General features: G+C 53.1%; 50 protein-coding genes and 1 tRNA gene (1 of these 51 running past the window's edge). 39 read left to right on the forward strand and 12 right to left on the reverse strand.

All coding sequences use genetic code 11. The features are described from left to right. The coding region (locus NTU47_17505; protein MCX6135607.1) for a UvrD-helicase domain-containing protein at positions 1 to 1,589 on the forward strand (1,589 nt) is incomplete at its 5' end. On the opposite strand, the gene NTU47_17510 is transcribed toward NTU47_17505, so the two are convergent. Both NTU47_17510 and bshA read right to left on the reverse strand, forming a co-directional pair. Further along, positions 1,590 to 2,024: a hypothetical protein gene (locus tag NTU47_17510; GenBank protein MCX6135608.1), complete on the reverse strand. Its 435-nt coding sequence runs from the start codon at positions 2,022 to 2,024 to the stop codon at positions 1,590 to 1,592. Between the two features lie 42 nt (positions 2,025 to 2,066). Continuing rightward, a complete protein-coding gene (gene bshA, locus NTU47_17515; protein ID MCX6135609.1) occupies positions 2,067 to 3,191 on the reverse strand; it encodes an N-acetyl-alpha-D-glucosaminyl L-malate synthase BshA in 1,125 nt (374 codons plus the stop codon). Positions 3,192 to 3,669: 478 nt separating this feature from the next. On the opposite strand from bshA, the gene NTU47_17520 reads away from it, so the two are divergent. From NTU47_17520 to NTU47_17630, 23 genes are all read left to right on the forward strand, one after another. Next, positions 3,670 to 4,074 carry an Rrf2 family transcriptional regulator gene (locus tag NTU47_17520; GenBank protein ID MCX6135610.1) on the forward strand — a complete coding sequence of 135 codons (405 nt, stop codon included), beginning with the start codon at positions 3,670 to 3,672 and terminating at the stop codon, positions 4,072 to 4,074. A 30-nt stretch (positions 4,075 to 4,104) separates the two neighbouring features. Further along, positions 4,105 to 4,503 carry a hypothetical protein gene (locus tag NTU47_17525; protein MCX6135611.1) on the forward strand — a complete coding sequence of 133 codons (399 nt, stop codon included), beginning with the start codon at positions 4,105 to 4,107 and terminating at the stop codon, positions 4,501 to 4,503. 47 nt (positions 4,504 to 4,550) lie between these two features. Continuing rightward, the gene (gene sufB / locus NTU47_17530) at positions 4,551 to 5,999 is read left to right on the forward strand and encodes a Fe-S cluster assembly protein SufB (GenBank protein MCX6135612.1); all 1,449 of its coding nucleotides are present in this window, start codon (positions 4,551 to 4,553) and stop codon (positions 5,997 to 5,999) included. Between the two features lie 47 nt (positions 6,000 to 6,046). After that, complete coding sequence (gene sufC, locus NTU47_17535) at positions 6,047 to 6,814, forward strand: Fe-S cluster assembly ATPase SufC (protein ID MCX6135613.1); 768 nt, start codon at positions 6,047 to 6,049, stop codon at positions 6,812 to 6,814. Between the two features lie 14 nt (positions 6,815 to 6,828). Continuing rightward, positions 6,829 to 8,154 carry a Fe-S cluster assembly protein SufD gene (sufD, locus tag NTU47_17540; GenBank protein ID MCX6135614.1) on the forward strand — a complete coding sequence of 442 codons (1,326 nt, stop codon included), beginning with the start codon at positions 6,829 to 6,831 and terminating at the stop codon, positions 8,152 to 8,154. A gap of 2 nt (positions 8,155 to 8,156) precedes the next feature. After that, positions 8,157 to 9,425 carry a cysteine desulfurase gene (locus NTU47_17545; protein ID MCX6135615.1) on the forward strand — a complete coding sequence of 423 codons (1,269 nt, stop codon included), beginning with the start codon at positions 8,157 to 8,159 and terminating at the stop codon, positions 9,423 to 9,425. Then, on the forward strand, positions 9,425 to 9,874 hold the full coding sequence (locus NTU47_17550; protein ID MCX6135616.1) for an SUF system NifU family Fe-S cluster assembly protein: 450 nt from the start codon (positions 9,425 to 9,427) through the stop codon (positions 9,872 to 9,874). The genes NTU47_17545 and NTU47_17550 overlap by 1 nt, the downstream gene beginning before the upstream one ends. 43 nt (positions 9,875 to 9,917) lie before the next feature. Beyond that, a complete protein-coding gene (locus tag NTU47_17555) occupies positions 9,918 to 10,286 on the forward strand; it encodes an iron-sulfur cluster assembly accessory protein (protein ID MCX6135617.1) in 369 nt (122 codons plus the stop codon). 16 nt (positions 10,287 to 10,302) lie between these two features. Continuing rightward, the gene (locus NTU47_17560; GenBank protein ID MCX6135618.1) at positions 10,303 to 10,713 is read left to right on the forward strand and encodes an iron-sulfur cluster assembly protein; all 411 of its coding nucleotides are present in this window, start codon (positions 10,303 to 10,305) and stop codon (positions 10,711 to 10,713) included. Positions 10,714 to 10,809: 96 nt separating this feature from the next. Continuing rightward, positions 10,810 to 11,442, forward strand: a complete 633-nt coding sequence (locus NTU47_17565; protein MCX6135619.1) for a superoxide dismutase — start codon at positions 10,810 to 10,812, stop codon at positions 11,440 to 11,442. A 138-nt stretch (positions 11,443 to 11,580) separates the two neighbouring features. After that, positions 11,581 to 13,020: a M28 family peptidase gene (locus tag NTU47_17570; protein MCX6135620.1), complete on the forward strand. Its 1,440-nt coding sequence runs from the start codon at positions 11,581 to 11,583 to the stop codon at positions 13,018 to 13,020. A gap of 383 nt (positions 13,021 to 13,403) precedes the next feature. Beyond that, the gene (gene folP, locus NTU47_17575; protein MCX6135621.1) at positions 13,404 to 14,189 is read left to right on the forward strand and encodes a dihydropteroate synthase; all 786 of its coding nucleotides are present in this window, start codon (positions 13,404 to 13,406) and stop codon (positions 14,187 to 14,189) included. Next, a complete protein-coding gene (locus NTU47_17580) occupies positions 14,186 to 14,851 on the forward strand; it encodes a glycosyltransferase family 2 protein (protein ID MCX6135622.1) in 666 nt (221 codons plus the stop codon). Before folP ends, NTU47_17580 begins: the two co-directional genes overlap by 4 nt. Continuing rightward, entirely contained in the window at positions 14,848 to 15,489 is a 642-nt protein-coding gene (locus NTU47_17585; protein MCX6135623.1) for a protein-L-isoaspartate(D-aspartate) O-methyltransferase, read from the forward strand. Before NTU47_17580 ends, NTU47_17585 begins: the two co-directional genes overlap by 4 nt. A gap of 48 nt (positions 15,490 to 15,537) precedes the next feature. After that, positions 15,538 to 16,476, forward strand: coding sequence for a tRNA (adenosine(37)-N6)-dimethylallyltransferase MiaA (gene miaA / locus NTU47_17590; GenBank protein ID MCX6135624.1), 939 nt, complete (start codon positions 15,538 to 15,540; stop codon positions 16,474 to 16,476). 63 nt (positions 16,477 to 16,539) lie between these two features. After that, a tRNA-Pro gene (locus NTU47_17595) sits at positions 16,540 to 16,614 on the forward strand. A 129-nt stretch (positions 16,615 to 16,743) separates the two neighbouring features. Further along, positions 16,744 to 18,054, forward strand: coding sequence for a ribosome biogenesis GTPase Der (gene der / locus NTU47_17600; GenBank protein ID MCX6135625.1), 1,311 nt, complete (start codon positions 16,744 to 16,746; stop codon positions 18,052 to 18,054). 23 nt (positions 18,055 to 18,077) lie between these two features. Further along, on the forward strand, positions 18,078 to 18,704 hold the full coding sequence (gene upp / locus NTU47_17605) for a uracil phosphoribosyltransferase (protein MCX6135626.1): 627 nt from the start codon (positions 18,078 to 18,080) through the stop codon (positions 18,702 to 18,704). 39 nt (positions 18,705 to 18,743) lie between these two features. Beyond that, positions 18,744 to 19,763 carry a bacterial transcriptional activator domain-containing protein gene (locus NTU47_17610; GenBank protein ID MCX6135627.1) on the forward strand — a complete coding sequence of 340 codons (1,020 nt, stop codon included), beginning with the start codon at positions 18,744 to 18,746 and terminating at the stop codon, positions 19,761 to 19,763. Positions 19,764 to 19,834: 71 nt separating this feature from the next. Continuing rightward, positions 19,835 to 22,018, forward strand: a complete 2,184-nt coding sequence (locus NTU47_17615) for a bifunctional (p)ppGpp synthetase/guanosine-3',5'-bis(diphosphate) 3'-pyrophosphohydrolase (protein MCX6135628.1) — start codon at positions 19,835 to 19,837, stop codon at positions 22,016 to 22,018. A gap of 10 nt (positions 22,019 to 22,028) precedes the next feature. After that, positions 22,029 to 22,487 (forward strand): Holliday junction resolvase RuvX, encoded by a 459-nt coding sequence (gene ruvX / locus NTU47_17620; GenBank protein MCX6135629.1) that lies wholly within the window; start codon positions 22,029 to 22,031, stop codon positions 22,485 to 22,487. 8 nt (positions 22,488 to 22,495) lie between these two features. Beyond that, a complete protein-coding gene (mtgA, locus tag NTU47_17625; protein ID MCX6135630.1) occupies positions 22,496 to 23,230 on the forward strand; it encodes a monofunctional biosynthetic peptidoglycan transglycosylase in 735 nt (244 codons plus the stop codon). A 19-nt stretch (positions 23,231 to 23,249) separates the two neighbouring features. Beyond that, positions 23,250 to 23,903, forward strand: a complete 654-nt coding sequence (locus NTU47_17630) for a putative DNA binding domain-containing protein (protein ID MCX6135631.1) — start codon at positions 23,250 to 23,252, stop codon at positions 23,901 to 23,903. A 2-nt stretch (positions 23,904 to 23,905) separates the two neighbouring features. On the opposite strand, the gene NTU47_17635 is transcribed toward NTU47_17630, so the two are convergent. Continuing rightward, positions 23,906 to 24,448, reverse strand: coding sequence for an RNA methyltransferase (locus NTU47_17635; GenBank protein ID MCX6135632.1), 543 nt, complete (start codon positions 24,446 to 24,448; stop codon positions 23,906 to 23,908). Between the two features lie 125 nt (positions 24,449 to 24,573). Between NTU47_17635 and cmk the strand changes: the two genes are divergently transcribed. The 11 genes from cmk to trpB all read left to right on the forward strand — a co-directional run bounded on the left by cmk (position 24,574) and on the right by trpB (position 35,635). Then, positions 24,574 to 25,248 carry a (d)CMP kinase gene (gene cmk, locus NTU47_17640; protein MCX6135633.1) on the forward strand — a complete coding sequence of 225 codons (675 nt, stop codon included), beginning with the start codon at positions 24,574 to 24,576 and terminating at the stop codon, positions 25,246 to 25,248. Positions 25,249 to 25,253: 5 nt separating this feature from the next. Continuing rightward, on the forward strand, positions 25,254 to 26,141 hold the full coding sequence (locus NTU47_17645; GenBank protein ID MCX6135634.1) for a 4-hydroxy-3-methylbut-2-enyl diphosphate reductase: 888 nt from the start codon (positions 25,254 to 25,256) through the stop codon (positions 26,139 to 26,141). Positions 26,142 to 26,303: 162 nt separating this feature from the next. Beyond that, positions 26,304 to 28,046 carry a 30S ribosomal protein S1 gene (gene rpsA, locus NTU47_17650; GenBank protein ID MCX6135635.1) on the forward strand — a complete coding sequence of 581 codons (1,743 nt, stop codon included), beginning with the start codon at positions 26,304 to 26,306 and terminating at the stop codon, positions 28,044 to 28,046. Positions 28,047 to 28,107: 61 nt separating this feature from the next. Further along, positions 28,108 to 29,463 (forward strand): tRNA (N(6)-L-threonylcarbamoyladenosine(37)-C(2))-methylthiotransferase MtaB, encoded by a 1,356-nt coding sequence (mtaB, locus tag NTU47_17655; protein ID MCX6135636.1) that lies wholly within the window; start codon positions 28,108 to 28,110, stop codon positions 29,461 to 29,463. Further along, positions 29,454 to 30,197 carry a hypothetical protein gene (locus NTU47_17660; GenBank protein MCX6135637.1) on the forward strand — a complete coding sequence of 248 codons (744 nt, stop codon included), beginning with the start codon at positions 29,454 to 29,456 and terminating at the stop codon, positions 30,195 to 30,197. The genes mtaB and NTU47_17660 overlap by 10 nt, the downstream gene beginning before the upstream one ends. Before the next feature lie 58 nt (positions 30,198 to 30,255). Then, positions 30,256 to 30,987 (forward strand): tRNA pseudouridine(38-40) synthase TruA, encoded by a 732-nt coding sequence (truA, locus tag NTU47_17665; GenBank protein ID MCX6135638.1) that lies wholly within the window; start codon positions 30,256 to 30,258, stop codon positions 30,985 to 30,987. Between the two features lie 158 nt (positions 30,988 to 31,145). Continuing rightward, positions 31,146 to 32,156, forward strand: a complete 1,011-nt coding sequence (gene trpD, locus NTU47_17670; GenBank protein MCX6135639.1) for an anthranilate phosphoribosyltransferase — start codon at positions 31,146 to 31,148, stop codon at positions 32,154 to 32,156. Between the two features lie 7 nt (positions 32,157 to 32,163). Beyond that, on the forward strand, positions 32,164 to 33,012 hold the full coding sequence (locus NTU47_17675; protein ID MCX6135640.1) for a hemolysin family protein: 849 nt from the start codon (positions 32,164 to 32,166) through the stop codon (positions 33,010 to 33,012). After that, the gene (gene trpC / locus NTU47_17680; protein ID MCX6135641.1) at positions 33,009 to 33,785 is read left to right on the forward strand and encodes an indole-3-glycerol phosphate synthase TrpC; all 777 of its coding nucleotides are present in this window, start codon (positions 33,009 to 33,011) and stop codon (positions 33,783 to 33,785) included. Before NTU47_17675 ends, trpC begins: the two co-directional genes overlap by 4 nt. A 1-nt stretch (position 33,786) precedes the next feature. After that, positions 33,787 to 34,437 carry a phosphoribosylanthranilate isomerase gene (locus NTU47_17685; GenBank protein MCX6135642.1) on the forward strand — a complete coding sequence of 217 codons (651 nt, stop codon included), beginning with the start codon at positions 33,787 to 33,789 and terminating at the stop codon, positions 34,435 to 34,437. Continuing rightward, a complete protein-coding gene (gene trpB / locus NTU47_17690) occupies positions 34,424 to 35,635 on the forward strand; it encodes a tryptophan synthase subunit beta (protein MCX6135643.1) in 1,212 nt (403 codons plus the stop codon). The genes NTU47_17685 and trpB overlap by 14 nt, the downstream gene beginning before the upstream one ends. On the opposite strand, the gene NTU47_17695 is transcribed toward trpB, so the two are convergent. Beyond that, the gene (locus tag NTU47_17695; GenBank protein ID MCX6135644.1) at positions 35,613 to 36,788 is read right to left on the reverse strand and encodes a glycosyltransferase family 1 protein; all 1,176 of its coding nucleotides are present in this window, start codon (positions 36,786 to 36,788) and stop codon (positions 35,613 to 35,615) included. The genes trpB and NTU47_17695 overlap by 23 nt on opposite strands. A 14-nt stretch (positions 36,789 to 36,802) precedes the next feature. Next, positions 36,803 to 38,272, reverse strand: a complete 1,470-nt coding sequence (locus tag NTU47_17700; protein ID MCX6135645.1) for a flippase — start codon at positions 38,270 to 38,272, stop codon at positions 36,803 to 36,805. A gap of 179 nt (positions 38,273 to 38,451) precedes the next feature. On the opposite strand from NTU47_17700, the gene NTU47_17705 reads away from it, so the two are divergent. The 4 genes from NTU47_17705 (at position 38,452) to NTU47_17720 (ending at position 45,059) form a co-directional block, all read left to right on the forward strand. Beyond that, positions 38,452 to 39,570 (forward strand): glycosyltransferase family 1 protein, encoded by a 1,119-nt coding sequence (locus NTU47_17705; protein ID MCX6135646.1) that lies wholly within the window; start codon positions 38,452 to 38,454, stop codon positions 39,568 to 39,570. Beyond that, positions 39,555 to 40,169: a nicotinate-nucleotide adenylyltransferase gene (gene nadD / locus NTU47_17710; protein MCX6135647.1), complete on the forward strand. Its 615-nt coding sequence runs from the start codon at positions 39,555 to 39,557 to the stop codon at positions 40,167 to 40,169. Before NTU47_17705 ends, nadD begins: the two co-directional genes overlap by 16 nt. Next, positions 40,166 to 42,382 carry a 1,4-alpha-glucan branching protein GlgB gene (gene glgB, locus NTU47_17715; GenBank protein MCX6135648.1) on the forward strand — a complete coding sequence of 739 codons (2,217 nt, stop codon included), beginning with the start codon at positions 40,166 to 40,168 and terminating at the stop codon, positions 42,380 to 42,382. The genes nadD and glgB overlap by 4 nt, the downstream gene beginning before the upstream one ends. Positions 42,383 to 42,572: 190 nt before the next feature. Beyond that, the gene (locus NTU47_17720; protein MCX6135649.1) at positions 42,573 to 45,059 is read left to right on the forward strand and encodes a zinc-dependent metalloprotease; all 2,487 of its coding nucleotides are present in this window, start codon (positions 42,573 to 42,575) and stop codon (positions 45,057 to 45,059) included. Positions 45,060 to 45,133: 74 nt separating this feature from the next. On the opposite strand, the gene NTU47_17725 is transcribed toward NTU47_17720, so the two are convergent. From NTU47_17725 to NTU47_17755, 7 genes are all read right to left on the reverse strand, one after another. Continuing rightward, positions 45,134 to 48,511 (reverse strand): GH116 family glycosyl hydrolase, encoded by a 3,378-nt coding sequence (locus tag NTU47_17725; GenBank protein MCX6135650.1) that lies wholly within the window; start codon positions 48,509 to 48,511, stop codon positions 45,134 to 45,136. After that, the gene (locus tag NTU47_17730; GenBank protein MCX6135651.1) at positions 48,508 to 51,369 is read right to left on the reverse strand and encodes a hypothetical protein; all 2,862 of its coding nucleotides are present in this window, start codon (positions 51,367 to 51,369) and stop codon (positions 48,508 to 48,510) included. Before NTU47_17730 ends, NTU47_17725 begins: the two co-directional genes overlap by 4 nt. 94 nt (positions 51,370 to 51,463) lie before the next feature. Next, positions 51,464 to 52,780 carry an amino acid permease gene (locus NTU47_17735; protein MCX6135652.1) on the reverse strand — a complete coding sequence of 439 codons (1,317 nt, stop codon included), beginning with the start codon at positions 52,778 to 52,780 and terminating at the stop codon, positions 51,464 to 51,466. Between the two features lie 51 nt (positions 52,781 to 52,831). Beyond that, positions 52,832 to 55,084, reverse strand: coding sequence for a trehalase family glycosidase (locus NTU47_17740; protein MCX6135653.1), 2,253 nt, complete (start codon positions 55,082 to 55,084; stop codon positions 52,832 to 52,834). A 31-nt stretch (positions 55,085 to 55,115) separates the two neighbouring features. Beyond that, entirely contained in the window at positions 55,116 to 55,925 is an 810-nt protein-coding gene (locus tag NTU47_17745; protein ID MCX6135654.1) for a carbohydrate ABC transporter permease, read from the reverse strand. A gap of 25 nt (positions 55,926 to 55,950) precedes the next feature. Then, on the reverse strand, positions 55,951 to 56,853 hold the full coding sequence (locus NTU47_17750; protein MCX6135655.1) for a glycosyl hydrolase family 18 protein: 903 nt from the start codon (positions 56,851 to 56,853) through the stop codon (positions 55,951 to 55,953). A 29-nt stretch (positions 56,854 to 56,882) separates the two neighbouring features. Then, positions 56,883 to 57,671: the 3' portion of an ATP-dependent 6-phosphofructokinase gene (locus tag NTU47_17755; protein ID MCX6135656.1), read on the reverse strand. It continues 321 nt past the right edge of the window; the window shows 789 of its 1,110 coding nt (coding positions 322-1,110); its start codon lies off the right edge, out of view; the stop codon is at positions 56,883 to 56,885.

Raw genomic sequence — 57,671 nt, forward strand, 5'->3', positions numbered from 1 at the left:
TGCTCGTCGATGAGTTTCAGGACACGAACAGAGCGCAGTACGAAGTCATAAGGCTTCTGTCCAAAAAGAACGAGAACATTTGTGTCGTGGGGGATGATGCCCAGAGCATCTACGCCTTCCGCGGTGCCGATATCAGGAACATCCTGGACTTCGCCAAAGATTACCCGAAAAGCCAGACGTTCCGGCTTGAGCAGAACTACCGATCGACGAAGAACATTCTATCGATCGCAGACCGCCTGATCAAGTTCAATGTGGATCAGCTCAAGAAAGACCTTTGGACGGAGAACGTGGCAGGGGAGCCCGCCCGGTTGCTCGACTGCTTCGACGATCGGGACGAAGGTCATCAAATCCTGGCAGCCCTTCAGAATGAAATCGTTGCCGAGCAGCGGGCGCTGAAGGATTTCGCAATTCTCTATCGCACAAACGCCCAATCCCGTTCACTTGAAGACGTCCTCCGCCGGAATGGCGTTCCCTACATCATAGTCGGCGGCATCCGGTTCTATGAGCGCAAAGAGATCAAGGATGTGCTTTCGTACCTCCGTATGCTCGTCAACCAGAAGGATGACGAGAGTCTGCTGCGGACCATCAACTATCCGAGCCGAGGAATCGGGGATACAAGTCTCGAGCGGATCATGGAGTTCGCCCGTGAACACAACCTCGGTCTTTTCGAAGCCTGCCTTCGGATTGCGGAAGTCACCAGCGTTCAGGATCGGGCGAAGAAGGCGGTGACGCAGTACTGCTCCCTTATCCAGAAGTACGTTGCGCTACGACCAAAAATGTCCCTGAGTGAATTGACGCGTTCCATGGTCGACGAGCTCGGAATCCTGAGGGGTTACAAGGAAGAAGGGACCGCCGAATCCATGGGCCGTTGGGAAAACGTGCAGGAATTGCTTTCGGCCATCACGGAGTTCATCGAGGAACATCCGGACGGGAATTTGGAGGCGTTTCTCGAGGAGGTCTCGCTCGTTGCGGACATTGACAATTGGGACGATTCGCGAAACGTCGTCACGCTCATGACTCTCCATGCTTCGAAGGGATTGGAGTTCCCCGTTGTGTTCGTCGCTGGGGTGGAAGAAGGTCTTCTTCCTTTTTATTCAAGCACCATTGAGCGCAGGGCCCTCGAAGAAGAGCGCCGACTCCTGTACGTCGGGATCACGCGTGCACAGAATAAACTCTTCCTTTCGAAGGTTCAGATGAGATACCGGTTCGGTGAAGCGGCGTTCGCTTCGCCCTCGAGGTTCCTTACCGAAATCGGTGTAGAGAATCTGGAAGTGGTTCAGACCCGTTCTCACCGGTCGTCGTTCAGCGGCGAAGGATCGGTCCGGGACCTGCCCAGAGCACGGGGGGTGCCAGAGCGAAAAGTCCCGAAAGAGGAACAGTTCTTCGCAGACGAAGCGCCTGATTATGAAAATGAGAGTCAGGAATCCTTCGAGATGAGGCAGGGTACCCGCGTGATGCATGAAATGTTCGGCCGCGGGAAAATTGTGCGGGTGAACGGGAAAGGGGATGCGATGAAGGTGGTGGTGGATTTTGAGGACTTTGGGGTGAAGAACCTGCTGGTCAAGTTTGCGCGACTGCGGGCAGGTTAGTCAGGTTTCATGGACTTTGGAGCTGACGATGACAAGTTTTCCCCAATAATCAGGGTGAATGTAATGTGTAAGGAGGGAATTGAACTCCGGAATCTTGGCGGCGGGGACAATCACGAAGAGGATCGCAGGAGCGCCGGTATGCTTGTCAAATTGATCAAGGAAAACATTGTATTGCGTTAGAGCGTGATCTGTTTCAAAATCTCCCCTTCCTGTCTTCGCCTCTCCGATGATGTAGCACCGGGTGTTTTCGTCGTAAGCATAAATGTCTGGCGCTTTTGCCTGCTGGTCCCCGTACCCGTCATTCTGGAGCGGTTTGGGGCGCGGTAGACCTGCCACCCCGTCTGCACCCAGCAATGTGTACCCCCGCTCTTTGAATATATCAACGAGTTCTGCTACAAGTTCGCCGTGTTTCTCCGGATCGCTGCGGAATGTCATCGATGTTCTGTGGTGTTGTCGTCGTGTGGCTCGAGCGGTGGATCAACTGCCCCCGGAGAGGATCTTCTCGTAGTACTGCTCGTACCGCGTCACAATCACGGATGCGTCGAATTCCACTGCCCTGTCCCGAGCAGCTTTGGCGAACAACTGGTATTTCGATGGGTTGGAAAGAAGGTCGATCGCATATTTCGCCATGCGGTCGATATCTCCGATCTCGGCGATGTATCCTGTTTGGCCATGGAGCTGCAGTTCGGGCAGACCTCCGACACTGGAAGAAATGACCGGTACACCACACGCCATTGCCTCGAGGGCCGAAAGGCCGAAACTTTCCGATTGACTCGGCATCAGGAAGAGATCTGCAAGGGAAAGGAGATGGATGACGTCCGTCTGTTTTCCAAGAAATTTTACACGGTCCTGAATGCCAAGTTCCCTGCTAAGGAGCTCGCACTGCGAGCGGTCCGGACCGTCGCCTATGATGACGAGCCTGGAAGGGACCTTTTTCAGGACTTCATTGAAGATCCGAATAACGTCGGCAACGCGCTTCACTGGGCGGAAATTCGACGTATGCACGAGGATTTTCTCGTCTGGCGAAGCAAAGTGCCGTCGGACATCTTCCCCGGGAGAGCGGTGATATTTTCTGGTGTCAACAAAATTCGGTATGACTTCGATCTCTTTTTCGATGTTGTAATTGGTAAGCGTTTTCTCTTTGAGGAATCTGGAAACGGCCGTCACACCGTCACTGCGTTCGATGCTGAATTTCATCACCGGAAGGAAACTCGGTTCGAGGCCGACAAGCGTAATGTCGGTTCCGTGAAGGGTGGTAATCACCTTGATGCGGTCTGACTTGAGCATTTCCTTTGCCAGGTAAGCGCTCGTCGCGTGTGGAATAGCATAATGACAATGGAACAAATCAAGGTTCTGATATTGTGCCACCTCCACCATTTTGCTTGCCAACGCTATTGTGTACAAGGGGAAATCGAAGAGGGGGTAGTTAGACATCTCGACTTCGTGGAAGAAAACGTTGTCCATGAAACCCTGGAGCCTCATGGGAAGCGCATAGCTGATGAAATGGACGGCATGTCCTCGTTCAGCCAGTGCCTTGCCGAGTTCTGTAGCGACGACGCCGCTTCCGCCGTAGGTCGGATAACACGTAATTCCAATGTTCATGGTTGTTCCTCTCGGATCTCAACTTAATGATCGATGTGTGAAGAAACAACATCGCCAGGGGAATTGCCAAAGTGGCCGGATTTGTTGGGTTCTGGATCTGCGACTCGATGCTGCAGTTTCCTTGCAGGGCTGGGATCGGGGTCAAAGTTAATGATGGGGGGAGATTTGACCGACTGATGAAGGTCAGATCAGATCTTGGAAGGCGATGTGGATCGTGCGATTACATTCAATCGCACGACAATGTGTTGAGTAATATCTGGGTTCACGAACACCGATTTGCCGGATCTCAGCCCATTCTCGGTGCGATCATACCCGGAACGATTTCTGGAGCGAAACTGTTCTAGACAATGATCTGATGGTCAAAAATGTAGTTTGTTCTTGACATATTTGCCCAGAAATCGTTATATTTGTAGTAGTTCAGTCGAGGGAAACCCCTTGATTTTTTTTGGTTCAATATAGGACTACTTAGGTCGTATATATGCTCCAGCTCTCAAAAAAGGTAGAATACGGGTTGATAGCGCTTCGCCACATGGCTATGAAGCCACTAGGAAACGTTGTCACCACGAAAGAGCTCTCCAAGACGTACGACCTGCCCTATGAGCTCCTGGCAAAGATACTGCAGAAGCTCGCGAAGGCAGGAGTAGTTCGCTCACTGCAGGGCGTGAAAGGGGGCTACACCCTCGCAAGTCGTCCAGAGCAGCTTAAGGTTTCTGCGGTCATCAGGATTATTGAAGATGCGAAGCCCATGGTTGCTGAGTGTTATACCGATGGACCGGAAAGCTGCTACCTTTTCTATAATTGCACGATACGACGACCGCTCGGCAAGCTTCAGAGGAACCTTAATGTACTCTTCGACCGAATGACGGTTCAAGAAATTATCTAAGCGCACGAAAGCCAGCAGATAAACGACACCATGTCAATTCAAAAACTCTCACTCATAGTCAGCAAAGAAGAGTTCCTGCATCATCTGAAGAGCCGGATGCACATGTATCATTGTTCAAACATGTTCTTCCGGGATTTCCATTATGGCATCCTTTCCTATGCAGAGGTCAAGGGTCGAAAGATCTCATACGGTGCTGCTGAGGAACTTGCCACGATTGTGATTTCGGACCTTGAGAAATCGGGCATCTTGAAACCGATCAAGCCCGGGTCATGGATGCTGAACTATCCGGAGTTCAGGACGGTCTCTCTCAAGCCTTCGCCGGCAGCGAAACCGGCAGCGTCAGCGGCGCCTCCAAAACCATTACCCCAAGCGGCTCCGGTTGCTTCTCCGCCGCCATCGTCGGCAGCAGATGCACCCAGCGCTGTATGATGAACTTCCACGCAATACGAAAGTCTCTTAACGAAGAACGAGTATAGATGACGACCGAAACGAACAGCATAGAACAACTGGCCAATCAGGAATACAAGTGGGGATTCGTCACCGACATCGAAGCCGATGCGGCGCCGAAAGGACTCAGTGAAGGAACCGTCCGGTTCATCTCGGCAAAGAAACAAGAGCCGGAATGGCTCCTCGAGTGGCGTCTCAAAGCATACCGTCACTGGTTGACCATGACCGAGCCACGTTGGCCGAACGTACGATACAACCTGATAGATTATCAGGATATTGTCTACTACTCCGCCCCGAAACAGAAGAAACAGCTCAATAGCCTCGATGAAGTTGATCCGGAATTGCTGCGCACGTACGAAAAGCTGGGTATTTCGCTCCAGGAACAAGAGCGCCTGAGCGGAGTTGCGGTGGATGCCGTGTTCGACAGCGTTTCCGTTGCAACGACGTTCAGAGAGAAGCTCATGGAGCTCGGGATCATCTTCTGTTCGTTTTCGGAAGCCGTGCGCAATCATCCAGACCTTGTCCGTAAGTACCTGGGTTCGGTGGTACCCGCGAATGACAATTTCTTCGCTGCCCTGAACTCGGCTGTGTTCAGCGATGGGTCGTTCTGCTACATTCCGAAGGGTGTACGCTGCCCGATGGAGCTTTCCACATATTTCCGGATCAACGCAGCGGATACGGGCCAATTCGAGCGAACGCTCATTGTTGCAGAAGAAGATGCGTACGTGAGCTATCTCGAAGGATGCACGGCGCCGATGCGGGACAACAACCAGCTGCACGCGGCTGTGGTGGAACTGGTCGCCGTGGGGGAGAATTCGCGGATCAAGTATTCGACAGTCCAGAATTGGTATCCCGGTGACAAAGAGGGACGGGGCGGGATCTATAATTTCGTGACGAAGCGCGGTAAATGCCTGGGGAGAAATTCGAAAATCTCCTGGACGCAGGTTGAAACCGGCTCTGCGATCACGTGGAAATACCCGAGCGTATTGCTGCAAGGGGACAATTCGGTGGGAGAGTTTTACTCGGTTGCCGTGGTGAACAACTATCAGCAGGCCGACACCGGTACGAAGATGATTCATATTGGTGCAAACACCCGGAGCACCATTGTTTCCAAGGGAATCTCGGCGGGCAGAGGCCAGAACTCGTATCGCGGTCTGGTGGAAATCAAAAAGGGTGCAACGAACTCCAGAAACTTCTCGCAGTGCGATTCGCTGTTGCTGGGAGACAAATGCGGAGCTCACACCTTTCCGTATATCGAGGTGAGAAACACGACTGCCAAGGTCGAGCATGAAGCGTCCACCTCGAAAATCGGCGAGGACCAGATATTCTATTGCAAGCAGCGCGGCTTGTCCACCGAGGACGCTGTAAATCTCATCGTCAACGGTTTCTGCAAAGAAGTATTCCGTGAACTCCCGATGGAGTTTGCGGTCGATGCGCAGAAGCTGCTTGGCGTGAGCCTCGAGGGCAGCGTCGGGTAAGCAGCACAGATTTGTTGAATAATCCTACTTTCAAACAAGGAAACGGTATGATGTTAGAAATCAAGAATCTCCACGCAAGCGTCAACGGAAACGAAATCCTGAACGGGATTAACCTGAAAGTCCAGCCCGGAGAAGTGCATGCGATCATGGGTCCAAACGGTTCAGGAAAGAGCACGCTCGCTCAGGTCCTGGCCGGCAGGGAAAGCTATGAAGTGACGCAGGGGGAAGTTTTGTATGAGGGGAAGAATCTGCTGGACATGTCCCCCGAAGAGAGGGCGAGGGAAGGGGTGTTTCTCGCGTTCCAGTATCCGGTGGAAATACCCGGCGTGAGTAATATTTACTTTCTCAAGGCCGCGCTTAACGCAGTTCGGAAGCATCGGGGATTGGAAGACCTGGACGCAGTCGAATTTCTGCAGCTCGTGAAAAAGAAGACAAAGCTTGTTGAAATCGATGAGAGTCTTCTGAATCGTCCCGTGAATGAAGGATTCTCGGGCGGGGAGAAGAAAAGGAATGAAATCTTCCATATGGCAGTGCTGGAACCTAAGCTGGCCATATTGGATGAAACCGACTCGGGTTTGGATATCGATGCCCTGCGAATCGTCGCCGATGGTGTCAACAAGCTTCGCCGGAAAGACAACGCGGTCATCGCGGTGACTCACTATCAGCGGTTGCTCAACTACATCATTCCCGACTTCGTTCATGTCCTTGTGGATGGCAGGATCGTAAAATCAGGCGGGAAAGATCTCGCCCTCGAGCTCGAGGAAAAGGGATATGATTGGGTAAAAGAAGAAGATCGAAACTCTATTCACGCCTAAGAGACAAAGAAGATATGAACGCATCACATCAGGCAGTCGATTGGTACCAGTCCCGCTTCGAGGCATTTGAGCGAACGCTCAACGGAGCTTCGAAGACGGAACTTCATTCCCTTCGGTGCGAAGCCATCGGGAAATTCAGCGACGGCGGTTTCCCAACGACGCGCCACGAAGAATGGAAGTTCACGAACGTTTCTCCGATCGCGAAGATCGATTTCGAGCCCGTTCTCCGGTATGACAGCCGGGGAATTCTCCCGTCCAGGCTTCAACCATTCTCATTCGGCACGCATCACCAGCTTGTATTTGTCGACGGACAGTATTCATCCGAACTTTCGACGAAGGGAGCGCTTCCCAAGGGAGTCTATTGCGGCTCCATCGCTGCGGCAGTCAGGGAAGGGGAGGCGCGTCTGCAGCAGTTCCTTGGCACTCAGGTAAAGGTGGATGAAACTCCGTTCGTTTCGCTCAATACCGCGTTTCTGAACGACGGGGCGTTCATCTTCATACCGGACGGCGTGGTACTGGAAGAATCGATCCATCTTCTTTTCGTCGCCTCAGGAGTCATTGATGCTCTTGTTTCGCCCCGGAACCTGATTGTCCTCGGCAAGAAGAGCCAGGCCTCAGTCGTTGAAAGCTACGTTGCGATTGCAGATACACGGTACTTCACAAACGCCGTCTCGGAGATTATTGCCGGAGATGACGCCATCTTTGAGCATGACAAATTGCAGAATGAAAGCCTCGCCGCTTACCACGTGGCGATGATCCACGCTCGACTGGGGGCTAAGACAACATTCACGTCGAATTCCATTGCCCTCGGTGGCTCGATTGTCCGGAATAATGTCACTGCAATTCTGGACGCCGAGGGAAGCGAATGCACGTTGAACGGCCTCTCGTTGGGTACTGCGACGCAACTGATCGATAACCACACCACGATCGATCACGCGAAACCGCATTGTGCGAGCCATGAGTTGTATAAATCCATTCTCGACGGGAAATCGCGCGGCGTCTTCAACGGAAAGATCTTCGTCCGGCCGCAGGCTCAGAAGACCGACGCGAAACAGACCAACAAGACACTGCTTCTTTCTGACGAAGCGGTAGTTGATACGAAGCCGCAACTGGAAATATTCGCCGACGACGTGAAGTGTACTCATGGTGCCACTGTTGGGCAGCTTGACGCAGAACAGGTGTTCTATTTGCGGTCGAGGGGAATCGATGTAGTGTCGGCGCGTGATATGCTCACGTTCGCGTTTGCGGGCGATGTCGTGAATCGGGTGCATGTTGAACCACTAAGGACGCAACTCGGTGAGTTGATCCGCGGCCGACTCGACCAGGGAAGGAAGTCGTGAGTATGACAATGCAAGCTCAGCGCGGCAGTACGCAGCCAGCGAATACGGTAACTGGATTTGACACGGAACATATACGCACGTTGTTTCCGATTCTTCGTGAAAGTGTTCACGGAAAGAGGCTGGTGTATCTCGACAATGCTGCAACGACACAAAAGCCGGATTCGGTCATTGCCTCGTTGGTAGAGTACTATCGTCACTTGAACTCGAATATTCATCGCGGAGTTCACGCACTGAGCGAAAAGGCGACAGAAGTGTATGAAGGGGTACGTGAAAAGACCAGGGGTTTCATCAACGCTTCTTCGACGAAAGAAATCATCTTCTTGCGGGGGACGACAGAGGGGATCAACCTTGTCGCAAGCGCCTACGGAGGATCGCATGTAGGCAAGGGAGATGAAGTTCTCATCACCGGGCTGGAGCACCACTCCAATATTGTCCCATGGCAAATGCTCTGCAACCGCGTAGGAGCTGCGTTGAAAGTCGCGCCGATTGATGACAAAGGGGAAGTCATCATGAGCGAATACGAACGGCTGATCGGTCCCAGGACAAAACTCGTTGCGATTGCCCACGTGTCGAACGCTCTTGGGACTGTCAATCCGGTGAAGCGCATGGTGAGCATCGCTCATCGACATAACATTCCTGTGCTTGTTGATGGGGCCCAGGCTGTTCCGCATTTCCGTGTTGATATTCAGGATCTCGATTGTGATTTCTATGCTTTCTCCGCTCACAAGATGTTCGGTCCTACGGGTGTAGGGGTCCTGTACGGGAAGCAGGCCCTTCTCGAAGCCATGTCGCCGTATCAAGGAGGTGGCGACATGATTCGGTCTGTGACCTTTGAGAAAACGTTGTTCAATGATCTGCCGCACAAATTTGAGGCAGGAACACCGAACATCGCTGATACGATAGCATTCGGTGCTGCCCTTGATTTCTTGAATAGCCTCGATTGGAAGGCTATGTACCGCTATGAACATGAATTGCTCGACTACGCAACAAGAGTACTAGGAGCGATCCCCGGCCTGCGGATAGTCGGGACGGCAAGTGAGAAAGCCGGGGTTGTCTCCTTCGTCATGGATGAGGTGCACCCTCATGACATCGGCACGATACTCGATCAGGAAGGGATAGCTGTTCGAACAGGCCACCATTGTGCCCAGCCAGTGATGCTTCGATTCGGAATCCCCGCAACAGTGAGGGCTTCTTTCGCCCTTTACAACACAAGATCTGAAATTGACGATCTTGTCCGCGGAATTTATAGGGTGAAAGAGGTGTTTCACTAATGTCAGAGCTGCGGTCCTTGTATCAGGAAATCATACTCGAGCACAACAAGAAACCCCGCAATTTTGGAAAACTTGCTGATGCCACCCGGACACTTGAAGGATATAATCCGCTTTGCGGCGATCACTACACCCTCCACCTGAAGCTGGATGGTGAGACGATTGTCGATATCGCCTTTGAGGGGGCCGGATGTGCTATTTCGAAAGCTTCTGCTTCTGTCATGACAACGCTCGTGAAGGGTAAAACGAAGGCGGAAGCGCAGGAGATGTTTGAAACATTCCACAAACTGGTGACTGGCGAACTCACCGAAATCAGCTTTGAGGCGCTTGGAAAGCTTGCAGCATTCGCAGGCGTGAGCGAATTCCCAGCTCGCGTGAAATGTGCGAGCCTTGCGTGGCACACGATGAACAGTGCGCTTGAATCCAAGAGCGAAGCGGTGTCCACGGAATAGATACTATGTTTGGGTTATCGAACTGAACTGGAGAGAGAATATCATGGCAGAAATCTTCGCAGAAGTGCAGGCAGTTCCAGCCGAGATTGTAACAATAACGCCGCGCGCGGCTGAAGAAATAAGAAGAATCAAGCTCGAAGCCAAGATACCAGACGTGCATGCCTTGCGGCTCGGCGTCAAAGGGGGTGGTTGTTCGGGTATGACGTACGTCCTGGCCTTCGATGAGACACCGAAAGAGCGCGACACGGTGTACGAACTTGAAGGATTGAAAGTCTGCATCGATCCGAAAAGCCAGTTCTACCTCTCCGGGACCATACTCGAATTCTCTGACGGTTTGAACGGACGCGGCTTTGTCTTCAACAATCCGAATGCCGCAAAGACCTGTGGCTGCGGTCACTCATTTGGTGTCTGAGCAAAGGATTCAGCTCATGGAAGAAAACCTAGCATCGCAGGGAGAACCGCAGCAGGCGCCGGTCTTCGAACCCGCAGAGGTCCAGGTCGGAAGCCGCGTTGTCACCGCTCAGACGAGCCTTGAGGCAATGATGTGGGATGCTCTGAAACAATGCTATGACCCTGAGATCCCGGTGAACATTGTGGACCTCGGACTTGTGTATGACCTGAAGATTGACGATGAAATTCCGGGTGAGGCAAACGTCTTTGTCACCATGACGCTTACAGCGCCCGGCTGCGGCATGGGCCCGATGATTGCGGCGGATGTCAAGCGCAGGGCGCAGACGGTACAAGGGGTCAGCAACGTGCGCGTCGAGCTGGTATTTACACCAACCTGGAACCCGGCTATGATGTCGGAAGCAGCCAGGCTCATGTTGAATTTTGGCTGAACGGGATTGCGACTCTCCGTGCAAGTGTCCATCGAGAATTGAAAAGACCTATTACCAAACACATCACCGCACCCCCAACACGAAAGGATTCACGCAATGGCGTATGAATGGAAGTTCAATCCCCGTCCATATTCGGACGAAGAAGCGAAAACGCTGCTCGCAGGAGTGGTCAGCGCCGAGACTACCGACTGGCATTATAACACCCATCACAAAGGGTACGTCACCGCCCTGAACAACATCGAGAAGGCGCTCGAAGGGGCCGATAGGGCCGCAGCAAACGGAAACTACAGTGTTATCGGCGAGTTGAAGCGAAGGTTCACATGGAATCACTCCGGCGCTCTGCTGCATGACCTCTACTGGGAAGTGCTTGGAGGAGATGGCGATCCGAACAAAGGACCGGAAGTGAAGGCGGCGATTGAAAAAGAATTTGGCTCGTTTGACGCGTGGAAAGCTGATTTCAAAGCTGGAACGATTTCGGCCAAATTGAGCGGTTGGGGCTTGCTGGTATTCGACCGGCTGTACTCAGGTCGATTGTTGAACGTGACTGTCGATGAGCACCAGTATGGCGCCATCTGGGGCGCAGTGCCGCTCATCTCGTGCGACGTCTTCGAGCATGCTTATTACCACAAAGACGGTCCGGCGCGTGCGAAGTACATCGATAACTTCTTCAGCAATCTTCATTGGGGAAGAATCAATGATCGGTACAAGACGCTGGTTGCTGGAAAGTAGTGTGAACGGTGGCGGAATCAAGGGGGCCGGGGTGAGAACTTCGGCCCTTTTTCATTTTTGAATTGCTCAGTGCTCAACTATTTGGTACTATGTGTCACAGTTGCTGCACTGTGCGTTCCATAGCCGGGGCATTCGAGATTGAAACGAAACAGTACTATCCTTGCCGCGATCGCTCTATGTTTCCCCGCTGCACTTTGTCTGTCGCAGAGTCGGCTGGAGGAGAATCTGGCTTCTCGCGTTTCCACAGCCAGACTGCTCCAGCAGGTGAGGGAGCTTGTCTCCATCGGTTCGCGCTGCGGCGGGACTGCGTCAGGCGAGAAGGCCGCAGCCTATGCCGTTAGAAAATTCAAGGAAGCCGGCTTCAAACCCGTGGTCCAGAAAGACCCTCCTCGGCTTGCCTTCAGTGCGAAGGGATGGAGCCTGAAAGTTGAGGAGCCGGAGACTCTGATGCGATTGATCGAGCACGAATGGGTGGGGGCGTATTCACCATCAGTTCGGGACACAACGTCTGAGCTCGTTTATACCCGGGACCCGGAGAAATTGTCGCGGGGAGAAACAAAGGGAAAAGCCGTGCTCATCGATAACGCCGTTTCTCGTCGGCTCTACAATTCCCTGGTGGAGAACGGAGCGACCTGTCTCTTGGTGGCATCTCCTGAACTTGAAGGCGCATATTCCGATTGGGCGATGATTTCAGACCTTCCGGCATCTTCAAAGAACGCCATCCCCTTGTTCAACCTCTCCACAAACAATGCCAGAGCCCTTCGAAAGGCGCTGGCAGACAGTGAGTCGGTGCTGATCAGGTATTCAACACTGACATCAGTCGATTCAGCGCGACCGAAAACTGTCATCGCAACACTGGAAGGGGAGAGCGACAGATACTATCTCGTCTGCGCGCACGGTGATTCCGACTCCGGAGGACCTGGCGCTGACGACAACGCTTCAGGTGTTTCGGGAGTCCTGGAAACGGCACGAGTGCTCCGCGAAATGGTCTCATCCCACAGACTGCCAAAACCGAAATACTCGATCCGATTCATTGTCTGGGGCAGCGAGATCTTCTCGGCGGAGCATTACATTCAACTGAACAGGGACAGCCTCCGGAACATCGAAGCCGTTTTGAACTTTGATCAAATTGGGACCGGGGCCAAGCGCAACTGCCTGTACTTTGAATCCAACGACGTGAAGCACAACGAGATTCTGTTAAGAACACTGGAGCGGGTAGGAGAGGCGTATGCGGGTAAAAAGGGTTTCTGGGCGGAATCGACGACAAACCCCTCCCAGGGAGGAACAGACTCCTACGTATTCTTTCCCGGAAGTCTCCGGCGGCTGAAAGTACCCGATGTAAAGATCCCGGCAGTCACGATTTTTACTGCAGCTTGGAATGAATTGAAGCCGCTCCCTCAAACACCCGGATGGAATTCGAAAGCCTGGAAGGGTCCGCGGGATACGGTCTATGTTGACTACTCGGCATACTATCACTCATCCCTTGATGTCCCCGAACGAACAACCGAGCGCGAGCCTTTCAATATGACGGGTGCTGTCAGAGCATTGAGCATCGCCCTTGCTCGTCTCGCCTGGTGATGCGAGCCCACGAACACACATTCCACTATCGACCGAGGTCGGCGAATGGAAGATGAGATCCCTGGTGAACAAAAGAGTGAAGAGGACGCGGCCGCAAACTGTGCGGCAAACGAGGTTCATTACTGGCAGTATTGTGTAAACTGTGGCACCATGCTTCAGAGTCGCAAATGCAAGCTGATCTGTCCAAAATGCGGATTCTATCACTCGTGTAGTGAACCTTAGGTTCTGATGGCAGAGAGTTTTTTGATTCACGCATTGTACGGTATCAGCGGGGCAAAGACGTCAGTGTATAAATCCCACCGGATACGATGATCACCCCACAGGGTTCCATGGAATTTCGTTGTAAGACGCAGGTGTATGACCTGTCTTCGAGAACTCACCTTATGGGTATCCTCAATGTTACGCCCGACTCATTCTCAGACGGGGGCAGCTACTTCGACACGGAACTTGCCGTTGCCAGGGGGCTCGAACTCGTGCAGCAGGGGGCGGATTTCCTGGACATCGGGGGCGAATCGACACGTCCGGGCTCGGACCCGGTGACTGAGGCGGAGGAGATCAGGCGTGTGGTGCCTGTCATCGAACGCCTAAGCAAAGGTGTTGGGATCCCGCTTTCTGTCGATACATACAAATCGAATGTTGCCCGGGCGGCGCTTCGCGCTGGTGCGAGTGTCGTCAACGATATCAGCGGAATGACGTACGACCCGGCGATGATTGACGTGATTTGTGAGTATGGGGCTGCTGTCGTGCTGATGCATGTTCTTGGTACACCGAAAACGATGCAGGTGAACCCCACGTACGATTATGTCGTCCATGATGTCTACAGCTTTCTCGAGAAGCAGGCCTGGCTGGCGCACGGGCGCGGAGTTCGACAGATCATTGTTGACCCGGGACTCGGTTTCGGCAAAGGATTGGAAGACAATTACGTTTTGATGAGACGGCTCGGTGAATTCAATCGCCTTGGTTATCCTCTGCTTGTTGGTCCTTCAAGGAAGTCATTCATTGGCAAGCTTCTGGACCTGCCCGTGGACCAGAGACTCGAGGGGACTGCCGCAGCTGTCACGGCTTGCATCCTGCGCGGTGCGCACATCGTGCGTGTCCACGACGTACGGGAAATGAAACGCGTTGCCGTCGTCGCCGACGCTCTCAAGGAGACTGGACACCGACAATGACGGCTGTCATCATCCCGGCATTCAACGCAGAGAAGTCGATGTCGTCGCTGCTCTCAGGTATTCGTAAGTACGTGGGGTCGGATGCCATCGTGGTGGTGGATGACGGTTCCTCGGATGGGACGGCTGCGGCGGGAAGGGACAACGGCGTGGTAGTGATCAGTCACGCTGTCAATCGAGGTAAGGGAGCGGCTCTCCGAACAGGAATTGAACACATCCTTGCATCGCCACGATACGACTCCGTTATTACAATGGATGCTGATCTGCAGCATGATCCCGAAGATATTCCGAAATTTCTGGCTGCCTGGCAGGCGCGCGACGGGGACCTGATCTTGGGTTCCCGCGGCAGATTTGGGAGCGGAATGCCTGCCCATCGCGTGCTGTCAAACACGATTACGTCCGCGTTGGTGTCTGCCCGTACAGGTGTCAGGATTCGGGATAGCCAAACTGGATTTCGCTTGATTTCAAGGCAGGTGCTTGTGGCCGTGAAGGTTGACTCTGACGGGTATGAAGCGGAAACGGAAATCCTTATCAAGGCCGCACGAAAAGGGTTTCGCATTTCGTCTGTGCCGATTGAAACGATTTATGCCGGGGCGCCAAGTCACATGACGCATTGGAAAACGACAAAGAATTTTCTCCACGTGTTACTGAGGGAGTATGAATGAGCCGTTTCGAAGATGAACGCCGTGAAATGATACAAGTGCTGCGGGACAAAGGGATCACCGACGAGCGTCTCCTGAAGGCGATGGGGAAGATCGAAAGGCATCTGTTCGTCTCAGAGCCTTTTACCAACCGATCGTATGATGACACCGCTCTTCCGATAGCAAAACAGCAGACGATCTCCCAGCCCTATACTGTGGCCTACATGACTCAGGAATTGGCGTCGAAGGAAGGCAGCAAAGTCCTTGAGATTGGAACGGGCTCCGGCTATCAGGCCTCTGTTCTTGCAGAAATGGGATGCAGGGTGTTTACGATTGAGCGACACGTTGATCTCCTGCTGCAGGCAAGAAAGATGTTCGATAAATTCGGATTTCGGATCGGGTCGAAAGTCGGCGACGGCACCGTAGGCTGGTCGGAGTTCGCACCGTACGACGGGATTATTGTCACTGCGGCAGCTCCGGATGTCCCGGAACCACTTCTTAAGCAGCTTGCTGATGGCGGACGTCTCGTCATTCCGGTTGGCACTCTCGATATGCAGGACCTCCACGTGTTTACCAAAACCGGCGAGATATTCGAGAGCCGTGTGATCAAGGGCTTCAAATTCGTCCCGTTGATTGGCAAAAAGGGTTGGAACGGTCAGTAAGTTCTGAGTTAGGTTCTCAATGTTTATGCATGGGCTTCGAGTAGCGATGTGAAGAACCGCACGATCCTTGCAGTTGTTGGTCCAACCGCGTCTGGTAAGACTGCGTTGGCGCTTTCCCTGGCAGAGATGCTTGATGGGGAAATTGTCTCGGCCGATTCACGCCAGATTTTCAAGTACCTCGATGTTGGGACGGCGAAGCCTACTGTGGCCGAAAGAGAGCAGGTGCCGCATCATTTTATCGATATCCTCGATCCCCGTGAAACCTACAGCGCTGGCAAGTACGGAGAGGACGTCAAGAGAGTTCTCCAAGGAGTCTTCCAGCGCGGACATACCCCGATTCTCGTGGGCGGATCTGGGCTGTATGTAAAAGCCGCGATTGACGGGATCTTCGACGGTCCGGAAAGTGATCCCGAGATTCGTGCGGGACTCGAGGAGCGATTGAGCACGCATGGACTGGAAGCGCTTCTTGTCGAGCTAAAGCGTGTGGACCCGAACGCCCTTGCGCAGATGAAGGAAATCACAGCTCGCCGCGTCGTACGTGCGTTGGAAGTGTTCACCATTGCGGGAAGACCTCTGTCTGAACTCCATGCCGAACAAATCCGTGCGGTGGACTTTGGAACTCTTCAAGTGAGCCTGAAATGGGATCGAAGCGATCTCTATGCACGCGTCAATAGCCGGGTTGATGTGATGATGGATGCGGGGCTGGTTAACGAAGTCCGTGCATTACGAGCGATGGGACTCGACAGAAATCTGAACGCGCTCAATACTGTCGGCTACAAAGAAGTGTTCGACCATCTCGAGGGCATCACCGACTTCGAAAGGATGATTGAAGTCATCAAACAGAACTCGAGGAGATTTGCGAAGAGGCAGGTCACCTGGTTCGCAGCCGACAAGAGGATACACGAATTTCCGATGTCGGGCAGGGGAGATGTGGTAGTTGTTGCCAGAAAAATTGTGGACTTGTATTCTGGGACCAGAAAATCGTAGACGGGCCACATCGTCGTTGCTTTTTCGTCAGTATTTGAGTACATTTAGTCTATTAGTTTAGTTCGGGGCGTGGCGCAGCCTGGCTAGCGCGCTTGGTTCGGGACCAAGAGGCCGCGAGTTCGAATCTCGCCGCCCCGACAATCCTTCGAAATGTCGTTTTCTCGCCTTTCGCTTCCCGGTCGTACATTCCCAACCGATCCTCCTTCAGGTTCGTTGAATCTGTAGCCAATTTTGGCTACCATTGTATACAGTCGGAAACTCAAAGCCATGCCATCTGCCATCATCGCAATCGTGGGACGTCCGAACGTTGGGAAGTCCACGCTCTTCAACCGAATCCTGGGCGCACGGGAGGCTATTGTTCATGACATGCCTGGCGTCACGCGGGACCGGAAATACGCCGAAACCGAATGGGCGGGCACTCACTTCACGATCATCGATACAGGCGGCTATGTCCCGGATTCGGAGGATGTCTTCGAGCGCGCAATACGGGAACAGGCCAGCATCGCCATCGAAGAGGCGGATGTTGTCGTTTTTGTGGTCGATGCACAGGCGGGTATTACTCCCTTGGATCAGGAAATCACCAACATCCTGAGGAAGTCCAAGAAGCCGATTTGCCTCGCGGTGAACAAGATTGACTCCGCCAAACGCGAAATTGACGCGGCGGAGTTCTACGCTCTCGGTCTCGGAGAACCTATATCGATCTCTGCTTTGGCGGGACGACAGATAGGTGATTTCCTGGATATCATCACTTCACTTCTCAAAGCGGCCCCGGAGGAAGAGGGGGAGCAAGAACGTTTGCGTATCGCAGTCATAGGAAAGCCGAATGTGGGGAAATCATCGCTCGTGAACGCTCTCCTGGGCAAATCGAGACAAGTTGTAACTGAGATTCCAGGCACCACGCGAGATCCGATCGACTCTATTCTGAAGTATGGCGGGGAGGAATTTGTTCTTGTCGATACAGCGGGCCTGCGGAAACGTAGACGGCTCACGGAAAGCGTCGAGTTTTATAGTGCAATGCGGACGCTCCGTAGCATCGAGCGGTGCGATGTCGCCCTGATTCTGTTCGACGCAGGGCGTGGATTCGATGTCCAGGATCTTCATATCGTGGAATCGACAATGGAGCGGAGGCGTTCAGCCATCATCGCCGTAAACAAGTGGGACCTGGTCGAGAAGGAGACGGACACCGCCCGCGAATATGAGACATTTCTCAAGGGAAAGCTGGGTATCCATGACCATATACCAATTGTTTTCGTTTCCGCCCTGACAAAACAGCGGATCCACAAGCTGGTTGATCGAGCCAAGTTGCTCCACGCAGAGCAATGCAAACGGATTGAGACCAGTGAGCTCAACGACGTTCTCCTTCCAGAGATCGACCGGAATCCGCCGAAGTCATCAAGCCCAAAAGAGATCAAGATCAAGTACATCACACAGGTCAAGACGCAGCCCCCGATGTTCGCGTTCTTCTGCAAAGAGCCGAAACTTATCCAAGAATCGTACAAGCGCTATCTGGCAAACAGGATCAGAGATTGCTTTGGTTTTGCGGGTGTCCCTTTTACGCTCACGTTCAAGAAGAAGTAACCCTTCCCTAATCAGGTCGGACCATGAAGAATCTTACCGTTCTCCACCATCCGCTTGTTCAACGCGACCTTACGCTGCTCCGGGACAGGCGGACACCAAGCAACCAGTTCCGTTCCATCCTGCGGCGGGCTTCGACGTTGATGGCCTTCGAGGTTACGAGAGACCTTATGCTTCGGGAAATCCCCATCAGAACTCCGCTGGCTTCCACGAAGGGATACGTCCTCGCTCGTCCTGTTGTCCTGGTTCCCATCCTGCGTGCAGGCTTGGGACTGGTGGGAGGATTTGTCGAGGTGTTACCTGACGCCAAGGTTGGTCACATTGGCCTCTACCGTGACGAGCAATCACTCAAGCCGGTTGATTACTACTTCAAGGTTCCGAAAAACCTGAAGGAGGCGATGGTATTCTTGCTTGACCCAATGCTCGCGACGGGGGGTAGTCTGGCGACCGCAATCACGTATCTCAAGAAACGAGGCGCCAGGACCTTGGTCAGCGTGACACTTGTGGCAGCGCCGGAAGGTGTCAAACGCGTGCACAGGGAACATCCCGACGTGCCGATCTTCACGTGCTCGTTAGATAAAAAGCTCAACTCCAAAGGGTACATTTTGCCGGGTCTGGGTGACGCGGGCGATCGAATTTTCGGGACTGAGTGAGCAATGAGGTTGCGCCTTTGTGCAATGTGGTGTCTCGCAATGATGATCTGGACCGTTGGCGCGGCAGCGCAGACTGTCTTACCGGATCCCCGCATGCATGCGCTCGCTGCGCAGGGAATTGACCTTACGTGGCAGCAGAAGTACCGTGAAGCCGATTCGGTGTTTCAAAGTCTTATCAAGGAGTACCCGGATCATCCTGCCGGCTATGTGTACCGCGCCGGCGTCATACAGACAAGAGCCGTCGATCACGAACTTCAGGTTGATCAGCAGAGTTTTGATTCACTTCTTGTTCTTGCGAAGGAAAGAGCAAAAGCGATGATCGAGGCGGGTGGCAATGACACTCGATGGGGATATTTTTACCTTGGGTCCGCTGAGGGATGCGATTCGTATGCAAGGGTGTACAGGGGGGATTGGATGGGTGGTGCGATGCGGGGTGTGGCTTCCTTTTCTGCATTCAAGGATGCAATTGATCGGGATGCGACGTTGTACGACGCATGCGCTGGCATTGGTGGTTTCTATTACTGGCGCAGCAGAAAGACCGAACATTTCAATTGGCTGCCATTTGTAGGGGACGACAGACCGAAGGCATTTCCGCTTCTCGCCAACACGGTAGAACACGGCGTCTACAACCGTTACACAGCATTGAGCATGCTTGTAGCCATCTACACCGATGCCGGGAATTATGATAAGGCAATCGAATGCGCCCAGGTAGGTCTTGAGCGTTACCCTTCGAATCAGGTTTTTCTGTGGGGATTGACGACCGCCCTTCGAAAATCGGGAAAAACCAGAGAAGCGATCACCTCGTTCGAGCGCCTGCTCGCAAGTCTGGAAGAGGAAGAGGGTGAAAATGGATACAATGAGTTCGTGTGCCGATTGAATATCGCTACCCTGCGGATGGAGATTGGTGACACTGATCATGTGCGCCAATACCTCACGTCGATCCTGAAACTTAAGCCGGACGATTTCCCTTCGCACCTGAGAGAGCGCATCGAGAGCAAGCTGGAGCAGGCGAAAGATCTCCAGCAAAAACTCGGCGCAGTGCGTTCCTCCCGGGAGTAATGTGATACATTCTTGACATTGGTGCCGCGATCCATATATTCAACGAAGAGGGACCGTGGGGAAATGCGTGTATGATTGACGCTCAGTTCAAAAACAGGCTTGATGACCTTCTATCTGTCTGCCGCAAGAACCTGCGCGCAGTAGACGAAGACCTGATCACGCGGGCTTTTACCCTCAGCCTCAATGCGCACAAGAATGATCTGCGCGCCTCCGGTGAGCCCTATTTCTCTCATCCCTATGAAGTAGCAATGATCGTAGCGAAGGAGATCCCTCTCGATGACGTCTCCGTCGCAAGCGCTCTGCTGCACGATGTTGTTGAAGACACGACCTTTGATCTGAAGGACATCCGGGCCGAATTTGGCGGCACCGTGGCTGATATTGTTGACGGTGCCACAAAGATCACGGACATCTTCAGAAGTCACGAGGTTACACAGGCGGAAAGCTATCGCAAACTCCTCCTGTCCATGGTGAACGATATCCGCGTCATGCTCATCAAGTTCGCAGACCGGTTGCACAACATGCGGACCCTTGAGTATCTTCCCGTTGAAAAGCAGCAACGCCTCGCCCGGGAGACCCTCGACATCTATGCCCCCTTTGCACATCGATTCGGACTTGCGAAGGTCAAATGGGAGCTCGAAGATCTGTCGTTCAAGTTTCTGCACCGTGTTGAGTATGATCAGATCGCCCGTCAGCTGAAATCCCGCCGGCGTGAGAGAGAGCATTACATCAAGAAATTCGTAGCGCCCATCGAGAAGCGGCTCAGTGAAGAGGGTATTCCGCTTGAGCTTGAGGGACGGCCTAAGCACCTTTTCAGCATCTACAACAAGATGGTGCGACGGAACAAACCTCTCGATGAGATCTACGACTTATTCGCTGTCCGGTTTATCCTCGATACAAAGGACAACAACGATTGCTTCCTTGTCTATGGCGTCATCTCGGAGCTCTACAAGCCCATCCCCGAGCGATTCAAGGATTACATTTCCATACCCAAGAAGAACGGCTATCAGTCAATTCATACGACTGTTGTGGGCCCCGGCGGGAAACTCGTCGAAGTGCAGATCCGCACCCACGCGATGCATGAAATTGCCGAAAAGGGTGTGGCTGCTCATTGGATGTACAAAGAGAATAAGAGCTCTGTTGATAAGGAACTCGAACAATGGGTGAATTGGGTCCGCGAGATTTTCGAGCAGCGGACTGAAGACACGCCAAAGGAGCTTTTGGAAAGCTTCAAGCTGAACCTCTATCAGGATGAAATCTACGTCTTTACCCCGAAAGGTGATCTCCGTATCCTGCCGCGCAACGCGACGCCGGTGGATTTCGCCTTTGAAATTCATTCGAATGTCGGTTTCCATTGCATTGGTGCGAAAGTCAACGGTCGCATCGTTCCGTTGAACACGCTTCTGAGGAGCGGCGATCAGCTGGAGATTATCACTTCCAAGAACCAGAACCCGAATCCTGATTGGGACAAGTTTGTCGTCACGCATAAGGCCAAGGCACATATCAGACGATGGATCCGTGAAGAGGAACGCAAGAAAGCCGAAACTGGAAAGGATATGTGGGAAAAGAGACTCAAGCGGAATAAGCTGCACTACGGCGAGGACGATTTGCTCAAGATCATCCACGCAGCTCGCATCGAGAACATTCAGACGTTCTACATAGAGATTGCCGAGAACCGCATTGACCCGGATATGTTCATTGAAGACTTCATCGTCAGGCCGAAACCGCCTGTGCAAGACGCTGAGAGCGGGGCGGGCGAGTCTTCGTCGTTGTTCAAGAAGTTCATCGCGTCGGCACGGGAGCTCACTACCGGAATCTCAGTGCTTGGATCGACTGATAACTTCCTCCACCAGTATGCCAAGTGCTGCAACCCGATTCCCGGAGACGCGATCGTTGGGTTTGTGACGATCGGTGAGGGTATCAAGATCCATCGCAAAGACTGCAAAAACGTGATTTCAAAGAGGATGACTGAAAGCGAGCGGATCGTAGAGGTGAGCTGGCCTCCTGCGAACGCAGTCGACTTCATCGCGGCAATCAGGGTGTATGGCAAGGACCGCCCTGCGCTTCTGAGTGACGTGACGCATGCGATTTCTTCCTATCAGAACACGAATATTCGAAGCGTCAACATCGATTCACGCGCCTCCATGTTCGAAGGTCAGATCATCCTTTATGTGAAGAATACCGACCATCTCTTCCGTGTCGTGGACAAGATACGACGGGTGCCAGGCATCATTGAGGTCGATCGATTCCTTGGATGAAGAAAAACATATGACGGTAGACCACACTGCTGGTCAACACAAAAGAATCATGGGAATCGACTTTGGGACAACCCGCATCGGACTTTCTCTGTCTGATCCTCTGCAGATTATCGCCGTGCCGTTCAAAACACTCGACAATAAGCTCGGGGTTATCGACCGGATTTGCGAAACGATTCAGCAGGAGGAAGTTGGTCTCGTCGTTGTCGGCATGCCTTTGAATCTCAAGGGGGAGAAGGGCAAAAAGGCGGTAGAGGTGGAGAAGTTTGTGGAGGAGGTAAGGAAAGGGACAAGTATTGAAATTATCCACTGGGACGAACGTTTCACCACTTCCATCGCACATCAAACGTTGCTGACGATGGGGACAAAACGTGAAGACCGGCGCACCAACAAAGGGAGAGTGGACGCCATGGCTGCCGCCATCCTTCTCCAGGGATTTCTCGACAGCCGTAAACGCTCGCTCATTTGCTGAGAACACATGTGCCTTTGACGATTCGCTCATGGCCCGGCGCCCTCTTCACGTGGGGGCGAGCTCGCAAAGTGCTGAGCGTGTTCATCGCGTTTGTCGCGTGGATGGCGATTGAATTGGCCGTGCTCCCGTACGGGAGTATTAACCAGCTTAGGCTGACCAATCCGGGCGAAACGGCATTCATGCGGAAGCATCGCGAGGAAGCCGAGGGAAATGGGAAACCATTCCGCATTGCGCAACGTTGGACACCGCTGGGGCGAATTGCGAAGGATGCCGTAAACGCCGTAATCGTCTCAGAAGATGGCACCTTCTGGTCGCATGAGGGCTTCGATTGGTTTGAGTTTCGCGAATCGCTCGAACGGAACGTCAAAGAAGGAAGAGCGGCACGGGGGGCGAGCACGATCACACAGCAGCTAGTGAAAAACTTGTACCTTTCGCCATCCAAGAACCCGCTTCGGAAATTGAAAGAATGGGTTCTCACATGGTATATGGAAAAGAAGTTGGGCAAGTCTCGCATTCTGGAATTGTACTTGAACGTGATCGAGTGGGGGAGCGGAATTTACGGCATCGAATCCGCGTCGCAGACGTATTTCGGAAAGTCCGCGGCAATGCTGACACGCGAGGAGGCAGCCCGCCTCGCTGCCGTTATTCCAAATCCACGGAGGTATCGTGTGGACAAAGAAACCAGGTACCTCGAACATCGATCCCAGCTCATTATGAACAGGATGGCGGCACGGGGTCTCTGACAGCATTGTGGAGGAGAGGATGAAGACCAAAGAGTTTCTGCTGCTCCTGGAAGAAGGTGAGGGGTTTCAGCTTGAATTCAAGCGGAAGGTTACCAGTCCGGCGAAGATTGCGCGCGCGCTCATAGGGTTCGCAAACACAAGAGGAGGCAGGATCCTGTTCGGGGTGGATGATGACAGAAGTGTCGTAGGCGTAGAGAGTGAGAAAACCGAAGTTGAAATGATAGAGACGGCAGGTCAGGTCTTCTGCGATCCCGCCATCGAACCGGTCATCGACATCATCTCACACCGCGGAAAAGACGTCATCGTCGTCACTATTGCAGAAAGTTCTCAGAAGCCGCACAGCCTGCTCGTTGATGATGACGGGACAGATGGACCGGACTCAAAGGTGTTGATCAGGGTCAAAGACAAGACGGTGGTGGCCAGCAAGGAAGTTGTGAAGATATTGCGCTCGGAGAGCCCTGATGCCCCCCCGTTGAGAATAAGTATCGGTGATACAGAGCGGAGTGTGCTGGACTATCTCGACGCGAACGAGAGGATCACGGTGAAAGAGTTCGGAAAGCTTGTGAATATTTCTGACCGCCGGGCATCGCGTGCGTTGATACAACTGGTGCGGGCAGGTGTGTTGCGGATTCACACCCACGAAAAGGAAGACTTCTACACACTCGCCTACTAAGCTTAGGGCTGTCCTGCCTTCCAGATCCTGTTAAGCTCGAAGATCGCTATGCCGTACGCGACTGCAACATTGAGCGACTGTTTGATGCCGAATTGAGGGATTTCAAGCGCAAGATCGCACTCCGCGAGCGCTTCTTTTGAAACCCCGTTGATCTCGTTTCCAATGACGAGGCAGATCGGAAAATCCGACGGTGCCACGGCGTAGTAAGGGATGACCGTGTCGGTAATTTCGAGGCAGACGGCCTTATACCCTTGGAGTTTCAACTGAACAATTGCCTCGCGTGGCGTCTGTTCATATTGCCACGGTACGCTCTGAGTGGCACCGAGAGCGGTTTTCTCGATTTCCTTGCGCGGCGGTGTGGGGGTGAACCCGGTAAGAATGAGCTTGTCGAGCAATACGCCGTCCGAGGTGCGAAAAATCGATCCGACATTGTAAAGGCTGCGGACGTTGTCCACGACAACACTGACGGGGAGACGCCTCGCGGCCGAGAGGGAGTCCAGAGAGGCTCGTTTCGCGGAAATCTCGGCATGAGTGAGCTTACGCATGGCCCTAAGATAGTGGAAAATCACGTGGATTTGAAGCGAATCCTCGTTTAGGGCACAAAATGATGGACAAGTGAGTTGAAATACAACCATATTTTCAGTATCTTTTTATTCCAATCTGTAGAAACTTGCGAAAGATAGTTATAGCAATCGATGGCCCAGCAGCATCGGGCAAGAGTACAACCGCGCGTCTTGTGGCTGAGCGGTTGGGTTATCTCCATATAGATACGGGTGCGATGTACCGGGCGGTTACGCTTCGGGTGCTTGAAGAGAAAATACCGCTGGACAATGTTGATCGTATCGGAACGCTTGCCGAGCAGACGAGAATTCGCCTGGAGCGGTGGGATGGGGGCAATCGGGTGTACGTAGACGATCGGGATGTGACCCGGGAGATACGATCGGCACTCGTGACAAAAAACGCGAGCGCAGTGAGCAGCTATCAACGCGTCCGCGATGTGCTCGTCCGCGAACAGCGGCGTATCGCTGAGCAGGGAGCTGTCGTTCTCGAAGGAAGAGATATCGGTACTGTGGTGTTGCCGCATGCTGATCTGAAGATCTTCATGGTGGCACACGTATCGGAACGGGTCAAGCGCCGAAAAATCGAACTCGAGTCAACGGGTGTGAATGTAGACAGCACGAAGCTTGAACAAGAAATTATTGAACGGGACCGTCTGGATTCCACCCGGACTGCGAGTCCGCTGCGTAAGGCGGCAGAAGCAATCGAGGTTGATACATCCTCTATGACGATTGAAGAGCAGGTGCAGTTCGTGGTAAACAAGGCCAATGAGATTATGAAGGGTTGAGGCGGTTGATTGTTACGATAGACAAATTTTCGGGATTCTGTTGGGGTGTTGTCCGGACGATCGAGATAGCCGAACAGGAGTTGGCACAGGCGGAGGAATTGTATTCCCTGGGCGATATCATTCACAACCCGGTGGAAATTCAACGCTTGGGCGATCAAGGCCTGAAGACCATCACCACAGCGAACCTCGATTCAGTGAAGGGGAAAAAAGTTCTCATCAGGGCACATGGTGAACCGCCTTCGACGTACAAGCGTGCCGAGGAGTTGGGAATCACCATTATCGATGCGACTTGCCCGGTTGTCACGAAAGTGCAAGAGAGAATTCGTCGCTTCTATACGGATGGGTATCAGGTCGTAATCTTCGGCAAGAAGGATCATGCCGAGGTTGTAGGTCTCGCCGGTCAGACAAACGGCGAAGCGATCGTGATAAAATCGCTGGATGAAATCGGGAAGGTTGCACTGGATCGGAAAACGGTGCTGTTTTCACAGACGACGATGGACAAAGCAACATTTCATCGTTTGAAGGAAGAACTTCAGAGGAAGGTGAAAGAACTAATAGTAGGCTCCATCGAAGACGAGGCAGTTGAGTTCCACGCGAAAGACACGATTTGCGGACAGGTCTCCGGTCGTGATAAGAAGATCAGGGAATTCGCCGCTTCAAACGATATCGTCGTCTTCGTCGCAGGGCGCACAAGCTCGAACGGAAAAGTGCTCTTCGATATCGCCCATGACGCGAACGCAAAAACGTTTTTCATAGAGACTGCTGCTGAGTTGAACCCTGTGTGGTTCGAGGGCGTAACCAAGGTCGGGATCACGGGAGCCACGTCGACTCCACAGTGGTTCATGGAGAAGGTGAAGGTCGAAATCGAAGCACGATTTGGTGCTCAATCATAGTAACAATAGTATTCGCAAAACAGTCATCCTTAAATCATTTATCAGTTCACTTAATCAGGATAAAGCTTCTTTTCTCGGTTGGGGATGCGGTGATGACTGGCATCTGTGGCCGGACGAAGAGCTTCTTACCGCAGTACTGGTAAGCTTTCTTTTGGAGGTTTAATGCTTGAAGTTTTAGAAAACAGCGAAGGCCAAGACGAGCGCGAGTATTCCGAAGCTGAATTTCAGGAACTCTCAAAGCTCTACGAAAAGACGATGAGTTCCATCAGTGAAGGGGAAATCGTACGGGGGCGTGTGGTCCATATTGGGGATTCGTACGTCGCGGTGGATATCGGATTCAAATCCGAAGGCGCCGTCTCCGTCGGGGAATTCCCGAATATTAAAGACCTGAAGATCGGCGAAGAGGTCGAGGTCTTCCTCGAGAGCGTCGAGAACAAGGATGGTCAACTGATCCTTTCGCGCAAGCGGGCAGACTTCATGCGCGTATGGGAGCGTGTCGTGAAATCGTTCGACACCGGAGAGGTGCTCAGAGGACGATGCATGCGCCGAACGAAGGGGGGCATCGTGGTCGATCTCCTCGGGATTGACGCATTCCTGCCAGGTTCACAGATCGATGTACGCCCCGTGAGGGATTTCGATGCTTTTATCGGTAAGGAAATGGACTTCCGTGTTGTGAAAGTCAATCATCCTTCCGAAAACGTCGTCGTGAGCCATAAGGTCCTCGTTGAAGAGGAACTCGCAGGTCAGCGCAAAACGATCCTGGAGAGTCTCGAGAAGGGACAGATTTTGGAAGGTCACGCCAAGGCCATTACCGACTTCGGAGTGTTTGTTGACCTGGGCGGTGTGGATGGACTCGTGCATATCACGGATCTCTCCTGGGGCCGCATCAGTCATCCCTCAGAGGTCGTGAAGCTGGACCAGACTGTCAACGTGGTGGTGCTCGACTTCGACCAGGAAAAGAAGAGAATTTCCCTTGGCATGAAGCAGCTGATGCCGCATCCGTGGGAAAATATTGAACTGAAATATCCGGTCGGAACGAAAGTCGCGGGAAAAGTCGTGTCGTTGACAGACTACGGAGCGTTCGTCGAGATCGAAAAAGGAATCGAAGGGCTTATTCACATTTCGGAAATGAGCTGGACGCAGCATATCAAGCACCCGTCGCAAGTGGTTTCGATGGGGCAGATTGTCAATGCGGTCATTCTGTCGCTCGATAAGGACGGCAAGAAGATCTCCCTGGGTATGAAGCAGCTTGAGCCGGATCCATGGCTGACGCTTCTTCAGAAGTACCCTGTTGCCTCGAAGCACACGGGCGTCGTTCGCAATCTCACCAATTTCGGTGTCTTCGTTGAACTGGAAGAGGGAGTCGATGGCTTGGTGCACATATCCGATCTGTCCTGGACTAAGAAGATCCGGCATCCGGGCGAAGTCGTGAAAAAAGGTGACAAGATCGATGTCGTCATTCTGGGGATTGATGTCGACCAACGCAGGATTTCTCTTGGCCACAAGCAGATTGCGGACAATCCTTGGGAAACATTTGAGACGACGTATAGGGTCGGAACGCCGGTCGAAGGAAAAGTCGTTCGAATCATCGAGAAGGGAGTTATTGTTGAGCTCCCGCTTGGTGTGGACGGTTTTGTTCCTCTTTCGCAGTTGTCTCAGACACCTGTAAAGAATATCACCGAATCATTCCATGTTGATAATACGCTTCCGTTGCAGGTTATCGAGTTCGACAAGGACAACAAGAAGATCGTCCTGTCGGTCATTGAATTCCTGCGAGGGAAAGAGCAGGCGATTGTGGATGATTATGTCTCCGCTCACAAACTGTCGCCGATGACTCTGAAGGATATGATGACCTCTTCAGGGCTGACGGCTGAACACGGCGTGAACGAATCATCAAACGTGTAATATCGATCAGATACCATGAAAAGAGTTGCCCGCTATTGTCGGGCAACTCTTTTTCATATCTATGAGAAAAGTCGCTGTCCATACTCTCGGTTGCAAGCTGAATTTCGCCGAATCGTCGACCATTGCCCGGCAATTTCGGAGCCATGGCTACGAAGTGGTGGCTATTGATGAGCCCGCTGATGTATGCGTGATCAATACTTGCAGTGTGACCGAAAGGGCCGACCGTGAATGCAGGCAGGTCGTTCGGCGTGCCCTGAGGCATTCACCGAACGCGTACGTGATCGTTGCCGGCTGTTACGCCCAGCTGCGCCCGGAGCAGCTCGCCGCAATTCCAGGCGTTGACCTGGTTTTGGGAACATCGGAGAAGTTTGAGATATTTCGCTACAGCAAGGATTTCATCAAGTCCGAATGCTCTCGGACGTTCGTGGCACCTGTCAAGAACGCAGATACCTTCCTGGAAGCCTCTTCAGTTGGGTCAAATGACCGCACGAGGGCATTCCTGAAGATTCAGGATGGTTGTGACTACTCGTGTGCTTTCTGCACAATCCCTCTAGCTAGGGGAGCAAGCAGAAGCACTCCAATCCCCGCCATTCTGTCTCAGGCGAAAAGCGTTGTAGCTGAGGGGTATCAGGAAGTGGTCCTGACTGGCGTCAACGTCGGCGATTACGGGACGAAGATCGGAACGAGCTTGGCCGAATTGTTGGGTCAGTTGGCCCTGATCGATGGGCTTTCGAGAATACGTATCAGCTCCGTGGAGCCAAATCTACTTACTGATGATTTGATTTCGCTGTGGGCTGCTAACCCAAAGATCTGCAATCACTTCCACATTCCGCTTCAAGGCGGCAATGATGATATCTTAAGGGGGATGAGAAGGCGCTACTTGACTGATCTCTACAGAAGCAGAGTTGAGAGAATCCAATCGTTGATCCCTGAAGCAGGAATCGGTGCAGACGTAATCGCAGGATTTCCTGGTGAGACTGATGAGATTTTTGAGCAAACCTATAAGTTCCTGGTTGAGTTGCCGATTTCATATCTGCACGTTTTCACGTATTCTGAGCGTCCCAATACTGCCGCATTGACGCTCCCAAGTCGAATTGAGCCAAGAGTTCGCTTTCAGCGGAGTGAAATGCTTCGGAATCTGAGCCTGAAGAAACGCCAGGCTTTTCTGGGGGGGCTCACGGGCTCAACCAGGGATGTATTGTTTGAGGAAAAGCTGCCCTCTGGCGAATGGACCGGCCTCACCGGAGAGTACGCTCGTGTGCGCGTGAAAACGGACGCGGATCTGTCGAATCAAATCAAACGAATTGAGATTACACACCCAGAGGGGGAGGATTGCATAGGAAAACTGGTTGATACCTCGTACGCCGCAGCCCAACCAAATCCTTCAACTTTTCCAGAGGTGTCACTATGCGCCTAAACCGTCTCTTCGCTAGCCTCGTCATCTTCTTGGTTTCAAGCCTATCGTTTGCACAACCCTCCCTTAGGACAGCTATTCAGACCAGTACGCATGGTGAGCTGCCGGTATCTGGTGTTTATTCCCTTGTTGAAACCCAAGTTAGGACAGAGAAGAAATCGGTTTTACTCGCGATTGGTTATTCGTTGCTCTTACCGGGCTTAGGTGACCTTTATGCAGATAATTTCCGAAGGGGGCTTTACTACTTTGGGGCTGATGCTGCTCTCTGGATGACGTATGGCGGATTTCGAACTTACGGATCGTGGTTGAAACAAGATGCCCTGACTTTGGCATCCCAGCGTTCCGGGGCGAATTTCGATGGAAAGGGAGATCAATTCGCCGTCGACGTTGGAAATTTTGACAATGTTGATGACTACAACGAGGCCAAGCTGCGGAACAGGCAATTCGATCTCATATATGACCCAAATTCCAACTTTGCCTGGCAATGGTCTTCGGCTGATGAGAGACTGAACTATAGGCACTTGCGCATACGCGGGGACGCAGTCATTCGTAACTCACAATTTGTTGTCGGAGCCCTGGTCATCAATCGTATCATAGCGGCGATTTCTGCAGCCCAATCAACGGCGGCGTATAATCGGAGTCTTCAGGCGACCAGCACTTGGCGACTGAAGGCAGATGTCAAAGGCGGGGTGCTCACAACACAAACTTTCGAGCTAACACTGACTAGAGAGTTCTGATCTCTCGTCAGTCGTTAGCCGAATCCCGCCACCAAAGCGGGATTTTGCTTTTGGTGCCATGGAAACCTTCAAGTTGTGCATCGAGTACGATGGTACGAATTATGTAGGCTGGCAGATTCAGTCGAACGGGACTTCTGTGCAATCAGTCCTGGAGGGAGCCCTCCAGCAGATTCTGCAACTCCCGATCTCGACTGTCGCTGCCGGCAGGACGGACGCAGGAGTGCATGCCCGGGGGCAGGTGGTTTCATTCAAGTGCGAGAAGCAGATAGAGCCGGAAATGCTCACAAAATCGCTCAATGGCGTGCTGCCGAACGACATAGTGGCTTTGACTTGTGAAAGGGCTTCCGAAGACTTCCACGCGCGCCACAGTGCCCGTTCACGAATGTACCGGTACTACTTATCATGTCTGCCAACCTCCATTCAGCGAAATTTCAGCTGGTATGTCGGCGGGTACAAGCTTGACAGGAAGCTCTTGAATGACTGCGCGGAGATCGTCCTGGGTGAGCATGATTTTACCTCGTTCTGCAAGACGGTGTCGACGGCCGATCATTTTCTGTGTACCGTTCATCAATCGAGCTGGAGCGAAACCAGATCGAATCTGGTCTATGAGATCCGGGCTAACCGCTTTCTTCATGGCATGGTAAGGACTATTGTTGGAACTATGGTTGAGGTAGCGCGAGGCCACAGAGAGTTCAATTCCTTCCGCGAAATTCTCGCCTCGAAGGACCGGGCAAACGCGGGAATGGCGGCACCGGCAAAGGGTCTTTTTCTTGAAGAAATTACTTATTAGTCATCAGTTGCCAAAGGACAGGATTGAAAACGTGAAGAAGATGATCGCGCAAATTGGGGACTTTAGGCCGACGGAGGCGCAGCTCTTCACGCAGCGTTACCAGGTCATGAAGAGGAAGCTGTAATAGACATCCACGAGCATATTTCCGACGCGAAGAAATGATCAGGGAAGCAATTCAGAAGCTTGCTCTCAAAGAAGATCTCTCTCGCCAGGAAGCATTCGAGACCATGAACGAAATCATGTCAGGGAATGCCTCTGAAGCCCAGATTGCGTCCTTCCTGATGGGTCTTCGGCTAAAAGGAGAGACAATTCCTGAAATTGCCGGATGCGCCCAGGCGATGCGTGCGAGGGCGATTCCGATCAGGAGCAAGCATCCGAATCTCATCGATACATGTGGGACCGGAGGCGACAGCTCCGGCACCTTCAACATTTCCACGTGTGCAGCAATCATCGCGAGCGCCGCGGGTGCGGTTGTGGCAAAACATGGAAACCGAGCCGTTTCGAGCCGGTCCGGAAGTGCAGATGTGCTGCGGGCCTTGGGGATCAATCTGGAAATTTCACACGAAAGAGTTGCCTCAATCCTCGACGAAATCAGGATAACGTTTCTCTTTGCTCCCCAGCTCCACGGCGCGATGAAGTTTGCAGCCCCTGTTCGCAGGGATATGGGAATAAGGACGGTTTTCAACATCCTTGGACCACTGACCAACCCGGCCGGTGCCCGAAGGCAGCTGATCGGAGTCTTCAATTCAACGTTGACTGAGGTGCTCGCTGGAGTCCTCAATGAACTGGGGTCGGAGTATGCTCTTGTCGTACACGGACAAGGGGGGCTTGACGAACTCTCGAACCTTGGCTGGACGAAAGTCAGTCAATTAAGGAACGGAGAAGTCTCAACGTACGAGGTCAGAGCGGATTCGTTTGGTTTCCAGTTGTCGAATGCGGAAGAACTTCAGGGGGGTGACCCCGAACAGAACGCCCAGATGATCACACAGATCCTGAAAGGGGTGAAAGGCGGGGCGGCGGACGTTTCCGTGCTCAATGCCGGGGCAGCCCTCATGGTTGCTGGAATCGCCGGGGATTTGAAGCAGGGGATTGAACAAGCGAGGGATGCGATCTCGAGCGGCGCTGCTGTGAAGAAACTGAATCACTGGAAAGAAGCATCTCATAGTTGAGCATGGTATGAACTCAAGCAGAAACATACTGAAAGATCTCCTGGTCCGTTGGGGCCTTCTCAAGACGAAGCTCTCCGAGGAAGATTTCAAGCAGGTCCTCGAGGCGAGTACGATCAGCGGAGCGATCGACAAGGCCGAGCACGAACTTATCAAGAGCATTCTCGAGTTCACTGATACGACCGTCAAAGAGATCATGGTGCCCCGGCCTGATATCGTTGCCCTTGATATCTCGATGCCCCGCGAGGTGCTCGTCAGAAAGGTCATTGATGAGGGATACTCACGTCTTCCCGTGTACCGGGATAACATCGACCACATCATTGGAATAATCTACAGCAAAGACCTCCTCAGTTTGCTGGAACACCGAGATCTCATCCTCTTGCAGGATATTATACGGCCCGTGTTCTTCGTCCCCGAGTCGAAGAAGATCAGCCAGTTGTTGCGTGAATTCCAGCAGCGGAAGGCTCACCTCGCAATTGTGACAGACGAGAATGGCGGGACGGAAGGCCTCGTCACCATGGAAGATATTGTGGAGGAGATCGTAGGAGAAATACACGACGAGTACGACGAAGTCGGAAAGGTAACGGAGCCGGCGAAGGATGGTTCGGTCATCGTGGACGCACGCCTGAGCGTAAGCGACATCAACAGGCAATTCGCTTTTGAGCTTCCGGAGTCTCCTGAATACGAGACCCTGGCGGGACTGATCCAGAAAGTACTTGGACGGCTCCCTGAAATGGGGGAGAGCACCACCATCAAGGATCTACATTTCACGATTCTTTCGAAAACTGCCCGGCGTATCAGGCAGGTGCGGATCGAGCGTTTGACGAGTGGTTCCTCATCCGGGGTGCCGAAGGCGTGACCATCCTCGAGACGATTCTTGAAGAGAAGCGAAAGGAAGTCTCCGAATCGGAAAGGGGGATTGACCGCGCGAGGATAGCCGCAATGGCTCGCGAATCCGAACGCCCAAGACAATTCAAGAAATCGTTGCAGCAAGTTCCTTTTGCCCTGATCGCTGAGATAAAAAAGGCTTCCCCGTCAAAAGGAACACTGCTCGAAGATTTCGACCATCGGATATTGGCAACCGAGTTTCAGTCGGGAGGTGCTGCTGCTCTCTCAGTTCTCACGGACGAGAAGTATTTTCAAGGTCATCCGTCGTACATCGCTGATGTGAAGAAAGTTGTCCAGATCCCCGTCCTCCGGAAAGATTTCATCGTGGACGAGTATCAGGTTTTTGAATCAAGGGCCATCGGGGCCGATGCAATCCTGCTTATTGTCAGGGCGCTTCCATACGCAACCCTGCGGGCGCTGTATGAACTGGCGATGTCGCTGGATATGGATGTGCTGATGGAAACGCACACGGAGGAGGACATCGAGACCGCCAACTCCATCGGTGCGGAGATAATCGGGATCAACAATCGTGATCTCGGATCCTTCGAGGTGAACATTTCCACATCCCTCGCTTTGTATCATCACGTCCACAGCAAGGCGATCGCCGTGAGTGAAAGCGGAATCTCCTCGCGTGCAGATATTCAGGCGCTGGAAGCGGCCGGGTTTCGGGCTGCGTTGGTTGGAGAGGGGATCGTGACGCGACCTGATCGTGTGGCTGCTGTTCAGCAACTCCTGATGAGGTGAAATGCAGCAGGACCTATTTGTCAAGATCTGCGGTATCACGAATGGCGAAGACGCGCACCATGCAGTGCGATGCGGTGCAGACGCGCTCGGTTTTGTCTTCTTCGAGGAAAGCCCGCGTTTCATCTCGCACCGACGCGCGGCCGCGATCGTCCATAGTGTACCCGATCACATTTCGAAGATCGGGGTGTTCGTCAACGCGGATCTCGGATTCGTTCGCGAGATTGTCAAGCGCGTGAACCTAAGCGCGGTGCAACTGCTCGGCAATGAAGGCCCGGACGACCTTGTGAATTTCGAGACCAGCGTCATCAAAGTATTTCGCGTGAAACCCGACTTCGATGTTGAAGTCATGAAGAACTATATCATTGACGCCTTCCTGCTTGATGCGCATACGGAAGGAATGCTCGGCGGAACGGGGAAAACGTTCGATTGGAATATTGCCGTGAAGGCGAAGGAGTATGGACGCGTTATTCTTTCGGGTGGTCTGACACCTGACAACGTGGAAGACGCAGTGCGGTTTGTCCGCCCTTACGGGGTGGATGTGAGCAGTGGCGTGGAAGCACAGCCCGGGAAGAAAGACCCGGAGAGGATTCGGGATTTCATTATGCGCGCCAAGAGTATCCCAGTATCGTATCGCGATGATGAACAACTCTAAACAGTATATCGGTTCGGTGCCGGATCAGCAGGGGCATTTCGGAATGTATGGTGGCCGGTACATACCGGAGACATTGATCCCCGCAGCGGAAGAACTCACCCGGAAGTATCTTGAGCTCAGGGGCGATCCTGCGTTTCAGGAAGAGGTGGAGTACTATCTGAAGTACTTTGTCGGAAGACCAACGCCCCTCATGTTCGCAGAGCGTCTCACGGATTTGTGCGGTGGACCAAAGATCTATTTGAAACGCGAAGACCTTTGCCACACCGGGGCCCACAAGATCAACAACACGGTGGGTCAGATCCTGATCGCGAAGCGCATCGGGAAAAAACGGGTCATCGCGGAAACCGGAGCTGGGCAGCATGGCGTCGCCGTCGCCACTGTCTGCGCGAGATTCGGACTTGAGTGTGTTGTCTATATGGGTGAAGAAGATGTCGGGCGTCAATCACCGAACGTAGCGAGAATGAAACTGCTCGGTGCAGAGGTGCGTACAGTCACGAGCGGAAGCCGGACGTTAAAGGACGCGACGAGTGAAGCAATCCGGGATTGGGTGACAAATGTCGAGACTACTTTCTATATCATTGGGTCCGTTGTCGGCATGCATCCATACCCGATGATGGTGCGCGATTTCCAAAGCGTCATAGGAAAGGAAACCCGGGAACAAATACTCGCTGCGGAAGGCCGGCTGCCATCCTCAATTGTGGCATGCGTGGGCGGCGGCAGCAACGCGCTGGGGATATTTTATCCCTTCCTCGACGAAGCAGACAAGGTGCGGATGATCGGTGTTGAAGCGGCCGGACTTGGTCTGCAGAGCGGTCAGCATGCGGCGCCGCTGTCTGCAGGATCTCCTGGCGTGCTCCACGGAGCGATGCAATATTTGCTTCAGGATGATCAGGGACAGGTGAAGATTGCCCATTCCATTTCCGCAGGGCTGGACTATCCCGGAGTCGGACCTGAGCACTCGTATTTGAAGGATCTCGGATTGGTGCAGTATGAGTCGGCGACAGATGACGAGGCTCTGGAGGGTTTCAAAGTGCTCTCCAGAAGTGAAGGCATCCTTCCGGCCCTGGAGTCAGCGCACGCAATCGCCTACGTTCTGAAGACGGCCCCGAAGGGGTCAATGAATGATATTGTTGTGGTCAACTTGTCGGGCAGAGGGGATAAGGACCTCGCGACGGTCATGAAGGCGTTCGGTCTGTAGCATCTGCTTCGTCAACCACTTCCTCAAAAATCCTGAGTACTTCCCGCGCTTTGTCAGCTGCATTGAATTGTCCAGCGCGCCGCAAGCCGGCTGTGATCAGCTTCGTTCTTAGCACGGTGTCCGTCAGTAACCTCCCAAGTTCTGACGCGATCTGGTCGATATTGTAGGGGTCAACAAGAACCCCGGCATCTCCGACAGCTTCAGGCAACGACGAAGCGTGAGAAGACAGAATAGGCGTGCCGCACGCCATTGCTTCAATGGGCGGAGCTCCGAATCCCTCGTAGACCGAGAGGTACGCGAAAACCGACGCAAGGCTGTACAATGCCGGGAGTACGCCTTGATCCACATAGCCAATCCGTCGTATCCGGTCCGGCATCTTGAGAGAGTCAATCTGGCTGATGAGATCGTCTGCGAACCAGCCAGGAGCGCCGGCCAGGACGAGCGCATACTCGTCACGTAATTCCTGCGGAAGTCTGGCATACGCCAGTGCGAGTCGGGCCACGTTCTTGCGTGGTTCGAGAGTGCCCACGTAGAGGATGAACTTTTCCGGCAGATCAAGTTTCGCCCGAAGGCTTTGCAGCATCCGGGCATCAATAATCCTATGAAAATGCTCGCCAACGGGGAGATGCACCACCTTGATGAGATCTGCCTCGATCTTGTAGAACCGTCTGATATCCTGCTTTGTCGCTTCGGAATCAGCAAGAATCCGGTCAGCCACGCGCACTGCGTTGCTCACAAAGATCCGCTGCCAAAGTCTCATCTTGAGGGTGAATGTCTCGGGGTGGACGAAGCTGACGAGATCATGGAGAGTCACTACGAACTTCGTACGTGACTTCGCGTATGAGTGTCCCCGTGCCCGATGAAGAACCGGCAATACGTATGCGGGGGAGAAGTAGATATCGACCCGATTCCTGGCAAGGAATCGGGGGAGAACGAGGTTCTCCCAGAAGCGGTTGGGTCCGATCCCAGCATAACGATTGACAATGACTTTCTTGAGATTTGGACCGGTCAACAACGGATCATCTTCAAGCAGGAAGACAGTGTATGTGTTCCGGGAGTCTATCTGCAGGAGCGACCGGACGAGCCGCTCTGCGTAGACACCTACACCTGTCCGGTTTCGGACAATCGTTCGACCATCGATGGCAATATGCATAGGGTGTGTGCCCTTCAGAACTTGCTCTGCGATCTCAGCGAGAGGAAAAGGGTCTTGAGGTCACTGATAGTCACCGCACGAAACAGGAGCAACGCGAAGGAGTACGTCACAACGCTTGCCCCGAGCAACACCAGGACGTGAAGATTTGGCTTGATGATGAGAAGCGGAAGCACGAAGCTGGACGCAGCAAGGATTCGGAGAATTGTGGAAAGCGGCAAACGGGAAACGATCTTCTTCCGCATCTTCACAACAAGGAAGCCGAATCCGATGAGAGCCGTCAGCACCGTGTTGATGGAAGCGCCGACCTGTCCGTACATCGGGATCACAACAAGATTCGCGATGATATTGAACAAAGCGCTGAGGATAGTCACTTTGAGAACGAACGTCTGCTCATCGATCGCACCAAGTGTATTGCTGTAGAAGTTTGTCAGGAAGACCACGGGAAGAAACCACACGAGGATTGAAAGGCATTCGGCTGTTGCTGCAAATTCAGGTGCAAACAAAAAACGGACTATCTCACGGGAAAGCAGCGTTGTGATGATGGCGATCGGCAGTGCGATGAGCAGAAGTTGGACGATACTGCGCTGCACAACAGATTCAACCTCGCCAGGTCGATCCCTGTAGTTTTGGCTCGCGAACGGGAACACCGCACCGGTTATGGCCAACCCGAACATGGTCAAAGGGAAAATCAGATTGTAGGCAGCACGGTACACGCCGGCAGCTTCATCACCGATGAATTTAGAGAGAAGAACTGTATCGAAGTTGAAGTATATGGCGGAAAATATTGTCGCGAGGGCGAACGGCAGTCCACCCCGGAGCATGGAGATCATATGGGCAAAATCGCCGACCATAATCGGGCGTGTGAACCGGCGTCGGACGAGGACGTGCGTTAGAGATACGAACACGATATTGACGAGGGTCAACACCGCCAGCAGAGTGAGAAGGCCGTTGTCCGTCGAAATGGAAACGACAATGACGACAAATTCCGCAACGCGGGCCAGGGATAATAACCCTGTTTCGTACCCAACCCTGTTGATGGCCCGGAAGAACGACGCGAAGGTTGTCCAGTACGTTCGAAGAAGTGTAATCAGGCCGGCGAGGACAACCATGAAGAAGCGTTCGGAACCGAAGGTATCGAGCAGCCCTGTCGTGAGAGACATTACCAGGCAGACGAGGAACGTTAGCAACCCTTTCCATGAAAGGACTGCGCCAAGTTGTTTCGGAATGTCCGCCTCCGTGAGACGCGGGATTTCTCGCATGAGGTAGGTATCCATTCCAAGGTCGCACAACGGTATGAACAACGCCGTGAGCGCGAACGCATAGTTGTAGACTCCGAAGAGCTGCGTCCCGAGGTACTTTGCGAGAAGGATAAAGGAAATGAAGGCGAGGGATTTCGTAAAGACATGGAAGCCGAAAAGAAGAACGGAGTTTCTCAGGACCGAAGCGCTCTCAAATCTCGATGGTTCTGCCGGGGATGAGACCATGAAGAGAGGGTGATCTTTCGAATTCGTACTTATTGGGGAATAATGAGTCCACCGCGTGATATGACCTGCTGAAATTAGCTAAATCCGCATGCTTTAGCAAGGACCTCGCTTGAGTTTCGAGGATCGTGTGGTTATATTCATCAAGAGCACCAAGCACACCTCTCACACCCGCCAGGAATATGGCCAATATTACCATCGATGCACGCAAATACTTCGATTTTGGCATAGGAAGCTATATCCAGAACTTAGCGTCAGCCCTGTCGGGCATGCGCACGAAGCACGCCTTCACGTTGCTCGCTTCCGCCTTGGACATTGGTAGAATCGAGGCGCCCGATGGATGGAGAAAAGAACAAACGGACTTCGGGAAATACTCGATTGGTGAGATCGCTCTTCTTGGGAGAAAAGCCCTTGCCTCAGACACTGAGCTGTTTCACGAACCTCACTTCACCTTACCGTCAGGGTTGAAAGGGAGATCGGTTGTTACTATTCACGATCTCATCCATCTGAAGATGCCGCAGTATTTTTCCGCCGTTCAGCGAGGCTATGCCGCGATGATGATTGGATATGCGGTACGAAACGCCGGCGCTATCATCGTCGACTCGCAAAAAACCAAAGACGATATTCTCGGAGCATTTCGCATCAGCGAAGATTCTGTGGAGGTAGTGTACCTTGGAGTTCATGCAGCCTTCCGGCAGCTGGAAGACAGGAGTACCGTTGAACGATTCCGAGTGACCCATGGTGTGCACAAGCCCTTTGTGCTCTTCGTCGGGAACGTGAAACCTCACAAAAACATCCCTGCACTTCTCAGCGCATTTGCTCAGGTTCAGGCAAAAGTTCGAGACATTGATCTTGTCTTTGTAGGTGGTTCATTCCTCGCAGACGCGAAGCTGGTAGAGCAGGCGCGGGCGCTTGGGATCATCGGGGCGATTCATGATCTCAATCGAATCTCCGAGTCCGAGTTGGTTGCTGCGTACAATGCAGCTGAACTCGTAGTTCTGCCATCGTTCTATGAGGGATTCGGCTTCCCTCCGCTCGAATCGATGGCTTGTGGTACTCCGGTGGTGGTTTCCACGGGGGGATCATTGCCTGAAGTCGTGGGGGAAGCCGCAACGATCATCGATCCATCGAGGCCGGAAGAGCTTGCTGAGGCAATACGGAGAACGCTTGAAGATTCCCAAAAACGGACTGTGTTGATCGAGAAGGGGAAGAAGCGTGCCGCAGGCTTCACATGGCAGAAGACGGGGGAAAAGACCTTGGCTATCTACGAAAAAGTGCTCGATCGATGCCGGCGCAACTAAACAATATAGGAATTTTCGGCGGTTCGTTTGATCCTCCGCACCTCGGGCACCTGGTCATTGCCGAGTTCGCCCGTAGGGCGCTGAAGCTCGATGTCGTCTTCCTTGTGCCGGCATATCAGCCTCCCCACAAGACAGGTAAACATACTTCGACAGCGCAGGATCGACTGGCCATGACAAAGTTGTCTGTGCGTGGCAACCCGCATCTGCGCGTGTCGGATATCGAGATCCGAAGGAAAGGAATCTCGTACACGGTGGACACCGTGAGGGCTTTCCAGAAGAAATTCCCGTCGTCATCACTGTTCCTCATCATCGGGAGTGACAGTCTTGAGCAGTTTAATTCATGGAAGGATCCGGACGCAATCCTTGCCTTGGCAAGCCTGGCTGTCTATCGCAGGCCGGGGTGGAGAACTGCGAAATCGAAAGAAGGACGGGTCACCTTGCGTGAGATCAAGGGACCGAGGATGAAGCTTGCTTCATCCGAAATCAGGAAGCGTTTGCATGACGGCAAAGCGATCGATGAGATGGTCAGAGAAAACGTTTTCGCATATATCATGCGCAATCGGCTGTATGAACGTGTGACGGAAAAGAGAGAACCATGAAATCGACAGTGTCTCCGAATGACGTAGCCAAAATCATCAATACTGATCATCATGATCCGTTTGAGGTTCTGGGAGCTCACCTTCTTGAAGTGAAAGGAAAGAAGGGGGTCGCGATCAGGGCGTTTCTTCCCGATACGCAGAAGGCAGAAGTCGTCGAGCTCAGCGATGGAGTGGAGTCGGCTGTTCTGCCGATGAATCAGGTTGGAGACGGAGGATTTTTCGAGGTCTTCATCCCTGGGCGGATGGAAGTGTTCCCGTACAAGCTTCGGAGGCATTCGACCGGCGGCGGGCAAGCCACGTTTTACGATTCCTACTCATTTCTTCCGACGCTCACCGAATTCGACTTGTACTTGTTCAATGCCGGAGATCATCATCGGATCTATGAAAAGCTCGGCGCGCATTACGCAGAAGTACATGGGGTCGGGGGGATTCAGTTCGCAGTCTGGGCTCCTGGCGCAAGAAGCGTGAGCGTCATTGGGAGTTTCAATGAATGGGATCGCCGCAAGCATGCGATGAGAGTGCTGGGAACGTCCGGAGTCTGGGAGATCTTCATTCCAGGGCTCCCCGACGGAGAACTGTACAAATACCAGATCAAAACGCAGACCGGCGCCGTGATTGACAAGACCGACCCATACGGTTTTGAGATGGAACTGCGCCCAAGGACCGCCTCCCGTGTCAACTTGCTGAAGGGTTTTGAATGGCACGATGAACCATGGTTGAAGAACCGATCCATGGCGAGTCCCTTCGCCAGTCCGCTCTCGATCTACGAAGTGCAACTTGCGTCATGGGCTCGTGTGCCGGAAGAGGATGGACGCTGGTTGACATATCGTGAACTTGCCCATCGGTTAGTAGACTACGTGAAAGAACGGGGGTTCACGCACATTGAACTTATGCCCGTGATGGAGTATCCGTTCGATGGCTCGTGGGGATATCAGGTTACAGGATACTTCGCGCCCACCAGCAGATTCGGCAAGCCGCAGGATTTCATGTACTTTGTGGATTACTGTCATGAACATGGAATCGGTGTACTGCTCGACTGGGTGCCTGCGCATTTCCCGAAAGACCCCCACGCTCTTGGCTTCTTCGACGGTTCGCATCTCTATGAGCACGCAGACCCGCGCAAAGGAGAACATCAGGATTGGGGAACGTTCATCTTCAACTATGGACGGCACGAGGTGCGCAACTTTCTCATCAGCAATGCGCTGTATTGGCTCGACAGGTTCCACATTGACGGGCTGCGAATCGACGCGGTTGCCTCGATGCTCTACCTCGACTATTCCAGACGGCAGGGTGAATGGATCCCTAACCAGTATGGAGGGAGGGAAAATATCGATGCAATCCAGTTCCTCAAACAACTGAACGGCATCGTGCATCATTACTATCCCGGCACCCTGATGATCGCAGAGGAGTCAACGGCATGGCCCGGTGTCACGAACAGTCTGGAACATGGCGGCCTGGGATTCGACTTGAAATGGAACATGGGGTGGATGCACGACATGCTGGAGTATTTTTCACTGGATCCGATTCACCGTGCCTATCACCATCGCAATTTGACATTCGCATTGCTCTACGCGTTCAGTGAGCGGTTCTTGCTTCCTTTGTCGCACGACGAAGTTGTCCATGGCAAGAGAGCTCTTCTCGACAAGATGCCGGGAGATCTCTGGCAAAAGTTCGCAAACCTGCGCTCATTGTTTGGCTTGATGTTCGCCTTCCCGGGCAAAAAGCTGCTCTTCATGGGGGGGGAAATCGGGCAGTGGGTTGAGTGGAATCATGATGCGTCCCTTGACTGGCATTTGCTTTCGTATGATGCTCACCATGGCGTTCAGAAGCTCATCGACAGCCTGCATGCTCTTTACAAGAGCGAACCAGCTCTGTACGAGGTTGATTTCGAGTACCGGGGTTTTGAATGGATCGATTTTCAGGACAGTGCGAGCAGCGTGATTGCGTTTGAACGAAAATCGCTCGATTCCCGCCAACGTGTGGTCGTGGTCTGTAATTTCACGCCTGTTCCGAGATACGGCTATCGTGTCGGCGTTTCAGAGCGGGGCACATACGAGGAACTGCTGAATACTGACTCAGTGTACTTCGGGGGAAGCAATCTGGGCAACAGCGGCCAGCTTGTAACGGAGGATATTCCTTTCCACCATCATCCGGTCTCGGTCACGCTCACACTTCCTCCGTTGAGCGTCTTGTACCTGAAGCAGAAAAAGTAGAGTTCTCTCAGCGGTACTTTCGCGTGACCGGCAGAGCAGTCCGCACCTTGTGGTCCGCACAGCTACTCATCGACACGGTCCGGCTGGTCACGATCGGCTTGATCCTCGCGGAAGACGCCGTTACCCTGATCACAATACCAGCAGCATGAGACTGAAATCCCTGCAACTACTTCAACGGAAGGAATGAACAATGAAGAAGACTCTTTTCATTGTGCTGTCAGTATTTTTTATCAGCGGGTGTGCGATGTTCAAATCGTCATCCGAAGGATCTCCAGCGAAGCCGGATTCGGCGTCGCAGAAGCCCCCCGTGCCGCCGGCGGGAATGAAACCGTATGCGCAGGTCATCACCAAGGAAGCCAAATCCGACACGGGGCTCTTTATTGTTCATCGGATCAAAGAGAAGTTCTTCTTCGAGATTCCCAAGAAAGAGGTCAAAAAGGACTTCCTGCTTGTGTCCACGCAGGCAAAGACGCAAACCGGAATGGGATACGGGGGAGATGCGATCAATGAACAGGTGGTTCGGTGGGAACGTGTAGGAGACCGCATGCTGTTACGGAGCAGAATATTCGCTTCCGTCGCGGCAGACACGCTTCCGGTGGCTGCGAGCGTGAAAAAGGCAACGCTGCCGCCTATCATCATGGCGTTCGATATTCAAGCAGTCAACAAGGATAGTTCAAATGTCGTGATCGATGTGACCGACCTCTTCACAACAGATGTCGCCGAGATGGGTATGAACCGGTTCCAGCGAGAGCAGTTGCGCGTTCGCCGGCTCGATTCAAAGCGTTCATACATCGAATACAGCCGCGCGTTCCCGGATAACATCGAGACGGAAGCAACGGTCACGTTCGATGCCGCTCAGGTCCCGATGGATGCGTCGCTTGCATCCCTGACCATCACCATGCACCATTCAATGGTTCGGTTACCGGAAAAACCTATGATGCCGCGGTTGTCTGATTCACGGGTTGGATTCTTCGGCGTGGCTCTGTATGACTACGGATATGATTCACAACGTGCCGAACAGCGCCGGTATATCGCGCGGTGGCGGCTGGAACCAAAAGATCCCGGAGCGCTTGCCCGCGGCGAGCTCTCTGAGCCGGTGAAGCCGATTACGTTTTTCATAGACCGCGGCACGCCGGACAAATGGAAACCCTGGCTGAAGAAGGGTGTGGAAGACTGGCAGGGGGCATTTGAGAAAGCCGGATTCAAAAACGCTATCATTGCGAAGTACGCACCAAGCGAAAAGGAAGACCCGAATTGGAGCGGTGAGGATGCCCGATACTCGACGATTCGCTGGCTCCCATCCGAGATCGAGAACGCCTATGGCCCGCACGTCAGTGACCCGCGCACCGGCGAGATCCTCGATGCTGATATCGGTTTCTTCCATAATGTGATGAATCTCGCGCGCGATTGGTATTTCGTTCAGGTTGGCAATCTCGATCCCTCAGCGAAAACGCTTCCGTTGCCGGACAGCCTGATGGGCGAGCTTCTTCGTTACATCGCGGCGCACGAAGTCGGACATTCCCTCGGCTTTCCCCATAACTGGAAGGCGACCTCGCAGTACCCGGTCGACAGCCTGCGAAGCGCTTCCTTCACGGCGAGATACGGCAATGAGGCTTCTATCATGGACTACGGGCGCTTCAACTACGTCGCCCAGCCTGGTGACAATGCGCGCCTGATTCCGATGATCGGGCCGTATGACAAGTTTGCAGTTGAATGGGGTTACAAGCCGATCCCCGGCGCAAAGACCCCCGATGAGGAAAAAGTTGAGCTCAACAAGATCGCTTCGAGGCAGGAAAAAGAACCGTATCTGCGGTTTGGGGTTTCAGATGCCAGCGACCCGACGGTTCAGACGGAGGACATGGGTGCAGACCCGGTGGCAGCGACGAAGTATGGCCTGAAGAATATCAACGCCATTGCTGACATGCTGATCAGCGCGACAACAAAAGACGGAGAAGACTACAGCACGCTGAAGGAGGTCTATGGACAACTCCTCGCACAGCGCAGCAGGGAATTTGGTCATGTCGCGAACTATGTCGGTGGTATTGTTCGAACCGAGAAAGTAGCTGGACAGACAGGCGTCATCCATGTCCCTATTGCCCGCGAGAAACAGAAGGAGTGTATGGACTTTCTTCAGAAAGAGGCATTCCGCACCCCAACTGAACTGCTGCGGCCGAGCATCCTGGCTCTGATTGAGCCATCAGGAGCCGTCGACCGGGTTCTGGCAGGCCAGCGTCAACTCGTCAACATTCTTCTGAATAACGATCGGATGTCGCGATTGATCAATTCGGCTGCTCTTGCAAAAAAGGGGGACAATCCCTACAAGTTGAGCGAAATGCTCGAGGATCTCCGGACAGGTATTTGGAGTGAATTGAAATCGGCCATGGTGAAGACCGACGTCTATCGTAGGAACCTTCAACGCACCTACATCGATGCGATGGGGGCAAAGCTTAATCCGCCGCCGGTGATAATGCCTGTTGGATTGCCGGCAGGATTCTCGCCCGCTCCTCCCGCCTCAGTACCGGGCGAGGCGCGTGCGCTGATTCGGACGGAGCTACTCGATCTCGATGCAACCATTGCTGCCTCAATGGCAAAAGCGGGAGACCGGGAAACGAAAGCTCATCTGAAGGACAGCAGGGATCAGATAGCCAAAATCCTGTATCCTGACAAGTCGAAATAAGGCAGTTCTATCAAACTCAAAAAGCCCGGGGGGTTGATCCCGCCGGGCTTTTTTGTGTCCACGATGGAATGATCTTACGTGTTCACGACAACGTCTTTGCGCACGTAAGACCCCGCTGATTGGTCCCCCTCAAATGGGACGGCGAGAATGAGATGGTCTCCGTCATGCGCGAGCACCCGCGCGCCTTCGACGCTTCGGGCAGTACGAGATCGATCAAGGACCTCGATGATCGAATCTTCGCCGGGCTTGCCTTCAAGAGTCAGAACGTATGACTTGTTGCGCCAGGATTCATTCACAACTCGAACCCCTTTCGACTTTTGTCCGTGCTGGAAATGCGGAACTGCCGGGATGAGAGCCAGGCCCTGCTTGTGCTCAACTCGAACAACTGTTTTCCTGCCGAGCTGGAGTTGCACGGTGGGTAATGCGCGGTAGTCGTCAACCAGGACCGCGAAATTGTGCATGGTCGAGCCAATCGTGAAACGCTCGATAAATGTGCCGAGTGAGAAGAACGGGCGGAAGGAGAGTGAGTAGTTTGCAGAGGGTCTGGACTTGTTTGAATAACGTCGGAGAGAAATAACGAAGACGGTTTCTTTCTCCTTGCGGTAGAGATCCAAGTCCATTCGGTGATCGCCGAGTCGGATGTTCTTTACGCTCGCTTCTCTCCAATCCGGTGGAAAATAGGGGCTCATGTGCACAGTCTTGTGGATGACATCCGTCTCCAGTCCGAGCAACCCCTCTATCAGCGGTTGAATGACCATCGATTGTGACCATGCCTGGTGAGGGCAAACTCCCACTGGTCGAAATACCTCTCCGTGAAGGACCTCCTCCATGTTGCCGGCACTGAACTGATCGTACAGCAGCGCATTGCTCAGGAGATGCATATAGCCCTGCAGAGGTCGCAGATTGGTGAATTCCGCGAGAGAGGTCCAGCCGGTGAACAGCGGCCAGATACTTCCGTAGTGATACCCCGTGGGATTGAAGAACCGGTTGTCTTTGCCAACGATTCGTACGCCCCAATCCGAGGAAAAGTTGTCACCCGAGTATTCAGCCAGACTGTGTTGCGCTTTGTCGTGTTCCGTGCACTTGAAGTACATCCCGACGGATGGAAGGACGGTTTTCTCTTCAACAAAACTTCCGTCCCGGCACTTGGAGAAGTTGTAGAAGCCTGTGCGCGGATTCCAGAACTCCCTTTTCAACACGGTGCGCACCAGCTCAGCCTTCTCGTTCCACTTTCGTCCGAGTCGTCGTTCGGAAAGAAGCTCGGCCATGAAGGAGCTCTGCAAGAGCGCTTCTGCCCAGCAGGCATTCAGGTAGTGCTCCGCATGAGATGGGAAGAGCTGTCCCCCTTCAACCCAGCCATGTCCAACATTCGCATTCTCAATCAGATGGTCGTTGTCGGTGTCAGTTGAATAGCAATATTCTATCGCCTTGATTAACCTCGAGAACTCACTGGCTGCAAATTCGCGATCGCCCGTAGCCCTCACATACCGGCCCATCAGAACGAGATAGAGCGGAGTCGAATCAGCTGCGTCGTAGTGAGCGTATCCGCTTGTCGTCAATTCATGGAGCACTTTGCCGTCAATATCCTGATAATTGCCAAGGAATTCGAGAACATCACGGACTATTTCATGTTCACCGCAGGCCAATGCCGCAAGGCCTGTCCAAACGCTGTCCCGGCCGAAGTACCAGGCGTACCCTGGCCTGCCGCTGATGGTATGACCTCCATTCCATCCCTCACTGCTCAGTCCATAGCCGGCGACAAAGGATCGTCCCAGCAAAGGTGCCTCGACTACGAACTTGTCCAAACCGGCGATTGCCCACCGGTAGGCGTTGTTGACTTGTTCGGAGGGAGTTGCGAATCGAACGGAAGACCTTAGGACGGATCGTAATCGTGAGCGCTGTCTCCCCAGCGATGGACCTGGTCGCTGGACGACTGATCGGTACGACTGAATTGACTCCTGCATGCTTTGCCCGGAACCCGCGAAAGCGATCGTGCACTGCCTGGCTCCAGAATTGAGCGATACGCGGAATCCTAATGCCACGGCGGAGCTTTCAGTCGGGAGCCCTTTGAGTCGATCGCCTTCCAGGACTATCTCCGAGTATTGGCCAATCAAATGGTCCGTTGGCTTTCGTGATGAACCCAGGATTGAGGATGATTGGCCGGAGGCATCCGTGATGATCCCCGCATGAATTGCTTCATCCCAAGCGAAACGACGAGACCCGATCGCCCGATCACTCAACGGCCACATAGTCCTTAGATCTATGCGGGCAGACAGAACAATCTGCACTGTCTTTCTGGACCTGACACTGTAGTGAATCGCTCCACACGGTTTTAAGAGATCAGCGAAAAGAGTTTCTTCGATTGTTGCATCATTCAAGTTGTATCTGCGGGTGAGCGATTCAGGGCATATCGTCACGACGGGGGAGAGCTCGTGGCTCCATTGTGGGAGGGCTTTGCCGACTCGAAACTGAATCTTGAGATTGTCCAGTATTCGAACCGGGTGACACCAGATTTCGGAAATGCCGCCGCGTTCTCCACCCATGATCAGGACCCGCCTGCCACTGAGATCGAAAAACTGTTCAGTCAGATCCGGCGCCGCAAAATCCCTATGGATAACAAGTTCGTCCGATCTTGTCGGGAGCTTGTGCGAGGTCACCGAGAGCGGTTTGCTCCGGTGGCTGAACTCGGCAACGGTCGGAAGGGAAAAGTCCCAGTAGATGCGCTCATTCACCTTTTCTGACTTCCGCGCGGTTGGGGTTGACAGATAGGAGAAGCAATTCGAGGCGAAATGTTCCAGTTGTCTTCTGAACCGCTGTTCCGAGTCCGAAAAATAGAAGTGCGACCCGATGGACACGATCCGGCCTGCATCCAGGCTGTGCTCGATGACGTTCCGGCGCTGCTCATCGAGCTTGATGTACAATTTTTCGACTGCGACAACTCTGCCCGCAGCAGGGAGCTGATCTTCATAGTACGCAGCAGTATAGCGTCGTCCGATGTCCGGAGCCGATGTGAAGGTTCCCCCGGAAAAGCCTTTGAATATCGGATGTTGACCGAAAGCTCCGAAACCGCGGGTATCCGGATGTCCTTCGGCCCACGACTTTTCTTCCCACAGGCCGGAGACACAGATGTTCGGCCTGATTGATTCGAGGCCAAGATCCACAACGTATTGTGCAGAGGCCAGGGAAAGGAGCAGTCCCCGTCCTTTCGAGAGAAATGCCCGGATGGATCTGATCGTGCTGTCGTTTGTTGCAATCTCCGGCAGTTCAAGCGACTCGTCGAAGTGCCACCATGCAAGATCGAAGTTCAGGAGTGAGCGAGGATTCTTATCCAGGGCTGAGAAGAGAACTTTCTCTGCTCGAAATGTCTTGAGCCTCGACACGAATGACCAGGCGGAATGTTCCTCCTGGTTGAGTGTATGAGGGTCAACGATGAGAAACGCGATCTTCTTCAATGCAATTCTACCTGCATCATGTAGTTTCGTTCGAACAGTTCATTCCAAACCCAGAGATCCGTCTGGGTCTGCACTCCGAAACGGAGACTGAGCCTCTTCCCCCTTGCCAACTGTAACCCGTATCGATCGTTTCTGGGGATTCTCAGGGTGAGACGATTACGGTAAATCGTGTTGCCGGATCGGTCGAGTTTGACCGAGACCACGCTGAGTCCCGTCGATCGCAGGATGTCCCGTCGATCTTTCGGGGTATTTACCCAGTCAGAACAATCGCGAAGATAGTAATCGGCCACCTTCGCAGAATCTCCGTTATTGAGCACGCGAATTTGGAAATTGTCAAAGCCGTGGAACCAACCATCGTTGTTGGCATCGATCTGAACGAGCAGGTTTGCCGGTTGTGCAGTGAGAGCAGAGAGATAGAGGGCGGAATCGGTCCAGGCGAGATAAAATTGGGCATCCATCAAGCTGGTATGAATCGCCCCGAAGGGACAAGACTCGAGCTCGGTCACACTCTTGATTCGCTGAATTGCGGGATTCATGGGGTAGAGGGGCTCAGGGTCAACTTTGTCAAGTATTCCGTCGCTATCCGTGTCCTTCTTTGTAAGGGAGGATGATCGCGAAGATCCCATCATCACTTCTTCAAGATCTGACAAACCATCATCATCGGAGTCGCTCGAAGCAGGGTCGCTCCCCAGACGTTTCTCGTCGAATGGGAGCGTCCGGTCGTCATCTGGCACCCCATCTCTGTCGGCATCAAGCGTTGCATACAGCTTTCCAAATTTCAGAGTAAGCCAACAGGTCCTGTCTGCGTTTCTGATGATCTTTGCATTGAAATCGAAGTCTTCACCGAACCGTCCCGGCATTTTCCATGGCTGATCAGCGTGGTAGTACTCTGGAAACCCTGACATCTCCATCAGGGCGTCAATCTGATGGTGAAACTCATGCGTGATCAACCAGTCCTGACGGCTGAAGCGATCCTGGAACGGGTTGCTTGTATATCCGGCCGTCTTGCCATACTTCCATGGTGCCGGTACGCCGTACGTGCCGCCGCCGACAGCCTGCCTGATTACAACGGTGTCCTTTCTTGTTGAATCGCGTAGTGCGCTTGCTCGACGAGATGGATAGTTGAACCAGGCATAGGGACAGACCAGTCCACAATAGTCGTCGGGGTTCTTTCCATAGAAGCGAGCCGCCTTCTCGAAGTCGTGCGTTACGCGCTCGTTTGGCGATAACCAATATGGATCAGTGTCTCCGACTTCGTGCAACCACAAAGTGTCTTCAACGACGTACATGTCGAAATCCAGAACTACCTTACAGCCTGAGTTTCGAAAGTAGAACTCGCTGTTGAATGCGGTTGCCTGTCTGAGATACTCCATATCAGCAGAATCCAGAGTCCTTCCAGCGGGGACTCCGGGAAAGTGAATCTGAGGGTACTTATCCCTGTAGCTGATCGTGCGGTACACTATACACATCACTGGCAGACGTGTCAGTGATGTCATTCTTGGATCGGCGGGGGGAGTTGAGAAGCGGAACTGCTTCGAAGAGGAATACTTCCCGGGTACTGTCTTCAGGGCAGGACCAAATCTGTAGCTGTACCGCGAAAGTGGACTGAGTTTGGACAGAGAAACAGATCGCTGATTGTGATCATTGACCGCAGCATCGGTGCGCCAAGATTCTCCATCTCGTGCCACGTCCAGCCAGGCGGGACCAGAGAGGTTTGTCGTCCATGAAATCTGACAACTTCCCAGATTCCTGTCGGTGATTGCCGATGGCTGTGCCGGAGGATCATCATTCAAAAAGACCAGTTTGTCGTAGTCAGCTACGACGAGGGTGTTCCTGCCGAAGACAGCAATACCGCGAGGGGCCTTGAATCCCCCGATGACCGCAGCATCAATAGTGTTTTCAAGATGCCCGCTTGAGTTGAACACGAAAATGACTCTCGCGCCCGGATCGGCCGCAAAGAGTTTTCCGGAGTGTGAGGCAAGTGAGGTTGGAGAAACGAGCCGCTCTGAGATGGAATCGACGAGTGCTCCGGATGAGTCTGAAACCAGTATCCGCCTGCCGAGTATGGCAAATGTCTTTCCGTCGAGTCCAATCTGCTTTGGCATCTCTGGAGGTGTCTTCATCGGCTCGGCTGACAGCAGTGAGCCTTCTGCATCGATCCGAAGCAATTGTTTCAACTCGGGGTGGTAGACTTCGAGAGTCGATCCACGCTCACGGACGTAGGCAAGATGTGCGAAGGAAACCTTATCACGTTTTCCCGGTATTCGGACGATCGATGGCGGTCCGCTTGCGGAAACGCGAACTGATTTGAACTCAGACAATCCGTCGGAGGATTCAAGTCCTATGTACCCGGATACGAAAACGAGATTGGTATCGACGCCGACGATTTCTCCGTCGATGAAAACCTTGTAACGGCTATGTACGGGGTCGACGTCGATTCGAAGAGTTGTCCAGTCGGATGGTATCTTCGGAGAGTCAAAAGTGCTGGTGGCTGTGAATTCCCCTGCAGCATTGAAGTACCCGGCAAGAAAACTCTTCTCGTCGAATCGAACCATGTGCGAAAGCGCTTTTGAGGACCGATCGTCAAGGCTGAAATAGAGACCAGCACGAATGCCCCTGAGGGTTGCTTCGATCGAGAATGGCTGGTCCGCAAACGCATAGAACGAAGACGAAAGCAAATCGTCGTAATCCCTCGAATTGATCTGAAGACAATTCCCTTTGGTGTGCCAGTCACCTGTCGCAGCCTTCCATTGACGCCCGAGATCAACGCGTTGGAAATCGTCCTGGAACCAGACCGTCTGCGCAGACAGAAGGGAACTGGAAAATGCCAGAAACAAGATTATGGCGATCTGTCTCATTTGATGTTTCTTTGCTGAGAGTTCGTCGTCAACACCCGGGATATGCATAACGTCTTGAGATCATCTGATTGGGTTCTGCAACAACTGCACAATCCTATCGAGGTCTGTTCTTCCTTTTCCAGAACAAGAAGACCGGAACACCCGCGGCGAGGAAAGCAAGACCTGCTAACGACTCTGCTGGCTTTTCGAAAAGTGTATAGATCACAAAGAGTGTTGAAATCGTCACGAACAATATGGGCGTTAGTGGGTATCCAAGCGTCCTATACGGGCGCTCCGCCTGCGGTAGACGCCGTCGGAAAATAAAAATGCTGAATGCTGCGAGCGCAAAGAATATCCAATCTGTAAACACAACATAGGAAATCAGGCTTTCGAATGTTCCCCAAAACAGGATGAGCACGATCGCCCAGGCAGATTGAAGGGCAATGGCGAGCATCGGTGTCCGAAATCTTGGATGGACCTCGGCGACTTTCTTGAAGAAGAGGCCATCATTCGCCATCGCATAGTAGATCCGCGGAGCCGTCAGTGTGTAGATACCGGTTGTCCCGAATGTGGATATGAAGATCGTGATTGCAATCAGACTGCCCCCTACAGGTCCGAGAACAAGGCTGATGGCATCCGCTGCAACGCGAGGAGAAGCTGCCATCTGAGCTGGAGTCATGAGAAACATGTATGCAACATTCGTCGAGATATAGATGATCGTAACCGCGAGTGCCCCGATGATGAGCGAACGAGGGACACTCCTTTTTGGGTCTTTTGCTTCCGCTGCCGTGAAGGTCGCGTGCTGCCAGCCGCCAAAAGACCAGAGAACGCTCACGAAGGCGAGCGTCAGAGCGCTCGACAGACCGTTCGGAAGGTGTCCGAGCGGTATTGAGAAATCCGTGGTCGTGCTCGATCCCCAGCCAATACCAACTGCGATGAGAGCAACTATCCCAAGGATCTTCAGGACCGTAAACAAATCGGAGAAGATGCCTCCGGCTTTAACGCCCAGAATGTTTATGATGGTAACCAGGATGATTCCCAGTATTCCCACCAGGGTTGTGTGCTCGCCGGCAAACGGCACGAAGAAGCCGAGGTAGGTGGAAAACGCCAGAGCCAAAGCAGCAAGTGCACCGGTGTTGACGACAAGGAAATATGCCCATCCGTACAGAAAACCGACCAGCCCCCCGTACGCTTTAGTAAGAAACACATACACACCGCCCGCCCGGGGCATCATGGCACCGAGTTCTGCATATGTCAGGGCACCGCACATGGTTGTGAGACCGCCGAGAACCCAGATTCCGAGAATCCAGACAGGAGAGGGGAGCGCTTTTGCAATGAGTGCTGGTGTAAGGAATATTCCGGAACCGATGGATGACCCTATAGCGATCATGGTCATGTCAAAGAGGGAAAGCTCACGCCGGAGATCTGCCATAAGGGAAGTCGATTGTCGCTGGTGATATTATTGTTGGGGGATTGTCGTGAACTATATCTGTATTTGGATAGCCTTGCCAATGACACTTTCGGCATGATGTTCGCCATCGAGCCAAACCGTGAATCGTGATCTCCGGACGTCCACCCGGAGATATCTGCCTCGCACCAGGACATTGTCAACAGTAACGGAGTCGAGGTTGAATGGGAATGGATCGATGAGAACAGAAAACTCTTCCGGTCGTATTCCACACACATACTTCAGGATGAGGTCGTTTACCCAGGAATGCTGGTAGTCATCAATGCCGCGGTAGATACTGGGCGTTCCTGATTCGGGATTGTAGTGCTCGAAGCAGTTCGGGCGCCGGGGATCTCCGTCGAAGAACATCAATCTAACGTACTTCGTCATGAACTCAGCCGCCTTCTTGCGCAGTCCTTTGTCTGAGAATGCGATCGCCGCGGCGGCGAGGACTTCTGCTATGTGGCTGTTCGTCATCGGCCAGACCCGCCCGTTCCACGGACAGTTCATGCGCTTGCCTTTCCAGGTGGGAGAGGCTGAAAAGAACTCATCATCCGCACTGGAGGAGGGAACGGGGTAGGGCGTCCAGAATTCTTTCTTGTTTAGAAGATGACGCTTGAGTCCGGGGAGATGACTCCTGTCTACGATGTCGGTGAAGTATGGATAGAAACACGTGGCGGCCTTTACCAGGGTCCGATTTCCAGAGGCAGGATCGACATCAAAAAACATCTCCTGCTCGGAGTCCCACATTCTCTCGAGTACAGCCGTCTTGATCTTCCCGGCTTCGATTCTCCATAGCTCGCTTTCGTCGGTTCTGCCAAGTGTCTCGGCAACGGCCGACAACGCCCGTTTGAGCTCGTACAGATAGACGGTAACATCGACTCCCTTGAGTCTGAATGCTTCGCCCCAATGTTCCTCGTCGGCCCGTGGATTGACCGCCGTATACCTGTGCATGTATTCCTGGCCCGTCTCATAATGATTCTCGATGTCGTACAGTCCGCTGATCTCTTCGTCGCGTTCTTTGTCGAAATAGCCGGCGTACTTCTTCAGCCCTTCGTACACCTGCCCCAGGTAATCCGCGGAAGGATGCATGGCGTGAAGCTGAAGCAAGGCATTTCCCCAGTTCGCGTGGTAGAACATTTCCTGCCGGTAGTGGTTCATATCGATGTAGCCACGGAACCCGCCATCATCGCGTTGGTTGTCGATAAATGTCAGAAGGCTTCCGCGGGCGAGCTCAGGATCGTGCATCCAGCGGTTTTCCAGGATATGGCATTGAGCACTGTACGAAATGGGAGCGCGAAAATAGCCGATCCCCTCACAGACAAAAGGACGTTTGTAGTTTCCATCATTGCCGTACTGGGTGTTAAGTTTGAGTCCGTACCATCGATACCAGTAGTAGCGAGTCAAGAACTCGTCCGAGGAATTAAAATGGGGGACAGAGGCGAAGTGATCGTTCCAGCTGATTCTGCTCAGTTCGGCCGGATTGTTCTGGCGGAGAGCCGCACGTACGTTGCCATAGGTCTCATCGGACGAGGGGGAAGCCGCGAAGGCTATTGGTATTTCAGCTTCCATTCCTGGTTTGAGCGTGATCTCTGTGTGAAGTCCTGCATAGATGAGCCCCTCCTGTTCCGATCCCGTAATCTCGCTGGTGTTCTGCAATCTCCCTTCGTGAAACGTCTCGAACCAGGGAGTCAGAGCCCAATGAGGCTGGACAGCAGTCCGCTCGCTGAGACTGACGGAATAGGATTGGTTCGATGCACGCATTGCAAGCGCGCAGGCAATTTCAACGTGCGGTGCCACCGAGGGACGTACGAATTTGGTGAACGCAATTCCGTCACGACCCCGCTCCACGTCGGTTATCCAAGCCGATGATTTGGATGGGACGATTTCCTGAATGGTCCATGCCACGAGGTGAAGGCGGAGTGTATTGCGTGAGCGGTTTTTCAATGTGACGACACTGAGCGCTACATCGTTGGGAAGAAGGGATTTTGTTTCCAGCACCTGAACATGCCGCGCATCTCCTTTGAGCGTACAATCGTATTCCTGGGTCATGAAAGCCGGATTCCAGGTTCGTCTGCAAAATGTAAGTGGGGACTCCCGTCCCGCGTCATCGAGAATCGCCCAAGTGAACAGAGGTTTGATCTCATAGTTATAGTAGTGCGCTTCATCCCAGAATCCGGGGAAATCAAGAAAGAGAGGGAACGTGGGAGCCCATAGCAGGCGATTTCCGCCGCCGAGGTACCATTTGTCGTTTCGCTCAAGATAACGGAGCAGGTCGATTTTCTTCATGTCATTGTTCCGTCCTTAGAAAAGGAAGACTTCATCCCTTCAAACCGGTCATGGTGATCCCTTTGACGAAGTACTTCTGTGCCGCAATGAACACCACAACGACGGGGAGCATAACAACTACGGCTGCGGCCATCTGATGTGGCCAGTCGGTTGTGTACAGGTTACTGAAATTAGCGATTCCGACTTCGACGGTCCTCATGTCGGTCCGGTTCGTGACGATCAGCGGCCACAGAAAGTCTTTCCAGCTCCCCATGAAGGCGAAAATTGCAAGCGTCGCAAGAGCGGGCTTAGACAGAGGAAGGATCACCCGGAGGAAGATCGTGAGTTCCGAGGCGCCATCGACGCGCGCTGCATCTTCGATATCCCTTGGAATTGTCAGAAAGAACTGGCGCAGAAGAAATATCCCCCACACGCTTGAGACTGTGGGAGTGAACAGCGCCCAGTAGGTGTTCATCCAACCGAACGTGTTGATGAGGAGAAATGCCGGAATGATTGTGACCATCGCCGGTATCATCATGGTGCTCAGGTAGAGGGCGAAGATTCTGTCTCGCCATCGGAAACGGAGCCGCGCAAAAGCGTATGCCGCCATCGAGCAAAACGTGAGCTGCCCGATCACGGAAGCAGCAGCAACGATGAAAGAGTTCAGGAAGAATCGCCCGAACGGTTGGAGCGTCATTGCCTCTCCGTAATTCGACCACTTCAACACGGAGGGGACAAACCGGGGCGGGAATTGATACACTTCCAATTCGCTCATGAGCGAAGTACTGAGCATCCACAGAAAAGGGAGGAGCATGGAGAGCGCGAGCAGAACCAGGCCGCCATAAATCAAAAGTCGGTTCAAACGCTTCATCGGCACAGTAACCTGACTATTTCACTGGATTGATTTGTTCCCACACGTGTGGATCTTCATGGCCCAAACGCCAAACGGAGATGCCTCTGAAATGGTATTTCTTCACCAGGGCGAGTTTGGCGGCCATCGACCGTGCGTCTTCCAGGTAAATGTATTCGTTGAGGAACTCATTCGGGTAGACCGCATACGATACCTTCTCGCGATCATCCCACTTCCACGTTGCATTGTTACGCTCAGCGAGTGCCATTGCTTCGGCATAGTCGAGGCTTTTTCCCCAGGCGTGGGCTGCATTGTTCTGATATTCGGGCTGCCAGACTCTGGAGTAGAAGGGGATTCCGAGAGAGATCTTCCCGGGCGGTACCCCTTTCATCACGAATTGAATGATTGCTTCCATCCATGGTACACCCGCCACCGGCCCCGGGGTCGTCCGATGCGTGTGCTGTTCATAGGTCATAAGCGAAATGAAGTCGCCAATCTCCGCCAGGGCCTTGTAGTCGAATACGCCTCGCCAGTACTCATAGATCCACTTGTGGAATTCAGTCGGACCGATGTCCTCAGATGACCTCGGAACGACGGCGACACTGATTGCGTAGCCGTTCGAGTGGAGGGCTGCTGCCGCCTGACGGTAGAAGTCTGTAAACGCGTCCTTGTCCGAAATATGGATGTTCTCAAAATCGAACTGAAGGCCGTAGTATTTGTTCTCTCGGCATACGCGAACCATGTTGGAGACACCCCGAGCCCGGGCAGCGGAATCATGGAGAAGCGCATGAAACGAAGGCTGATCGAAGCCAGGGTTCACCACCAGGGGCATCACCTTGACATTGTTTTTTGAGGAGAGCTCGAGGATCCTCCGATCAACGGAGCCCCACATGTTTCCGTGCTCATCCAACACCGCAATGATACGACTCCTATATCGCATGACGGTTTCCTCCGGTTGTGCGGATCTTTTTAGTCGCCGAAGCAGATGCCGAGGTCTCTTGCTGTAAGCATCGTGTCGCAGTCAAGCGGGACTTTCTTCATGCGCCTCGTCGCCTGCTCGAGCGGAACATAGCGAACTGTCGGCGGATCGAGCGCAACCATGACCCCGGACCTTCCCTCCTCGAGAGCGCGCACGGCAGCAGCCCCAAATCTGAGCGAAATAAGGCGGTCAAATGTAGTAGGGGACCCCCCTCGCAGGAGGTGTCCGAGCACCACGCACCGCGATTCGCGTCCCGTGAGTTCCTGAAGTTCAGCGGAAACCCGCTCACCGGCTCCTCCAAGGCGTTCCGCCCGGCCAAGCTCTTTGGAAACAACTGAAACGGTTCCACCCTTTGGCTTTGCGCCCTCGGCAACAACAACAATAGCGAAGTTGCGTCCGCGTGAATATCGGTCTTGAATCTTGTCAGCGACCTTCTTGAGGTCGTAAGGGATTTCCGGTATCAAGATTGCATCCGCAGTGCCCGAAACGCCGCTGTTCAGAGCGATCCATCCGGCGTAGCGTCCCATTACTTCGACAACCATGACTCGTTGATGTGCCTCAGCCGTCGAGTGCAGACGGTCAAGGCACATCGTTGCAAATCCAACTGCGGTGTCGAACCCGAATGTGATGACAGTCTTTTCGAGATCATTGTCGATTGTTTTCGGTACTCCGACAACTCGCAGCCCTTTCTGTGCGAGCGCGTTGGAAATCGTGAGAGATCCGTCTCCGCCGATAGAGATGAGGGCGTCAATTTTTTCTTTCTTGAATATTTTCACCAG

Source organism: Ignavibacteriales bacterium, assembly GCA_026390595.1.
Lineage (GTDB): Bacteria > Bacteroidota > Ignavibacteria > UBA10030 > UBA10030 > UBA9647.

Coding starts and splice junctions, on each gene's coding strand:
- NTU47_17610 (MCX6135627.1), top strand. CDS start 18,744: ATGATGATCTGGACCGTTGGCGCGGCAGCGCAGACTGTCTTACCGGAT.
- sufD (MCX6135614.1), top strand. CDS start 6,829: ATGAACGCATCACATCAGGCAGTCGATTGGTACCAGTCCCGCTTCGAG.
- NTU47_17740 (MCX6135653.1), bottom strand. CDS start 55,084: ATGAAGAAAATCGACCTGCTCCGTTATCTTGAGCGAAACGACAAATGG.
- NTU47_17555 (MCX6135617.1), top strand. CDS start 9,918: ATGGCAGAAATCTTCGCAGAAGTGCAGGCAGTTCCAGCCGAGATTGTA.
- glgB (MCX6135648.1), top strand. CDS start 40,166: ATGAAATCGACAGTGTCTCCGAATGACGTAGCCAAAATCATCAATACT.
- NTU47_17750 (MCX6135655.1), bottom strand. CDS start 56,853: ATGCGATATAGGAGTCGTATCATTGCGGTGTTGGATGAGCACGGAAAC.
- NTU47_17635 (MCX6135632.1), bottom strand. CDS start 24,448: ATGCGTAAGCTCACTCATGCCGAGATTTCCGCGAAACGAGCCTCTCTG.
- NTU47_17705 (MCX6135646.1), top strand. CDS start 38,452: ATGGCCAATATTACCATCGATGCACGCAAATACTTCGATTTTGGCATA.
- NTU47_17675 (MCX6135640.1), top strand. CDS start 32,164: ATGAACTCAAGCAGAAACATACTGAAAGATCTCCTGGTCCGTTGGGGC.
- sufB (MCX6135612.1), top strand. CDS start 4,551: ATGACGACCGAAACGAACAGCATAGAACAACTGGCCAATCAGGAATAC.
- NTU47_17735 (MCX6135652.1), bottom strand. CDS start 52,780: ATGGCAGATCTCCGGCGTGAGCTTTCCCTCTTTGACATGACCATGATC.
- NTU47_17580 (MCX6135622.1), top strand. CDS start 14,186: ATGACGGCTGTCATCATCCCGGCATTCAACGCAGAGAAGTCGATGTCG.
- NTU47_17565 (MCX6135619.1), top strand. CDS start 10,810: ATGGCGTATGAATGGAAGTTCAATCCCCGTCCATATTCGGACGAAGAA.
- trpB (MCX6135643.1), top strand. CDS start 34,424: ATGAACAACTCTAAACAGTATATCGGTTCGGTGCCGGATCAGCAGGGG.
- NTU47_17615 (MCX6135628.1), top strand. CDS start 19,835: ATGATTGACGCTCAGTTCAAAAACAGGCTTGATGACCTTCTATCTGTC.
- bshA (MCX6135609.1), bottom strand. CDS start 3,191: ATGAACATTGGAATTACGTGTTATCCGACCTACGGCGGAAGCGGCGTC.
- NTU47_17660 (MCX6135637.1), top strand. CDS start 29,454: ATGCGCCTAAACCGTCTCTTCGCTAGCCTCGTCATCTTCTTGGTTTCA.
- NTU47_17730 (MCX6135651.1), bottom strand. CDS start 51,369: ATGAGACAGATCGCCATAATCTTGTTTCTGGCATTTTCCAGTTCCCTT.
- NTU47_17720 (MCX6135649.1), top strand. CDS start 42,573: ATGAAGAAGACTCTTTTCATTGTGCTGTCAGTATTTTTTATCAGCGGG.
- mtaB (MCX6135636.1), top strand. CDS start 28,108: ATGAGAAAAGTCGCTGTCCATACTCTCGGTTGCAAGCTGAATTTCGCC.
- trpD (MCX6135639.1), top strand. CDS start 31,146: ATGATCAGGGAAGCAATTCAGAAGCTTGCTCTCAAAGAAGATCTCTCT.
- folP (MCX6135621.1), top strand. CDS start 13,404: ATGGGTATCCTCAATGTTACGCCCGACTCATTCTCAGACGGGGGCAGC.
- NTU47_17545 (MCX6135615.1), top strand. CDS start 8,157: ATGACAATGCAAGCTCAGCGCGGCAGTACGCAGCCAGCGAATACGGTA.
- NTU47_17695 (MCX6135644.1), bottom strand. CDS start 36,788: ATGCATATTGCCATCGATGGTCGAACGATTGTCCGAAACCGGACAGGT.
- NTU47_17700 (MCX6135645.1), bottom strand. CDS start 38,272: ATGGTCTCATCCCCGGCAGAACCATCGAGATTTGAGAGCGCTTCGGTC.
- NTU47_17560 (MCX6135618.1), top strand. CDS start 10,303: ATGGAAGAAAACCTAGCATCGCAGGGAGAACCGCAGCAGGCGCCGGTC.
- NTU47_17685 (MCX6135642.1), top strand. CDS start 33,787: ATGCAGCAGGACCTATTTGTCAAGATCTGCGGTATCACGAATGGCGAA.
- upp (MCX6135626.1), top strand. CDS start 18,078: ATGAAGAATCTTACCGTTCTCCACCATCCGCTTGTTCAACGCGACCTT.
- NTU47_17520 (MCX6135610.1), top strand. CDS start 3,670: ATGCTCCAGCTCTCAAAAAAGGTAGAATACGGGTTGATAGCGCTTCGC.
- NTU47_17550 (MCX6135616.1), top strand. CDS start 9,425: ATGTCAGAGCTGCGGTCCTTGTATCAGGAAATCATACTCGAGCACAAC.
- NTU47_17510 (MCX6135608.1), bottom strand. CDS start 2,024: ATGACATTCCGCAGCGATCCGGAGAAACACGGCGAACTTGTAGCAGAA.
- NTU47_17525 (MCX6135611.1), top strand. CDS start 4,105: ATGTCAATTCAAAAACTCTCACTCATAGTCAGCAAAGAAGAGTTCCTG.
- sufC (MCX6135613.1), top strand. CDS start 6,047: ATGATGTTAGAAATCAAGAATCTCCACGCAAGCGTCAACGGAAACGAA.
- der (MCX6135625.1), top strand. CDS start 16,744: ATGCCATCTGCCATCATCGCAATCGTGGGACGTCCGAACGTTGGGAAG.
- NTU47_17630 (MCX6135631.1), top strand. CDS start 23,250: ATGAAGACCAAAGAGTTTCTGCTGCTCCTGGAAGAAGGTGAGGGGTTT.
- NTU47_17585 (MCX6135623.1), top strand. CDS start 14,848: ATGAGCCGTTTCGAAGATGAACGCCGTGAAATGATACAAGTGCTGCGG.
- ruvX (MCX6135629.1), top strand. CDS start 22,029: ATGACGGTAGACCACACTGCTGGTCAACACAAAAGAATCATGGGAATC.
- nadD (MCX6135647.1), top strand. CDS start 39,555: ATGCCGGCGCAACTAAACAATATAGGAATTTTCGGCGGTTCGTTTGAT.
- truA (MCX6135638.1), top strand. CDS start 30,256: ATGGAAACCTTCAAGTTGTGCATCGAGTACGATGGTACGAATTATGTA.
- rpsA (MCX6135635.1), top strand. CDS start 26,304: ATGCTTGAAGTTTTAGAAAACAGCGAAGGCCAAGACGAGCGCGAGTAT.